The organism is Mesorhizobium sp. WSM4817 (genome assembly GCF_055811135.1).
In genome coordinates, this window is record NZ_JBVVQQ010000022.1 from 18,404 (window position 1) to 76,074 (window position 57,671).

Annotated in this window: 53 protein-coding genes and 1 pseudogene; 46 read left to right on the forward strand and 8 right to left on the reverse strand. The window is 58.0% G+C overall.

Going from position 1 to position 57,671, the window contains the following annotated elements; all coding sequences use genetic code 11:
- From AC0L2K_RS25585 to AC0L2K_RS25730, 30 genes and pseudogenes are all read left to right on the forward strand, one after another.
- Positions 1-616, forward strand: a 616-nt coding sequence (locus tag AC0L2K_RS25585; protein ID WP_473532629.1) for an ATP-binding cassette domain-containing protein, incomplete at its 5' end; no start/stop codon positions are given.
- Between the two features lie 3 nt (positions 617-619).
- A complete protein-coding gene (locus tag AC0L2K_RS25590) occupies positions 620-2,062 on the forward strand; it encodes an HlyD family type I secretion periplasmic adaptor subunit (protein ID WP_473532630.1) in 1,443 nt (480 codons plus the stop codon).
- An 84-nt stretch (positions 2,063-2,146) separates the two neighbouring features.
- Positions 2,147-2,434 carry a hypothetical protein gene (locus AC0L2K_RS25595; RefSeq protein ID WP_473532631.1) on the forward strand — a complete coding sequence of 96 codons (288 nt, stop codon included), beginning with the start codon at positions 2,147-2,149 and terminating at the stop codon, positions 2,432-2,434.
- Between the two features lie 430 nt (positions 2,435-2,864).
- Complete coding sequence (locus AC0L2K_RS25600; RefSeq protein WP_473532632.1) at positions 2,865-3,236, forward strand: hypothetical protein; 372 nt, start codon at positions 2,865-2,867, stop codon at positions 3,234-3,236.
- Positions 3,226-4,038, forward strand: a complete 813-nt coding sequence (locus AC0L2K_RS25605) for a hypothetical protein (protein WP_473532633.1) — start codon at positions 3,226-3,228, stop codon at positions 4,036-4,038. Before AC0L2K_RS25600 ends, AC0L2K_RS25605 begins: the two co-directional genes overlap by 11 nt.
- Positions 4,035-8,081: a hypothetical protein gene (locus AC0L2K_RS25610; RefSeq protein WP_473532634.1), complete on the forward strand. Its 4,047-nt coding sequence runs from the start codon at positions 4,035-4,037 to the stop codon at positions 8,079-8,081. The genes AC0L2K_RS25605 and AC0L2K_RS25610 overlap by 4 nt, the downstream gene beginning before the upstream one ends.
- Before the next feature lie 25 nt (positions 8,082-8,106).
- Complete coding sequence (locus AC0L2K_RS25615; protein ID WP_473532635.1) at positions 8,107-9,990, forward strand: calcium-binding protein; 1,884 nt, start codon at positions 8,107-8,109, stop codon at positions 9,988-9,990.
- Between the two features lie 620 nt (positions 9,991-10,610).
- A complete protein-coding gene (gene traI / locus AC0L2K_RS25620; protein WP_473532636.1) occupies positions 10,611-11,249 on the forward strand; it encodes an acyl-homoserine-lactone synthase in 639 nt (212 codons plus the stop codon).
- Positions 11,246-12,217, forward strand: coding sequence for a P-type conjugative transfer ATPase TrbB (trbB, locus tag AC0L2K_RS25625; RefSeq protein WP_473532637.1), 972 nt, complete (start codon positions 11,246-11,248; stop codon positions 12,215-12,217). Before traI ends, trbB begins: the two co-directional genes overlap by 4 nt.
- Positions 12,207-12,584, forward strand: a complete 378-nt coding sequence (trbC, locus tag AC0L2K_RS25630; protein ID WP_473532638.1) for a conjugal transfer pilin TrbC — start codon at positions 12,207-12,209, stop codon at positions 12,582-12,584. The genes trbB and trbC overlap by 11 nt, the downstream gene beginning before the upstream one ends.
- A complete protein-coding gene (locus tag AC0L2K_RS25635) occupies positions 12,577-12,876 on the forward strand; it encodes a conjugal transfer protein TrbD (RefSeq protein ID WP_473532639.1) in 300 nt (99 codons plus the stop codon). Before trbC ends, AC0L2K_RS25635 begins: the two co-directional genes overlap by 8 nt.
- A 6-nt stretch (positions 12,877-12,882) precedes the next feature.
- Positions 12,883-15,351, forward strand: a complete 2,469-nt coding sequence (locus AC0L2K_RS25640; protein WP_473532640.1) for a conjugal transfer protein TrbE — start codon at positions 12,883-12,885, stop codon at positions 15,349-15,351.
- Positions 15,323-16,132 carry a P-type conjugative transfer protein TrbJ gene (trbJ, locus tag AC0L2K_RS25645; RefSeq protein WP_473532641.1) on the forward strand — a complete coding sequence of 270 codons (810 nt, stop codon included), beginning with the start codon at positions 15,323-15,325 and terminating at the stop codon, positions 16,130-16,132. Before AC0L2K_RS25640 ends, trbJ begins: the two co-directional genes overlap by 29 nt.
- Positions 16,129-16,347: an entry exclusion protein TrbK gene (gene trbK, locus AC0L2K_RS25650; protein ID WP_127320149.1), complete on the forward strand. Its 219-nt coding sequence runs from the start codon at positions 16,129-16,131 to the stop codon at positions 16,345-16,347. Before trbJ ends, trbK begins: the two co-directional genes overlap by 4 nt.
- Positions 16,341-17,540 (forward strand): P-type conjugative transfer protein TrbL, encoded by a 1,200-nt coding sequence (gene trbL, locus AC0L2K_RS25655; protein ID WP_473532642.1) that lies wholly within the window; start codon positions 16,341-16,343, stop codon positions 17,538-17,540. The genes trbK and trbL overlap by 7 nt, the downstream gene beginning before the upstream one ends.
- Positions 17,541-17,554: 14 nt before the next feature.
- Positions 17,555-18,217, forward strand: a complete 663-nt coding sequence (locus AC0L2K_RS25660; RefSeq protein WP_127295790.1) for a conjugal transfer protein TrbF — start codon at positions 17,555-17,557, stop codon at positions 18,215-18,217.
- A 16-nt stretch (positions 18,218-18,233) separates the two neighbouring features.
- The gene (trbG, locus tag AC0L2K_RS25665; protein ID WP_473532643.1) at positions 18,234-19,085 is read left to right on the forward strand and encodes a P-type conjugative transfer protein TrbG; all 852 of its coding nucleotides are present in this window, start codon (positions 18,234-18,236) and stop codon (positions 19,083-19,085) included.
- On the forward strand, positions 19,085-19,540 hold the full coding sequence (gene trbH, locus AC0L2K_RS25670) for a conjugal transfer protein TrbH (protein ID WP_473532644.1): 456 nt from the start codon (positions 19,085-19,087) through the stop codon (positions 19,538-19,540). Before trbG ends, trbH begins: the two co-directional genes overlap by 1 nt.
- A 9-nt stretch (positions 19,541-19,549) precedes the next feature.
- Positions 19,550-20,869 carry an IncP-type conjugal transfer protein TrbI gene (gene trbI / locus AC0L2K_RS25675; protein ID WP_473532645.1) on the forward strand — a complete coding sequence of 440 codons (1,320 nt, stop codon included), beginning with the start codon at positions 19,550-19,552 and terminating at the stop codon, positions 20,867-20,869.
- Between the two features lie 219 nt (positions 20,870-21,088).
- Positions 21,089-21,463, forward strand: a complete 375-nt coding sequence (locus AC0L2K_RS25680) for a hypothetical protein (RefSeq protein ID WP_473532646.1) — start codon at positions 21,089-21,091, stop codon at positions 21,461-21,463.
- A gap of 540 nt (positions 21,464-22,003) precedes the next feature.
- Entirely contained in the window at positions 22,004-22,786 is a 783-nt protein-coding gene (locus AC0L2K_RS25685) for a metallophosphoesterase (protein WP_127319004.1), read from the forward strand.
- Complete coding sequence (locus AC0L2K_RS25690) at positions 22,783-23,478, forward strand: HAD family hydrolase (RefSeq protein WP_473532647.1); 696 nt, start codon at positions 22,783-22,785, stop codon at positions 23,476-23,478. Before AC0L2K_RS25685 ends, AC0L2K_RS25690 begins: the two co-directional genes overlap by 4 nt.
- 101 nt (positions 23,479-23,579) lie before the next feature.
- Positions 23,580-24,425, forward strand: coding sequence for a MurR/RpiR family transcriptional regulator (locus AC0L2K_RS25695; protein ID WP_164784010.1), 846 nt, complete (start codon positions 23,580-23,582; stop codon positions 24,423-24,425).
- 276 nt (positions 24,426-24,701) lie between these two features.
- Positions 24,702-25,964, forward strand: a complete 1,263-nt coding sequence (locus AC0L2K_RS25700) for an NAD(P)/FAD-dependent oxidoreductase (RefSeq protein WP_473532648.1) — start codon at positions 24,702-24,704, stop codon at positions 25,962-25,964.
- A 39-nt stretch (positions 25,965-26,003) separates the two neighbouring features.
- Positions 26,004-27,082 (forward strand): annotated as a pseudogene (locus AC0L2K_RS25705) (ABC transporter ATP-binding protein).
- A 232-nt stretch (positions 27,083-27,314) separates the two neighbouring features.
- Positions 27,315-28,505 (forward strand): ABC transporter substrate-binding protein, encoded by a 1,191-nt coding sequence (locus tag AC0L2K_RS25710; RefSeq protein ID WP_473532649.1) that lies wholly within the window; start codon positions 27,315-27,317, stop codon positions 28,503-28,505.
- A gap of 136 nt (positions 28,506-28,641) precedes the next feature.
- Complete coding sequence (locus AC0L2K_RS25715; protein WP_473532650.1) at positions 28,642-29,487, forward strand: carbohydrate ABC transporter permease; 846 nt, start codon at positions 28,642-28,644, stop codon at positions 29,485-29,487.
- Positions 29,484-30,323, forward strand: a complete 840-nt coding sequence (locus AC0L2K_RS25720) for a carbohydrate ABC transporter permease (protein WP_127318990.1) — start codon at positions 29,484-29,486, stop codon at positions 30,321-30,323. The genes AC0L2K_RS25715 and AC0L2K_RS25720 overlap by 4 nt, the downstream gene beginning before the upstream one ends.
- A gap of 101 nt (positions 30,324-30,424) precedes the next feature.
- Entirely contained in the window at positions 30,425-30,718 is a 294-nt protein-coding gene (locus AC0L2K_RS25725) for a hypothetical protein (protein WP_473532651.1), read from the forward strand.
- A complete protein-coding gene (locus tag AC0L2K_RS25730; protein ID WP_473532652.1) occupies positions 30,663-31,880 on the forward strand; it encodes a D-arabinono-1,4-lactone oxidase in 1,218 nt (405 codons plus the stop codon). The genes AC0L2K_RS25725 and AC0L2K_RS25730 overlap by 56 nt, the downstream gene beginning before the upstream one ends.
- On the opposite strand, the gene AC0L2K_RS25735 is transcribed toward AC0L2K_RS25730, so the two are convergent.
- Positions 31,877-32,704 carry a MurR/RpiR family transcriptional regulator gene (locus tag AC0L2K_RS25735; protein WP_473532653.1) on the reverse strand — a complete coding sequence of 276 codons (828 nt, stop codon included), beginning with the start codon at positions 32,702-32,704 and terminating at the stop codon, positions 31,877-31,879. The two genes, AC0L2K_RS25730 and AC0L2K_RS25735, sit on opposite strands and share 4 nt — an antisense overlap.
- A gap of 293 nt (positions 32,705-32,997) precedes the next feature.
- On the opposite strand from AC0L2K_RS25735, the gene AC0L2K_RS25740 reads away from it, so the two are divergent.
- From AC0L2K_RS25740 to AC0L2K_RS25805, 14 genes are all read left to right on the forward strand, one after another.
- A complete protein-coding gene (locus AC0L2K_RS25740) occupies positions 32,998-33,942 on the forward strand; it encodes an N-acetylglucosamine kinase (protein WP_473532654.1) in 945 nt (314 codons plus the stop codon).
- Positions 33,939-34,952 (forward strand): SIS domain-containing protein, encoded by a 1,014-nt coding sequence (locus AC0L2K_RS25745; protein WP_128205100.1) that lies wholly within the window; start codon positions 33,939-33,941, stop codon positions 34,950-34,952. The genes AC0L2K_RS25740 and AC0L2K_RS25745 overlap by 4 nt, the downstream gene beginning before the upstream one ends.
- A 371-nt stretch (positions 34,953-35,323) precedes the next feature.
- Positions 35,324-36,202 (forward strand): carbohydrate ABC transporter permease, encoded by an 879-nt coding sequence (locus AC0L2K_RS25750; RefSeq protein WP_473532655.1) that lies wholly within the window; start codon positions 35,324-35,326, stop codon positions 36,200-36,202.
- A gap of 85 nt (positions 36,203-36,287) precedes the next feature.
- Positions 36,288-37,112 (forward strand): carbohydrate ABC transporter permease, encoded by an 825-nt coding sequence (locus tag AC0L2K_RS25755; RefSeq protein ID WP_473532656.1) that lies wholly within the window; start codon positions 36,288-36,290, stop codon positions 37,110-37,112.
- 24 nt (positions 37,113-37,136) lie between these two features.
- On the forward strand, positions 37,137-38,438 hold the full coding sequence (locus tag AC0L2K_RS25760) for an ABC transporter substrate-binding protein (protein ID WP_473532657.1): 1,302 nt from the start codon (positions 37,137-37,139) through the stop codon (positions 38,436-38,438).
- A 78-nt stretch (positions 38,439-38,516) separates the two neighbouring features.
- Positions 38,517-39,995 carry a sulfatase family protein gene (locus AC0L2K_RS25765; protein ID WP_473532658.1) on the forward strand — a complete coding sequence of 493 codons (1,479 nt, stop codon included), beginning with the start codon at positions 38,517-38,519 and terminating at the stop codon, positions 39,993-39,995.
- A gap of 361 nt (positions 39,996-40,356) precedes the next feature.
- On the forward strand, positions 40,357-41,172 hold the full coding sequence (locus tag AC0L2K_RS25770) for a MurR/RpiR family transcriptional regulator (RefSeq protein WP_473532659.1): 816 nt from the start codon (positions 40,357-40,359) through the stop codon (positions 41,170-41,172).
- A 75-nt stretch (positions 41,173-41,247) separates the two neighbouring features.
- The gene (locus tag AC0L2K_RS25775) at positions 41,248-42,396 is read left to right on the forward strand and encodes an ABC transporter ATP-binding protein (protein WP_473532660.1); all 1,149 of its coding nucleotides are present in this window, start codon (positions 41,248-41,250) and stop codon (positions 42,394-42,396) included.
- 1 nt (position 42,397) lies between these two features.
- Complete coding sequence (locus AC0L2K_RS25780; protein WP_128204545.1) at positions 42,398-43,351, forward strand: carbohydrate ABC transporter permease; 954 nt, start codon at positions 42,398-42,400, stop codon at positions 43,349-43,351.
- Positions 43,352-43,398: 47 nt separating this feature from the next.
- The gene (locus AC0L2K_RS25785) at positions 43,399-44,181 is read left to right on the forward strand and encodes a carbohydrate ABC transporter permease (protein WP_287161537.1); all 783 of its coding nucleotides are present in this window, start codon (positions 43,399-43,401) and stop codon (positions 44,179-44,181) included.
- A gap of 39 nt (positions 44,182-44,220) precedes the next feature.
- Positions 44,221-45,477, forward strand: a complete 1,257-nt coding sequence (locus AC0L2K_RS25790; protein ID WP_473532661.1) for an ABC transporter substrate-binding protein — start codon at positions 44,221-44,223, stop codon at positions 45,475-45,477.
- A 58-nt stretch (positions 45,478-45,535) separates the two neighbouring features.
- Entirely contained in the window at positions 45,536-46,345 is an 810-nt protein-coding gene (locus AC0L2K_RS25795; RefSeq protein WP_473532662.1) for a phosphodiesterase, read from the forward strand.
- Positions 46,342-47,082 (forward strand): HAD family hydrolase, encoded by a 741-nt coding sequence (locus tag AC0L2K_RS25800; RefSeq protein ID WP_473532663.1) that lies wholly within the window; start codon positions 46,342-46,344, stop codon positions 47,080-47,082. Before AC0L2K_RS25795 ends, AC0L2K_RS25800 begins: the two co-directional genes overlap by 4 nt.
- 420 nt (positions 47,083-47,502) lie before the next feature.
- Positions 47,503-47,868, forward strand: a complete 366-nt coding sequence (locus tag AC0L2K_RS25805) for a hypothetical protein (RefSeq protein ID WP_473532664.1) — start codon at positions 47,503-47,505, stop codon at positions 47,866-47,868.
- Between the two features lie 55 nt (positions 47,869-47,923).
- On the opposite strand, the gene AC0L2K_RS25810 is transcribed toward AC0L2K_RS25805, so the two are convergent.
- Complete coding sequence (locus AC0L2K_RS25810; RefSeq protein WP_473532665.1) at positions 47,924-48,133, reverse strand: DNA polymerase; 210 nt, start codon at positions 48,131-48,133, stop codon at positions 47,924-47,926.
- A gap of 460 nt (positions 48,134-48,593) precedes the next feature.
- Between AC0L2K_RS25810 and AC0L2K_RS25815 the strand changes: the two genes are divergently transcribed.
- Complete coding sequence (locus AC0L2K_RS25815; RefSeq protein WP_473532666.1) at positions 48,594-48,731, forward strand: hypothetical protein; 138 nt, start codon at positions 48,594-48,596, stop codon at positions 48,729-48,731.
- 282 nt (positions 48,732-49,013) lie between these two features.
- On the opposite strand, the gene AC0L2K_RS25820 is transcribed toward AC0L2K_RS25815, so the two are convergent.
- Positions 49,014-49,880: a sulfotransferase domain-containing protein gene (locus AC0L2K_RS25820; RefSeq protein WP_473532667.1), complete on the reverse strand. Its 867-nt coding sequence runs from the start codon at positions 49,878-49,880 to the stop codon at positions 49,014-49,016.
- An 814-nt stretch (positions 49,881-50,694) separates the two neighbouring features.
- Here AC0L2K_RS25820 and AC0L2K_RS25825 point away from each other — a divergent pair.
- Entirely contained in the window at positions 50,695-51,510 is an 816-nt protein-coding gene (locus AC0L2K_RS25825) for a MurR/RpiR family transcriptional regulator (RefSeq protein ID WP_473532668.1), read from the forward strand.
- Between the two features lie 430 nt (positions 51,511-51,940).
- On the opposite strand, the gene AC0L2K_RS25830 is transcribed toward AC0L2K_RS25825, so the two are convergent.
- The 5 genes from AC0L2K_RS25830 to AC0L2K_RS25850 all read right to left on the reverse strand — a co-directional run bounded on the left by AC0L2K_RS25830 (position 51,941) and on the right by AC0L2K_RS25850 (position 57,069).
- Entirely contained in the window at positions 51,941-52,483 is a 543-nt protein-coding gene (locus AC0L2K_RS25830) for a hypothetical protein (protein WP_473532669.1), read from the reverse strand.
- An 8-nt stretch (positions 52,484-52,491) separates the two neighbouring features.
- Positions 52,492-53,988, reverse strand: coding sequence for a methyltransferase domain-containing protein (locus AC0L2K_RS25835; RefSeq protein WP_473532670.1), 1,497 nt, complete (start codon positions 53,986-53,988; stop codon positions 52,492-52,494).
- Positions 53,985-54,740, reverse strand: coding sequence for an amino acid kinase family protein (locus AC0L2K_RS25840; protein ID WP_473532671.1), 756 nt, complete (start codon positions 54,738-54,740; stop codon positions 53,985-53,987). Before AC0L2K_RS25840 ends, AC0L2K_RS25835 begins: the two co-directional genes overlap by 4 nt.
- Before the next feature lie 18 nt (positions 54,741-54,758).
- The gene (locus tag AC0L2K_RS25845; protein WP_473532672.1) at positions 54,759-56,045 is read right to left on the reverse strand and encodes a DegT/DnrJ/EryC1/StrS family aminotransferase; all 1,287 of its coding nucleotides are present in this window, start codon (positions 56,043-56,045) and stop codon (positions 54,759-54,761) included.
- Positions 56,046-56,406: 361 nt separating this feature from the next.
- Positions 56,407-57,069 carry a hypothetical protein gene (locus tag AC0L2K_RS25850; protein WP_473532673.1) on the reverse strand — a complete coding sequence of 221 codons (663 nt, stop codon included), beginning with the start codon at positions 57,067-57,069 and terminating at the stop codon, positions 56,407-56,409.
- Between the last annotated feature and the right edge of the window lie 602 nt (positions 57,070-57,671).

Genomic DNA, 57,671 nt, shown 5'->3' on the forward strand with positions numbered 1-57,671 from the left:
AGAGCGCGGCTCCAATCTATCCGGCGGTCAGCGCCAGCGCATCGCCATTGCCCGGGCGCTGGTCAGCAATCCGCGCAGCCTGCGCCGACAGATCGGCGTCGTGTTGCAGGAGAACATCCTGTTTCGCCGCACCGTGCGCGAAAACATCGCACTGGCCGATCCAGCGCTGCCGCTTGAGCGGGTGATCGAGGCGGCCAAGCTGTCAGGCGCGCATGACTTTATCCTGCAGCTCAAATCCGGCTACGATACGGTGCTGGAAGAGCGCGGCTCCAATCTATCCGGCGGTCAGCGCCAGCGCATCGCCATTGCCCGGGCGCTGGTCAGCAATCCGCGCATCCTGATCTTCGACGAGGCGACCAGCGCGCTCGATTACGAGTCGGAATATGTCATCCAGCAGAACATGCGGTTGATGGCCAGGGGCCGCACCGTGTTCATCATCGCGCATCGGCTGGCCGCCCTTCGCGACGCAACCCGCATCATGACGATCGAGGCAGGCCGCATCACCGAGCAGGGGTCGCATGACGAGCTGCTGCAACTCAACGGCCGCTATGCCCAGCTCTACCGGTTGCAGGCCGAACAGCGCCCGACAATCCCATCCCAGCAGGCGGCGGAGTAGACGATGGGGCGCTACTGGCAAGCAGTCAGGGAAGGCGTGGCGCGTGAGGCCGAGAACAAGCGTCCGACCCTCAATCGCGACGAACGCGCTTTCCAGGCGGCGGCGATCGAGATCCTCGAGACGCCAGCCTCGCCGGCCGCGCGTATTTTCTCAGGCCTGATCATGCTATTTGCCGCCGGCGCGCTGGCCTGGTCGTGGTTCGGCCGCGTCGACACCCATGCCACCATCCAGGGCAGGCTGATCCCGATCGGCAAGGTGCAGGTCATCGAGCCGCTGATCACCGGCACGGTCAAGGCGCTGCACGTCAAGACTGGTGATCATGTCGCGGCGGGGGATATGCTGGTCGAGCTCGAGCCGGCCGAACACGCAGCCGAGCGGCAGAAGAATGCCGGCAACCTTGCCGCCGCCGAAGTGTCGAAGGCACGGCTCAAGGCGCTGGTCGATGCCGTTGCCGACGGCACCCCATCCACCGACGCTGAATTCGTGGCTCCACCGAATGCACCGGAGCCGCTGGTCGACCTGCAGCGGCTGCAAATGCGCCAGTCGCTCGCCGCCTACCAGGCCGAACAGGAGAGCCTCGAGGCCGAGATCGCGCAAAAGCGGGTCGAGATCGATCGCGGCAGCAAGTCGCTGGTCGAGCGCCGCAAGCTGGTCAGCCTGGCCGGCGACCGGCTGGACGTCTTCGAGGAACTGGAAAAGCGACAGGTCGGTATCAAGACCAACACCATCGACGCCCGCCAGGGCGAGCAGAGCCAGGTGATGGCGGTGGTAGCCGACGAAGGCCACATCGCCGAGCTTGGAGCCGCCATTCGGACGCTTGCCGCGCAGAAGCGCGCGCGCCGCGAGGCCTATCTCGACAAGGTCGCCACCGAACTGATCGAGATCGACCGCTCGATCGGCGTGCTGCAGCAGGACCTGGCCAAGGCCGAACTGTTCGAGCGTGCCAGCCTGCTCAAATCGCCGGTTGCCGGCCGCGTGCAGCAACTGGAGGTCAACACACTGGGCGAGGTGGTGCAGACTGGCCAGCGGCTGATGGTGGTCGTGCCGGATGGCACGGCACTCGAGATCGAGGCGATGCTGCTAAACCGCGACAAGGGTTTTGTGCATGAAGGCCAGGATGTGCGGGTCAAGCTCGAAGCTTTCCCCTTCACAAAATACGGGACTTTGAATGGCAAAGTTCTGACCGTGTCCAATGATGCCATCTCGGCCGGCGCGCCGCAGGCGCCGGCGGGCAGGGAAGAAACTGCGGGCGATGCTGCCGGGCCGCTGGTGTTTCCGGTCCGCATCGCGCTCAACGAAACCTCGATCCGCGTCGAAGGCAAAGATGTCGTTCTGACCCCCGGCATGTCGGTGACGGCGGAGATCAGGACTGGCAACCGCCGGGTGATCGAGTTCCTGCTCGATCCGCTGATGGAGATGACGGATGAGGCCTTCCACGAGCGCTGAGACGGAGGCGGCTCGTCACAGCAACCTAGATCTAAGTAATTCTCAAGAAGGAATAAAACAATGAACTGCGTTCGAAGTGCTCGCATGGCGGTTGCTGCTTTTGGCGTCGCCTCGCTTGTGTCGTTTAATGCCCACGCCGATACGGTTGCGTTTGACACTGGCTACCAGAAGGCAGCGTTTTTGCTGTGCCCTGATGTGGTCATTCATAACGATGCCGGCTTTGGCAAGTTCATGCACCAGGACAGGAAGTACATTAATACTCGCGAGTACGAGCGTGGCTTCGCCTCTTTAAAAGCCGGGCTAAAGTCTGACGCTAGAAAAGTGTGCTTCGCGGCTGCCCGTGCCGGCGGTTGGTGGACCAGATCTCGCTGACGGGTCTCCTGGATCCGCAGCCTGTGATCTGAATTTAAATCTGAGACACTCCTGAAGATACTTGAATAGTGACTAAAAATGCTTTACAAGTATAAGCCAAACCATTGACGTAATTTAATGTCGCGATGTAATGTTGCGTCGATACGTAACTTGTGTGCAATAAATGTTGTGTGGCTTATTCCTGTGGCAACGATGGGAGAGCCGGTTTTATGGGGCGAATTAGATTTTTCCATTACATCTGACGCTCAGCGAGTTTTCCGCGAAAATTCATGGGCAGGGTTGGCGTGTGTTCAATAGCTCCGCATCAGGCCAGCGACGATCAGGCCCGGCTTTCCAGAGGCGGAGCGCTGACGTCTTGAACGACGTCACACATGAGGGTGAGAGGAGGTTCTTCATGCGCTCGCGGGATCAGGCTAAAGGACAGGTATAAATGAACTCAGAGATGAAGTTGATAGTATCATATTTAGCCGTTAACTTTGCAATTTTCTTAGGTTTGCTAATCATTTCATTGGCAGGATACTTTGGATTTTTAAATACGTTATGTAAATGCATCAATGGTAGTAATGATAGATTTCAAATATTGATTTTGATATCTGGAATGTTCACTTTGGTATCGGGAGCAGAACTTGTCGGAGTCGTTCGTAATCCTCAAGTGCGTGGGGCGCCCTATCGAAGGGTTCAGGATCCAATCGGGGTGCATAAGAAAGCGTTACTGATTGCGTCAATAATATCGATTTTAGTCGCTGCAGCAACCATATGCCCAGAAATATCTGCTAAATTAGGAGTAGGCAATGTCTGTTAGCTTCGAAGCGAGAAGTGGTCTCGGCGGCATTTGGGGGAGTGGGCCAATTGGGTTTGGCTATTCTGCAGGAGCGAAAAGGACAGTTACTATTGGAGGGGCTAACATTTTCGATTACTCGACCGAGACGTTTAAGAGCGTCTCTGGAACTTTTTGGGGAGCAACGGTGGGTTTTACCATGTCAAATGCCGGATTGGCTGTTGACACAGGACTTGGTCTCGAGTTCGGACAAGGCTACGGCCTCGGAGGATTTGTCGGCGTAAGTAAAGATTATTCAACAAGTTCATGGTCTTTTGGCGCCTCCCTAGACGGGGTTGCCGGTCTGCCGGGTATTGGGTTTGGTTGGTACGGTAGTCTCGGGGTATCATTGGGAGTTACTTACGGACCGGAAACCTATACTCCCGGTGCTGCGTTTGCGGCGGCGATGTCACAGGTGGGAAATAGTGCGTACTTGGCAGGTATTGCCGGAAGTACATACGACCTTAATTCTCCTGTCAGCAGGCCACACTATCCAAACCTGCAATTTGCCTACGACGCTGTTGCTCTACAACAGCTCTATGAGGGAACACTTAAGGACTGGACCGGTTGGAATTCACCCAAAGAGAACATGACACCCGCTGATTGGGCGGGACAAAATCGCGGAGTGGTTGGTGCGATCGCTTCCCATGCCGATGGCATTTCACCCAACGCGATGCGTTCTGAATCGACCGAGGCGGCGCGTGCCGCAGAGGCTGCCCGCCAGGCCGGTATTGAAAAAAGCACTAACGTCTTCGGCGACTACGGTACAAGACTGATGTCGCGATGACCGAGGCGGCGCGGCGCTCCGGTATTGAAAAAAGCACTAACGTCTACGGCGACCGCGGGTACAAGACTGATGTCGCGATGGCCGAAGCGGCGCGACGCGCCACCGAAGCCGACGCGCGTGCCGTGGATAGATCTGCGACTCCACCGAATCCAAGCACTAATCAGCCAAGCATTACATCACCTGCTGCAACTCCTTCATTTCGAGAGACTGAAGAGGACAGCATGAGGTCGTATGCAGCGTATCAGGCGGAAGAGGCTGTCTCGCGGAACCTATTGAACAGCATCGCATTAGGGGTCAGTCCAACTTCGTTAGGTCTTCCGGCGCAGTATAATTTTTCGACGCCAATCGTTGACGCAAACTATATGCCTATGCCTGTTACTGTTACGAGGCGCGTCCCTGTTACCAAACGTGTCCCTGTTGTCCGTGTAACTCCGCCGCGTGTGGTTGCGCCACCTGTGTATGTGCCAGAGATGGTTTACGTCCCTGGCGTTGGCTACACCAACGGTGCCGCCCCTATCGATCGTCTTGGTGCGCTTGCTCAGATTTCATTGGATAAAGGTTTATCGACCGCTGCTACCAGGGCGGCGGTTACACAAGGCGCCATTCAGCTTGGTGTGAATCCGTACGATCCTAACTTGCAGAAGATGATGGATCGGATTGGGAAGTCCAGCAAGTCCGATCATACGACCGAAGCGGGCGCCACCAGGTCCGGCCCTGTGAATGACGTTGGTGGCTATTCTACTACTCCCCATGACCATCATGGCAATTATACCAGTAGCGATGCCTCCCGTCGGAGCTCTTTCGGGGGCGGTTACAGCGGTTCAACGGGGGGTTACAGTGGTGGGTCGACATCGAGCAGTGGTTCGACATCGAGCGGTGGTAGCGCCAGCGGATCCGGCAGCACTAGTGGCCGTTCCGACTCGGCCGGCAACAGACCCGTCCTCCTCGACCTGGACGGCAACGGGCTCTCTGTGGACACGCTGGCCTCATCCAACCAATTTGTCGATCTCGATGGCGATGGCTACCAGCACCGCACCGCCTGGGCCGGTGCCGGCGATGGTGTGCTGGTGCTCGACGCCGATGGCGACGGCAAGATCAGCCGCTCCAGCGAGTTCGTCTTCACCGAATGGGACCAGACGGCGACCGGCGATCTCGAAGCGCTGAAAAGCGTGTTCGACACCAATCACAACGGCCTGCTCGACGCGGGCGACGAGCGCTGGTCCGAATTCAAGATCATGGTCGACGGCCAGCTTGTCTCGCTGGCGTCGCTCGGCATCGCCTCGATCGGGCTGACGGCGACAGGTAGCGGCCAGAACTTTGCCGATGGTTCGGCCATCACCGGTACGGCGACCTATACAAAGACCGATGGGACCACGGGTGCTGTCGGCGATGCCGTGCTGGCCTCGGACGCCAACAGTTACATCATCAAGACCACCACCGTCACCAATGGCGACGGCTCAAAGACCACCACGCTTGGCGGCTACGACAAGGATGGCACGCTGGCCTTCCAGAACCGCATCACCGTGAGTGCCGACGGACTGTCGACGACGACTCAGTTCGACGATGATGGCAACGGCACCTACGAACGTTCGCAGACCGATGTCACGACAGTGACGGCGGGTGTGCGCAAACGTGTCATTACAGACTTCAACACCGACGGCTCGGTCGCTGAGCGCACCACGACGACGACCAGCGCCGACCACGCTACGGTCACCACAGCGCTCGACCAGGATGGTGACGGCGTCAACGATCAGACACAGGTGTTCGTCAGGAATGCCGACGGCTCGACATCGACCATAGTTTCCGAAAACAGCGTCAACGGGACTTTGCTTCGCAAGGTCGCGACGACCGCGTCGGCCGACGGTCTGACCAAAACGGTGCAGAGCGACTCTACCGGCACCGGCGTCTACGATCTCGTCAGCACCGAAACCACCGTCGTCGCCGGCGATGGCACACGCACCAAGACGGTTGCCGATACCAGCAGCGGCGGCACCTTGATCGACAGGGAGCAGACCGTCACCAGCGCCGATGGCCGGACACGCACGGTTTCGCACGACCTTGACGGCAACGGCACCTATGAAACCCGCGATGTGACTGCCATCACCAATGGAACCAATGGTGCTGCGGTTACCACGGTTTCTACCTACAGCTCGACCAATGTGCTGATCGGCAGAACGGTTGCCACGACAAGCAATGACGGCCTGGCCAAGACGGTCTCGACCGATCTCAATGGCGATGGACGGTATGATATCGTCTCGTCGGATGTCACGGTGGTTGGCACCGGCGGCAGCCTGTCAGAAACGCAGCAGGTCAAAAGCCGCGACGGCACCTTGCTGTCCGCCTCCACCACCGACACCAGCGCTGACCGCAAGACGATTTCGATAACGACCGATGCCAATGGCGACGGCCATGTCGATATCGTCAAGTCGATCGTTATCGATGGTGCCGGCGTAACGACCTCGACGGTCGGTCAGTACAATTCGGATGGCTCGCTCGTCGGCAAGACAATCCGCCAGACCTCCGCGGACGGCCTGTCTTTGACCAGCAAGGCGGACATCGACGGCAATGGCATCTACGACGCTGTCGTCACTGACGTGACGACCACGGATGGTTCCAGCAACCGCACGCGCACAGTCACGACCAGAAGCGCCAACGGCACGCTGGTCGACAGTTCGGCCGTCACCACCAGTGCCGACAGCCTGACCCAGACGATCAAGGACGACATCAACGCCGACGGCACCGTCGATCGCACCACGGTCCAGGCAACCGTGCTCGGTGGCGACGGAAGCCGCACGGTCACCACGACGACGACCAGCACCAGCGGCGCAGTGCTGGCTAGGACCGAAGTCAAGACCAGCGCCGACCGCAAGACGACAACCACGAAGATCGACGCCAATGGCGACACCAAGGTCGATCGTACTCAGGTCGCGGTAGTCAACAGCGATGGCAGCAGCGTCGTCACCGTGTCGGACACCGATAGCAATGGCGCCCTGTATGCCAAGTCGGAAACCACGATATCCGGCAATGGCCTGACCGCCACCGACAAGCGGGATGTGAATGGTGACGGCGTTTACGATGCCGTGACCCAGGCGGTGACCGTTATCAGTTCGAACGGCACCCGTACGACGACGACCTCCCAAACATCGAGCAATGGCACATTGCTGGCCAGGACGATTGCAGCGGTATCGGCGAATGGCCTGAGCATCGATACCCAGACCGATGCCGACGGCAACGGGGTTGTCGAAAGCAAATCCAGTGACGTCACTATCCTGAATGCGGATGGTTCGAAGACCCGGACGGTCTCCGAACTCGCCGGCACCGGCGCGCTGATCGGCAAAACGACCACCACTACCAGCGCCAACGGGCGGGTCGTGACGACATCAAGCGATCTCGATGGCGACGGGCTCTACGACATCGTTTCGTCCGATGTGAAGCTTCTCGGGTCCGGCGGCAGCCGGAGCGAGACGCTGCAGACGAAAAGCCGTGACGGTTCGCTGCTGTCGAGCTCGAGCACCAACACCAGCGCTGACCGCAAGACGATTTCGATAGCGTCCGATTCCGACGGCGATGGCCATCTGGATTCGGTCAAGACGATCGCTGTCGATGGCACGGGCGTCACCACATCGACCGTCAATCAGTATAATCCCGATGGCTCGCTTGTTGGCAAGACCCTGGACCAGACCTCGGCCAATGGCCTCTCGCTGACCAGCAAGGCCGACCTCAATAGTGATGGCGTCTATGATATCATTGTCGCCGATGTGACCACCATCGATGGCTCCAGCAACCGCACGCGCACGGTGACCACCACCAGCGCCAACGGGGCGCTGATCGGCAGTACCTCCACGATAACGGGCGCCGACGGCCTGACCCAGACGGTGAAGGACGACATCAATGCTGATGGCACCGTCGACCGCACGACGGTCCAGGCCACAGTACTCGGCGGCGACGGCAGCCGCACGGTGACCACGACCACGACCAGCACCAGCGGTGCGATGCTCGCCTGGACCGAACTCAAGACCCGTCGGCAACCCCGCCAACGCTGACAGCATTCAGATCTATCAGCAGACCATGGCGAAGGCCCGCATCGAGCACCTTCAGTTTGACGGTCTCGAAGCGCGGCTTGCCCTGTCTTTCGCGGTGGTGAAAGCCGCGGGAGCGACGCTCAACAGCACCGGCAGCTATCGTGGTAGCTTTCTTGAAGGAACCTACGAACTGCTGTTCGGTCTGGAAGGCAATGAGACGATCAACGGTGGTGGCGGCAACGCCATCTTTTATGGCGGCGCCGGCAACGACATCCTCAACGGCAACGTCATCGATCCATATTGGGGGGGCGGCGCTGATATCTTCTATGGAGGTGCTGGAACTGACTATCTGAGCGGTGCCGGCGGTGATGATCGCTATGTTTTCCGGCGTGGCGATGGCACCGACCACGTCAGCGATTTCAACATCCTCCCGACCACAGCGAGCGCCGACATCGCCGCAGCTCAGGCAAAAAGCGTTTCTGCCACAGGCATCGTGAACACCTGGGTCGGGGGCTACTACTGGAACACCAGCACAAACGGCCTACAGAAGGCATTTGAGGGCAATGTCGATACGCTGGTGTTGGAAAGCGGCATCAGGGCCGAAGATCTTTCCTTCGCATGGACAGGCGCGGGCAGCGACAATCTTGTCATCAACATCGCTGGCGGCCCAGCGGGCGACAGCGTGGTCCTGTATCAACAGAAAACGGCGGCAGCGCGAATCGAAAAGCTAACGCTCGACGGACTGGGCTCGAGGAACTTCTACGTGGCCACGGCTGAGGGAGCCACTGTCAACGGAAGTGCCGATGCCGACATCATCTTCGGGTTGGACAGTTCCAGCAACTACGAAACGCTGAACGGCAACGCCGGCAACGATGCCCTTTACAGCGGCGCCGGCGATGACGTGTTGAACGGCGGTGGCGGAAATGACACCCTGCTTGGTGGCGCCGGCAACGATTATACGAATGGTCAGGATGGTGACGATACTTACGTATTCAGGCGCGGCGATGGCAACGACTTGATCGAGGACTATGTAGCAGTCGTGGCTTCTTCCGCTCCCGATATCGCTGCAGCGCAGGCATTGGGGGTTTCCGCCAGCGGAACGGTCGATACATGGGTGGGAGGATACCGCTGGATAACCAACTTAAACTCCCTCTACAAGATCGTTGCTTCCGGCACCGATACGCTAGCGCTGACAGGTGGTATCAAAGCGGATGATCTATCTTTCTCATGGTCAGGCGTCGGTCAGGACAACCTCGTTGTCTACATCAACAACGGATCGTACTGGGACACCGTTTCAATAAACCAGCAGTCGTTCGACAACGCAAAAATCGACAAACTTGCCCTCGACGGCCAAGTCACGAGGAACTTCTACGTGGCCAAAGCCGCCGGTGCTACCGTTAACGGCAGCACGGACGCCGATATCATGTTCGGTCTCTCCGGCAGTGAAACGCTTAACGGAAATGCAGGCAGCGATGCGCTTTACGGCGGGGCCGGTAGTGACACGCTGGTCGGCGGGACAGATAACGACAGTTATCATTTCGCCGCGGGCGGCGGCGCCGACACGATCGTCGAATCCGGTTCCTACAGCGACCATGACGAGCTGGATTTCGGAACGGGCATCGACGCCAACGAACTCTGGTTCAGCCAGCAGGGCAACAACCTGGTCGTCTCGGTGCTGGGAACCACCGACAAGGTGACGATCAGCAACTGGTTTGCCGGGCCAGGAAATGTCGTCGAGACGATAAAGTCCGGCGATGGAAAGGTGCTCAATCACTCCGACGTGGCAACGCTGGTCGCGGCCATGGCCGGATTTGATCCCGCAACCTCGCCGACGGGGACGGGCATCCAGCCCAATGATCCGCTGCTTGGCAATCCGGCTCAGACAGGCACGATTGCAGCAGCCATGCAGTCGTCCTGGATGGTAACCTGAGTTGAGCACCGACGGATCCGAGCCGGCTCACGGCTCGGATCTACCATTCACATAGGGAGGGATTGGATCGGTCGCCGACACGCCAGGACTTTTCGGAGGATCGCTTGACGGCTCGTTTTCGCTCAGAACAATCGTCTATTCTCTCGGAGAGCCAGACATTCGTCGCGAAAACAACCACAGCTAAAAAACAAGCGCAGATAGAGACGCCTATGACGAGATTCTTGATCGCATCTGGATGTTTGTGGCTTGCATGGGAGGGTCGTTGCACGTACCGGGTTGCTGAGATCGATGAGCCGAACGCGCCTTGATGGCGACCAGTTGATCATACCGTGTGGGCGTGCGCGGCGGAAGCCGGTGATCACCTCCGACGTGCTCGGCGATTTGATTGAGCAGAATAGCGGGAAGCAATTCGTTAGTCATTTCTATTCCCGCTGTTCGAGACTGCGGGCATGAATTGCAGATTTCCACCTCTTCATCAGCACTTTAGTCCCTGCCTGCTCTCGAATTTCCGTAGCTAGTCTAGACCGTCGATTCGGCAGAATCATCGGCTGCAAATCTGCACGTAGGCACACGCCCAACGAGATGTTTTGTCTCTGCATACGTTCATGCGGAGATCATAAATGCGGATACTCACCGTCTCGCCCGACCTTTACGGCCGCCATCCAACTTTTCTGAAGCAGATGTACCGTCTTCGCGCAGTGGTGTTCGGCGGCCGTCTCGAATGGGACGTCTCTGTGACCGCGGGGGAAGAGCGCGATCGCTACGATGATTTTAAGCCGACCTACGTTCTGGCAGTTAACGAGCGTGGGATGGTCACCGGTTGCGCCCGTTTTCTTCCAGCCTCCGGGCCGACGATGCTCGAGTACATATTTGCCGAACTGCTCGAAAAGGGTTCTCTGAACCCGCATCCAGAAATGGTCGAAAGTTCGCGCTTCTGTGTCGACACGTCCCAGACCGCGGGCAGGGAAGCGGGCCAATTACATCTTGTGACACGCACCTTGTTCGCCGGCATCATCGAATGGTCGATGGCGAATGGTTACAGCGAGATCGTCACCGCGACCGATCTCCGCTTCGAGCGGATCCTCAAACGTGCCGGCTGGCCGATGCGACGGCTCGGCGAACTTGCAGCAATCGGCGACACGATGGCCGTTGCCGGAAGCCTTCCAGCCGATCGTGAGCGCTTTGAGCAAGTCTGTCCTCCCGGCTACCGTTCGATGATCTCCCATAACGACGGCGCACCGATCAGGAGCGCCGCGTGACCCAACTCCGCTCGCATTCGCGTCTCGTCCGCAAACTTCAGGAAGCTCTCGGCGACCATCTCTGCGTCGCGCTCGACGACGCGACGGTGGTCGAGATCATGCTCAACCCCGATGGCAGGCTCTTCATTGAGCGCCTGGGTCATGGGGTAGCTTCGGCGGGCGCGATGACCCCGGCCGCGGCGGAGGTGATCATTGGCAGCGTCGCCCACGCGCTGCAATCGGAGGCCGACGGCGAGCAGCCGATCATCTCCGGCGAACTGCCGATTGGCGGGCACCGCTTCGAGGGCTTGCTGCCGCCGGTCGTTTCCGGACCGGCCTTCACGATCCGGCGGCGCGCGTCGCAGCTTATCCCGCTTTGCGACTACGTGAAGTCGAAGGTTATGACCGAGGCGCAGGCCTCTGTCCTGCGCAGCGCGATCTCGTCTCGCATGAACATCGTGATCTCCGGCGGCACGGGCTCGGGCAAGACGACGCTTGCCAACGCGGTCATTGCCGAAATCGTCGCCAATGCGCCGGCCGATCGGATGGTCATTCTGGAAGACACCGCCGAGATCCAATGCGCAGCCGAAAACGCGGTATCGCTTCACACAAGCGACACGGTCGACATGGCGCGGCTTCTCAAGAGCACCATGCGATTACGGCCTGACCGAATCATTGTCGGCGAGGTCCGCGACGGCGCGGCGCTCACGCTGCTCAAGGCGTGGAACACCGGGCATCCTGGCGGCGTCACCACCATTCACTCGAACACAGCGATGTCGGCTCTGCGCCGGCTCGAGCAGCTGACCGCGGAAGCGAGCCAGCAGCCCATGCAGGAGGTGATCGGCGAGGCCGTCGATCTCGTCGTTTCCATAGAACGGACGGGGCGGGAGAGGCGGGTCCGCGAGGTTATCCACGTCGAGGGCTTCAGCAACTCACGATACCGAACCGAACACTACGCCCAGATCGACGAGGACAGTCATGTCGCGTAAGACACAAATCACCCTAGCCTTTGCGGCTTTGGCCGCGTTCTCCTGCGTCAGCCTGACGGATCCAGCCCTTGCCTCCTCAGGCGGCGGTCTGCCGTGGGAATCTCCCCTGCAGCAGATCCAGCAGTCCATCACCGGACCGGTCGCCGGCTTCATTGCACTCGCCGCCGTCGCGATCGCCGGCGGCATGCTGATCTTCGGCGGCGAACTCAACGATTTCGCGCGGCGGCTCGTCTATGTCGTGCTTGTCGCCGGCATCCTGCTCGGCGCCACGCAGATCGTCGCCCTGTTCGGCGCAACGGGGGCCTCGATTGGAGAGGCGCCGTCACAGGCTTCAAACGCATCGGCAGGGGAGGGGGCAGATGGCTGAGTCAGGCGCCAATCTCGCGCGCTCGCGCGTGCACAGGGCGCTTTCGCGTCCCAACCTGCTCATGGGAGCAGACCGGGAGCTGGTTCTGCTTACCGGCCTCGGTTCGGTGATCCTGATCTTCGTCGTGCTGACCTGGTATGCCGCGCTCTTCGGCGTGGCGATCTGGCTGGTCGCAGTCGCAGCCCTTCGCATGATGGCGAAGGCCGACCCGATGATGCGGCGGGTTTACATCCATCACATGTCGTACAAGCCGAACTATCGGGCCACATCGACGCCATGGCGCAGGTTTTGACGCTTCATGGTCGCACTCAAGACTTTCCGCCACTCGGGACCATCGTTCGCCGATCTCGTTCCCTACGCAGGTCTCGTCGACAACGGCGTCATTCTGCTGAAGGACGGTTCACTGATGGCCGGCTGGTATTTTGCCGGTCCCGACAGCGAGAGTTCGACTGACGCCGAGCGCAACGAGGTCTCGCGGCAGATCAACACCATTCTCGCTCGTCTCGGATCGGGGTGGATGATCCAGGTCGAAGCCGTGCGGGTGCCGACTTCCGATTACGCAGACGAAGCCGACTGCCATTTCCCCGACCCGGTCACACGGGCCATCGACTTCGAGAGACGGCTCCACTTCCAGCGAGAAAGCGGACATTTCGAGAGCCGGCATGCGGTCATCCTGACGTGGCGGCCGCCGGAGCCGCGGCGCTCTGGCCTCGCACGCTATGTCTATTCCGATCCGGCAAGCCGATCAGCATCCTATGCGATGACGACGCTTGACACGTTCCGCGCCTCGATCCGCGAAATCGAGCAATATCTCGGCAATGTCGTCTCCATTCAGCGCATGGCGACGCGCGAGGTGGACGAGAGAGGCGGACTTCGGGTCGCCCGCTATGACGAGCTGCTCCAGTTCGTCCGCTTCTGCATCACAGGCGAAAACCATCCTCTTCGTCTGCCGGACATCCCGATGTATCTCGACTGGCTGGTCACGGCCGAGCTACAGCACGGCCTGACCCCGCTTGTGGAGAACCGCTTCCTCGGGGTTGTCGCCATCGACGGCCTGCCGGCGGAGAGCTGGCCGGGCATCCTCAACGCGCTCGATCTGATGCCGCTGACCTATCGCTGGTCATCGCGCTTCGTCTTTCTTGACGAGCAGGAGGCACGGCAGAAGCTGGAGCGGACCCGCAAGAAATGGCAGCAGAAGGTGCGGCCGTTCTTCGACCAGCTCTTTCAGACCCAGAGCCGCTCGGTCGACCAGGACGCCATGATGATGGTCGCCGAAACCGAGGACGCCATCGCCGAGGCCTCCTCCCAGCTCGTCGCCTACGGCTACTATACGCCTGTGATTGTCCTGTTCGATGGAGCGCAGGCTCGGCTTCAGGAAAAGTGCGAGGCGATCCGCCGTCTCGTCCAGGCCGAGGGGTTTGGGGCGCGTATTGAAACGCTGAACGCGACCGACGCTTTCCTCGGAAGCCTGCCCGGCGTCTCCTATGCCAATATCCGGGAGCCGTTGGTCAACACGCGCAATCTCGCCGACCTCATCCCGTTGAACTCGGTCTGGTCGGGCAGCCCGGTGGCGCCTTGCCCTTTTTATCCGGCCGGGTCGCCGCCGCTCGTGCAGGTCGCGAGCGGGAGCACACCGTTCCGCCTGAACCTGCATGTGGACGACGTCGGCCACACGCTGGTGTTCGGACCGACGGGATCGGGCAAGTCGACGCTGCTGGCGCTGATCGCCGCACAGTTCCGGCGCTATGCCGGCGCGCAGGTCTTCGCCTTCGACAAGGGTCGCTCCATGCTGCCGCTGACGCTCGGCCTCGGCGGCGATCACTACGAGATCGGCGGGGATGCGTTTGGAGGAGGGAAGGGGGCTTCGCCGGCGCTCGCCTTCTGCCCGCTCGCAGAGCTCTCCAGCGACGGCGACCGCGCATGGGCGGCCGAGTGGATCGAAACGCTCGTCGCCCTGCAGGGCGTCAGCGTCACGCCGGACTATCGCAACGCCATCTCCCGGCAGATCGGTTTGATGGCGCAGTCGCGCGGTCGCTCGCTCTCGGACTTCGTCTCCGGCGTGCAGATGCGCGAGATCAAGGATGCCCTGCATCACTACACGGTCGACGGCCCCATGGGGCAGCTTCTCGACGCCGAGGAGGACGGTCTGTCACTCAGGGCGTTCCAGTGCTTTGAGGTGGAAGAGCTCATGAACATGGGCGAACGCAACCTCGTACCCGTCCTGACCTATCTCTTTCGTCGTATCGAGAAACGCCTGACAGGAGCGCCCAGCCTCATCCTGCTCGACGAGGCCTGGCTGATGCTCGGGCATCCGACCTTCCGCGACAAGATCCGGGAATGGCTGAAGGTGCTGCGCAAGGCGAACTGCGCCGTCGTTCTCGCCACGCAGTCGATATCCGACGCCGAACGCTCCGGCATCATCGACGTGTTGAAGGAAAGCTGCCCGACGAAGATCTGCCTTCCGAACGGCGCTGCGCGCGAGCCGGGTACCCGCGAGTTCTACGAACGGATCGGCTTCAACGAACGCCAGATCGAGATCGTCGCGACCGCCTTGCCGAAACGCGAATACTACGTCGCCTCGCCGGAAGGCCGGAGGCTCTTCGACATGGCGCTAGGTCCGGTTGCCCTCTCCTTTGTCGGAGCGTCCGGCAAGGAGGATCTCAAGCAGATTCGCGCCCTTCATACCAAGCACGGGGCCGCGTGGCCTCTCCAATGGCTCCAACAAAGGGGGATTGCCGATGTCGCGTCATTCTTTCCAACACCGTAGCGCCCGTGCCGCGCTTGCCGCGGCGCTGATGCTGGGCGCTGCCGGATCGCTGCCGGTCGCCTACGCCGGCAGTGCGACCGGCGCCGCCACGGAGTGGACGCAGCTTGCAAACAATGCCGAGCTCGTCAGCCTCGTCGGCAAGTCGGCCGAGCAGGTCAACAACCAGATCAAGCAGATCACGCAGCTTGCCGAGCAGATCCAGAACCAGCTCAATATCTACAACAACCTGCTGCAGAACACCGCACAGCTTCCGGGCCACATCTGGGGACAGGTCGAGAACGACCTGAAGAGCCTGCAGAACATCGCCGCGCAAGGGCAGGGCGTCGCGTTCTCGATGGGCAATATTGACGACGTATTGAAACAGCGCTTCCAGAGCTTCGCCGACATGAAGGGCAACCTGCCGGATGGCACCAGCTTTTCGTCGAACTACCAGAGCTGGTCAGACACCAACCGCGACACGATCGCCGGAACCTTGAAGGCGGCAAACCTCACGGCGGAGCAGTTCTCGAGCGAGGAATCCACCATGTCTTCTCTGCGCTCGATGTCGGAGAGCGCCGACGGCCAGATGAAGGCGCTGCAGGTCGGCCATCAGATTGCCACGCAGCAGGTCGCGCAGATGCAGAAGCTGCGTGGGCTCGTCTCGCAGCAGATGACCATGATGGGCACATGGTTCCAGTCCGAACAGGCGAGACAGGACCTCGCCCAGGCCCGCCGCGAGCAGTTTTTTAACGCGCCCGACCGCGATATCCGCAGCGGCCAGACGATGGAGCCGCGCTGGTGAGCCCGCGCATCCTCATCGCCCTCGCGGTGGCAGGTATCGTCGCCTTCGGAGCCGGCATGTTGATTTTGGTGGCCGTGCAACCGGACGCCACGACTGAAACGCCGGCGGCGGCGCCGGTCTCCGGCGCGGCACAGCAAGAGCACCGGGAGCGCTTTTTCGGCGGCGATCCGGATCGCGACGTGCGCGGCGGGCAGGAAATGAAGCCCCGATGGTGATTGTCCGTCCCTCCCGCGCGTTTGAGGCGCTGTTCATCGTGATCGCCATCGTGCTGCTCGCAAGTGCGCCGGCGCTTGCACAGCAAGGTTCGGTCCTGACAATACTGGAGAACCAGGTCGTCACCGCCGCCAAGGGCTGGGAGACGACGGTCATGGACGCGGCACGCTCGCTGTTCTGGATCCTCGCCGGCATCGAAGTCGGGATCGCCGCGGTCTGGCTGGCGATCAATGCGGCCAGCCTCGACGCGTGGTTCGCCGAACTGGTGCGCCGGGTCATGTTCATCGGCCTCTTCGCCTTCATCCTCGATCAGGGACCGTCCTTCGCCAAGGCCGTGGTCGACAGCCTGTTCCAGATCGGCGCCGGCGGCGGCTCGGCTTCGCCGGCGAACATTTTTGACGCCGGCATTCGCGTTGCATCCAAGATGTCCGAGCAGGCGCAGTTCGGCCTGTTCGAGGACAACGCGCTCGCCATCGCCGCGGTCTTCGCAATGGTCGTTGTCGTCGTCTCCTTCTCTCTGGTGGCCGCGATCTTCGTAGCCGTCATGGTGGAGATGTATGTCGGGCTTCTGGCGGGGATGATCATGCTTGGGCTGGGAGGCTCCTCCTACACTAAGGACTTCGCCGTCCGTTACCTGGTCTATGCGTTTTCCGTCGGAATGAAGCTGATGGCGCTCGTGATGATCGCCAAGATCGGCTCGGACATACTTCTCGGCCTGGCCGAGGCGCCGACCGCGACCTCTGACCAGTTCATCACCACGCTCGCCATCGCCGGCATATCGGTCGTCGTGTTCGTCATCGCCATGTACGTCCCTCCGATCATGCAGGGCGTGGTCCAAGGCGCATCGATCGCCGGCGGCATGGAAGCGATCCGGCACGGGGCGCAGGCTGCGACCTTTGCCGCCGGCGGCGCCTTCCTCGGGGCGAGCGCCGCGTCCAAGGGCGCGCAGACGGCGAGCGACGCACGCGCTGGCGGGTCGTCGATGGCAGGTGCTGCAATGCGTGGGATGGCCTCTGGCATCGGCAGCGCCGGATGGGCCGCCGGCTCGGCGGCCAAAGAAAAGGCAATCGCGTCGCCCGGCGCTTATGCGGGCTCTCTTCTGGGGCTTGCCAATGCCAAGCTCGACCAAAACCGGCAATCGGGCGGGCATACATCCTCCCGGCCTGTGCCGCCGCCGATCGATGACAGTAAGTGAGGAGACCGTTCGGCATGGCCTCAGGCAATCCGCCCGAAAACCCCTATCTTGCCGCCCGACAGGAGTGGAACGAGCGCTATGGCTCCTATGTTAAGGCCGCCGCCGCCTGGCGCCTTGTCGGCATCGCCGGCATGACCATGGCGGTGATCGGCTTTTCCTATGCGCTCTTCCAGAGCACGCAGGTCAAGCTGGTGCCGTACATCGTCGAGGTCGACAAGCTCGGCACGGCCTCGAGCGCCGGCTTTCCGGAGCAGATCGAGTATGCCGATCCCCGCGTCGTCAGGGCAACGCTCGGCAGCTTCGTCTCGAACTTCCGCAGCGTGACGCCGGATGCGGTTGTGCAGAAGCAGTATATCGATCGCACCTATTCGCATTTGAGAACCTCCGATCCGGCCACCGAAAAGGTCAACGCCTGGTTCCGCTCCTCCTCGCCATTCGAGAAGGCGAAGACCGCGACAGTCGCCATCGAGGTGAACAACATCGTCGCGCTGTCCAACCAGAGCTACCAGATCGACTGGACCGAGTTCGAACGCGACCGCAAGGGCAAGGAGACCGCCGTACGGCGGTTCCGCGGCGTCGCCACCGTCACGCTTACGCCTCCGCAGGACGAGGCCATTATCCGTTTCAACCCGATCGGTCTGTATCTGCGCGATTTCGACTGGACTGCGCAGCTTTGAAAGGCATGGCCCGTATATGAGCTTCAGAACCAAAATAGCCCGGGCCACGCTGAACGCCCTCGTGATCGTATCCACGACAATGGCGTCGCCCTTCCTCCTCTCTTCGGAAGCCCTCGCCGATGGAGTGACTGCCAATGAGGCGAAGGGCATCGGCATTTCTGGCCAGTGGCGTGGATCGCGCGGCCTTGTCACGAAAGGCGCCGACGGAAAGGTCGTCTTTCTCTACGGCGAGATCCAGCCCTCGGTCGTATGCTCACCGCTGCAGGTATGCGATATCGAGCTTGAGGCCGGCGAGGCTGTGCGCGACGTTCTCGTCGGCGACACGGTACGCTGGAAGGTCGAACCCGCGACCTCCGGGGCCGCCGGTGGCCAGGCGATCCACCTGATCGTCAAGCCATCCGAGCCCGGTATCGTCACCTCGATGGTGGTGACGACTTCTCGACGCACCTATCACATTCAGCTCAAGTCGCATCAGACGCAGTACATGGCGCGCGTCGGTTTTGAATATCCCGAGGACATGTCAATGAGGCTCGCCGACGTCAACGCCCGCATGGAAGCAAGTTCAATCCCTGGCGCCGGGATTCCGGCCGAGCAGTTGCAGTTCGGCTATTCGATTTCGGGTCGCGCCGGATGGCGGCCCAGCCGCGTCTATAGCGATGGCATCAAGACCTACATCCAGTTTCCACGCTCGATCTCCGGCCAGGACGCGCCGGTCCTCTTCGTCATCTCCGGCGGCCAGAACCGTATCGTCAACTATCGCATGAAGAACGGTATGATGATCGTCGACTATCAGATCGATAAGGCGGTACTCGTCTCCGGCGTCGGCTGGAAACAGGAGAAGGTCACGATCCGGCGGGGAGGGCGGTGATGCCTATCTTCCGCTCGTTTCGCTCGCTCGCCGCCGCAGTCACACTCGCGGTTTTCCTTTCCGGCTGCCAGAGCCTTGGCTCGGGCGACCTCGTCGCCAGCAACGCGCCAGCCGACATCTCCGGCCCGGCCGCAACTTCAATCGCCGGCGATATAGTGAGCCGCCTTGCCGAGCACGTCGCGCCAGGCACTGGGACCATCGCGTTGAAGCAGGATGTTTCGCCCTTCGGGCAAGCTCTGGAGGCGGCCCTCAAGGGGTGGGGATACGCGGTCGTCACCGACCAGACAACCGACAGCGGCACGACGATCGTCCCGCTTGCCTATGTTGTCGAGCCGTTCGAGGGCCAGGTCCTCGCGCGGCTGTCGACGAGCAGTGTCGAGCTCGGTCGTGCCTATGAGGTAACTACCACGGGCGCATCGCCGGCGAGCCCGCTCTCCGTGATGCGTCGCGGGTAGGAGGGAGCTGTGGTCCAATCTCTTAAGCTCGGCGGTGCGCCCAACCAGGACTCCGAGGCCGGCATCCGGCGCATCAATCGACTGCCTATCATCATCGTGATCGTGCTCGTCATCGCTTTCCTCGGCGTGATCTTCTACGGTCTCGCATCGCGCGGCCTGCTTGTCCGCCAGAACACCGGCCCGGGCGATGGCTCCGGCAATCCGGCCTCGAGCTTCGCCGACCAGCTTAAGCGAGGTGTGGGCGACGCCATCATTGGAGAACCGCAGCAGACGACGACGCTGCAGCCGACACCTGTGACTCAAAGTGAGAAGCGGTCCGTCAATCCGTTCACGCCACAACCGAGCCGCACGGAAGAGGCGCAGCCCGTACAGGAACTAGAATCCGAACAGGTCTGGCGCGCCCGCCTGCAGCGAGAGCAGGAAGAACAATATCTCCGGGAACGGCATCGCCAGAGGATGGCCCGGCTTCAGGCGAATGACGCGGCCTATGACTCGCCGATCACGGTGGACCACGGCAAGTTTGACAGTCGGGGAGGGGATACGAACGCTGCGGCCGCCACGACAACAAACGGAATTTCCACCGTGACGACGACTGGTGCTGCGTCCGACCTAAATGCGGCAGCTCTGCGCGCTGGTCTCGGCGGGCAGAATGTCGATCCAAATGCCCAGAAGGCCAAGGAGGATTTCTTCAACGCGGACCTCAAGGAGCTTGGCTACCTGCCGAACCGTGTTGTGCCGCAGCAGTCACCATATGAGCTCAAGCGTGGCTCGGTTATTCCCGCGACATTGATCACCGGCATCAATTCCGACCTTCCCGGTCGCATCACCGCCCAGGTGAGCCAGAACGTCTATGATTCAGCAACTGGACATCGCCTTTTGATCCCACAGGGAACGAAGCTGTTCGGACGCTACGCCAGCGAGGTGTCGTTCGGCCAGAGCCGCGTGCTCGTCGTCTGGACGGACATCATCTTCCCGAACGGCTCCACGCTCCAGATCGGCGGCATGGCGGGCTCTGATGCTCAAGGCTACAGCGGCTACCGCGACAAGGTCGACCGGAAGTGGCTTCAGACCTTCGGTTCGGCCATCCTCATCGCGATGATCGGCACGGGCATGGATATGGCAATCCCGCAGAGTTCCACACTCGCGACGCAAGAGACGGCCTCGGATGCCGCAAGACGAAATTTCGCCGAGACCTTCGGGCGTGTTGCCGATCGAACCATTCAGAGAAACATGGACGTACAGCCGACGCTCGAGATCCGCGCTGGCTACAAGTTCAATGTGCTCGTCGATCAGGACATCGTTTTCCCGGGAACCTACAAAACTCTGTAACGCCCGGGTAACGGGAACTTCTAAGGAAGGCTGCTGGCGGCGATGGTTCTCTAGATGGGGTCAGAAGCCTCAGCCTCTCTCGATGAGGTGAACTGCGCTAGCAGCAACTTCAAAAAATGTCCTCCTCTAGCGCGGTAATTTCCTCCACTTGACATAAATTCGAAAAAAAGCTCCATTATATTCGATATCCAGACGATGTCTGACAGGCGGGATAGCGACATGGCAACGACGCTGTGGACGGTGTTTCGAAGCATTTGGCTCGACCGAGGTGCTCAACAAATTGCTACCGACGATCAAGCAGGAGCATTCGTGTCTCTTCTCGGCCAGTCAGGGGTGCGGGAAATCAACGCTATTGCGGATGTTCGCCGGCTTCGAAGCGCAGGGCCCGCGGCACTGTTTCAATTGGCGGACGAGTTGTGGACCATTTGGCTCCGGGAGCGCGCAACCCGGCAATGGTTTTTCAGAGCAATGTCCTTGTATCCGCATATGACGGTCGAGGAAAACATCTCGTTGGCGCCTGTGATGGAGAGCCTTAGCGCGGTGCAGAGATTGCCGATGGTAGGGCCATTCGTGTCGGGCGGCGAGCCAAGATGACCGAAATCGCATCGAAAGTTCGCGAAACTACGGCGATCGTGGAGATTGATCATCTAACGAAGAACGCCTTTGCAACGTTCGGGAGGGCAACGGCAGCTGGCGCGGGCCATGGCTCGCGCACCGGGCTTGTTCCTGATGGACGAACCCATTGTCGAACCTCGATGCAAAGTTGAGGGTGGTGACGCGAAGCTATGTCACTCATGATCAAAGCGATGACGATGTCAGCTCGCATCGCATTGATGATGCATGGCCGGGTGCTGCAATATGCCAGCCCCAAGGCCCTTTATGCGACCCCAACGCATTTAGAAGTCGCGACATTCATTGGCCAGCCGTCGGTCAACTGTTTGCTTCGAATGGCTCGATCCAGCTGGATGTGGCGGAGAAGATCGAGCTCCGCACCGCTCACGGGGTCGCTCTGTCGGCCGAGGAAGGCCCGAGATAAATGATCACCACAAAGAACGGCGCCATCAAGTAACCCAACGTTACACCTGTTTCTTGCCCCACCTCCTCCCGGAGTCGGGCCCATGTAAGTGTGGAGCAATGCAAAAAATCATTCATATAACAGACCCCCATTTTGTCGCCCCTGGCAAGACGCTTTATGGCATCGATCCGGCGCAGAGACTGCGCGACACCTTGGACCACGTCTCGCGCGTACACGCAGATGCGAAACTCATCCTTATTACCGGCGATCTTGCTGATACAGGCGATCCGGCCGCTTACGTGCTCTTGCGCGAGATCTTGTCGGAGGTCCGGCTGCCCGTCTATTTAACGATCGGCAACCACGATGACCGCAGCGCATTTCGAGGGGTCTTCGGCGGGGAAGGCTTCGTTCAGGCGGCTGTCGACCTGCACGACTGGCTCGTCGTCTTGCTCGACACGAAGGACGACATTAGTCATTTCGGTTGCCTCGACGGTGGCCGGTTTGAATGGCTCCAAGACCAGCTTGTCCATGCGGCCGGCCGACCAGTCGTGGTTGCTATGCACCATACGCCAGCGGACTTGCATGTGCCTTGCTTTAAGACGAGCGACATGAAGGAGACCGATCGGTTCTTTTCCATCGTTCGGAAAAACGCTTCGGTCCGCCACATGCTCTTCGGTCATCGGCATGTTGCTGCGGCAGGCAGTTTGTCGGGCATATCGTTCACTGCCAGCCGTGGCACGGCGCAGCATATCGTTCTGGACTGGGAACAATATGGCAAGCCCATATTCGTGGCGGCTGCGCCCTCATATGATGTCGTCATGTTGGACGGATCGGATGTCGTCGTCCATCGTCACGAGGGACTTGATCAACTGCCTGTCATTCGTCCCGGTGACCCGAAATGACGGCTGCACCCTCAATCACGACTTCCGATCGGCCACGGCCTCGACTGATCATCTTCGATTTTGACGGCACCCTTGCGGAGACGGAAATTATAGCATCGGAGGTGATTTCGACAAAACTCGCCGCGGAAGGTGTCCAGGTGCATCCGGATGAAATCACGGCAACGCTCTCCGGTGTTGAGCGGGACGATCAACAACCGCGTCTGGAAAGCCTTATCGGTGTGAGCCTGTCTAAGAACTTCATGGAAACAGTCGGGGTTGAGATTCAGCTGGCCGCCTCTGTGAGCCTATCGGCGACACCTGGCGCGATTGAACTGCTCCAGTGGCTTACCATTCCGTTCTGTGTCGCATCCAACACATCTCGTTTTGAACTCATCCACCGCATGAGAGCCGCTAATCTTTTAGGGCTTGTAGGCTCACGGTTCTTCTCCTCCGACGACATCGGTATCCGCAAACCTGATCCTTCCGTGCTGCTGTTGGCGGCGGAAGTCATGGGCGTGTCTACGGGCGAGTGCCTTGTCATTGAGGACAGCGTCATCGGCCTTAATGCCGCGCGAAATGCAAATATGCGCTACTGCGCGTTCGGGGGCGCCCGCCACCATTCCAATCAGCTGAGGAATGATCTCCGAACCTTTGAGCCCGAGGCATTGTTGTTGAACTTGGAGGAGCTTAAAGGCTTGCTTTGCCCAATGTAGAAGACTGGCGGCGGCATGGGCGAGTTACGCCGGCCCCCATGCGAGAGCGGTCAAGCAATGGGGCTACATCCGGAATTCACCATATCCCAACGGACAGTGCAATGAAGAACGCGGACAGATCATCAAGCTTGGTGCGGGATGCTGTATATGATCTGCTCACCAGCGGACCCAGCTCACAATCAAGGATCGCGCATTTCATTGCCCAAAACCCCGAACTTCTTGGGGATATATCCATCTCCAAACTCGCTCGTCAGACAAACAGCGGAGAAGCGTCGATTGTGCGATTTTGCCGTACACTTGGCTTCTCCGGCTTTCGCGAGTTCAGGATGGCGTTCACCGGGGAGATTGAGCGCGATAAAGCCCGGCGACTAACACAGTACCTCACCACTGAAGATACGCATGTAAGGCCGGAAATTGCCAACCTGAGCGCGGCGCTCCAACATTCGGTTGCGGCCTCGGCTCGCCTTCTCGACTACGCCCAGATCGAGCGCCTGACGGAGCGACTACAGAGTGCGACGCGTGTTGAAGCTTTTGGTATGGGCGTCTCCGCAGTCTGCGCTGAGCTGTTATCACATCGCCTGATTTGGCTGGGGATCCCTATGCATTCAACCGGGACTGTGAACATCGCTCGCGGTCTGGCTCACGGGCTGGATGCTTCGGCGTTTGCTATCGGCATCTCCTATGAAGGTATGAGCGAGGAAACAGTTGCCTTTCTCAAAACTGCCCGCGACAGAGGAGCGTATACGCTTGCAATAACGACGCGTGACAAATCCGCGGTCTCTGAGGTTGCGCATGAGGTGCTCTTACTTAGCTCCGCAGGCCCCTGGCCGGAACCTGGATCGGCAAGGCTTATGCCTTCAATGGCTCTGTTGAGCGAGTGCATCGCCGAGTGTCTGAAGGGGCACAAATACCTGAAGATCCCTCAATCCTCGCGCACCAAATCATGACTGTACGAACGGCTTAACAGCTTAACAAGACTCCGGTCGCTGCCAACACCGCCTTCGGCGAAGCCTCCCTTTCGCGCTTCAGACCGCCAGGTGGTCATTAGTCTACCCATCCCCTGCCGGCACTGATATGATGAAAAAAACCATCTATTGATATGAAAATAAAAATATGCTTTACCATCTGGGCGCAACGGTCGGCCTCCGCCCGCTGTTGCCTTCAAGAGCTTCAATCCGTTGCGGATCAGGTACGTGTACTTTGAGCGAAGAGTTGGATGACCCATGGCAGATACCAGCGACGTCGTGATCGTTGGAGGTGGCATTATTGGCTCGTCGATAGCATGGCACCTCCATGAACAAGGCGTGAAGAGTGTTCGCATCATCGAGCGGGATAACATGTTCCGCGGAACCAGTGCAGCGGCGGCAGGATTCATTTCAATCTGGGCCGTTTCTGCTCCGACCCAACAGGCCGAGGAAGCCGAACTCGAGCGCTACGGCCTCGAATTCTACGCTAGGCTTCACGCAAATCATGACATCGACTTTCGGCAAAATGGGCTTCTCTGGGTGGCCGGAAATGAGGCAGCTTGGAAACAGATGCAGGCGATGGTGGCGCATCCTGAGGAACCGAAGACTCATGCACTTGACTCTGCGCAAGTCCATGACGCCACGGCTGGCATGATCAGTGCAGGCGAAACTCTCGGCGGGGTACTACAGCCGGGTGCCGGGCAGCTCGCTGCAAGTAAGGTCGGTATTGCGCTAGCAAATCAGCTCGACGAAAAGGGCGTCGTGATCGATACAGGTCGGTCCGTAACGGGACTGGTGCAACGCGGAGGAAGGATTGTTGGCGTTGATACATCGACCGGCCACGTTGCTGCCGACAAGGTTGTCGTTGCCGCCGGTGCATGGAGCAATCCGCTGCTTGAGCCACATGGCGTTTACCTTCCAATGGTTCCACACGTGGCGTCCCGATTGATCGCGCGACCCATGGGCATCCCCGCTGCGATGCCGGCTCTATTCCTCACGGGCATTGCGTCTGATGGCCAGGCAGGAAACGTGCTTTGGGTTCGCCAACATGAGGGGGGGCTGGTGTTTGGCGGAATGTATTCAATATTCCCGCGGGACATGTTTGTTCAGTCTCAATTGCCCGACCAATTCAGCGACATTCCGATCGATGGCGCATTGGAGGCGCAACGACGGGCAGAATTCGCAACGCGCATGCTTCCGGCATTCGCCCGTAGGTCAGGATTGAGGGTAAGCCATGGCGCGCCGTTATACACTCCAGACCGACGCCTTCTTGCTGGAAGTGTCGAAGGGATAGAGGGCCTTTTTGTCGCAACCGGCGACAACGAGTTTGGCATGACACATGGCCCAGGATTAGGCAGGGCTCTGGCCGAATATATGACCGGTCAGTCAGGCGCGCCATGGGTGCGTATGGAGCAGTGGAAAATCGACCGTTTTGGGACGCGGTATCGCAACGGGGCGCAGGTCCAGATCGACGTGGAACGCATGCTGCTTGAACAAAATGACGGCTTCACTCTGACTTGAATGACGGCCAAACCAGCCAGTCATACCCCAGGAGAAGATATGGTCAACGTGTCGCTTAGAGCGGTAAAGAAATCCTACGGTAGCCAAGCTGTCGTTCACGGCGTCGATCTCGATGTCCGCGACGGTGAGTTCGTCGTTCTAGTCGGGCCGTCAGGTTGCGGCAAAAGTACGATCCTTCGAATGATCGCCGGATTGGAGGGCATTTCCGATGGCGAACTGTCGATAAATGACCGCGTTGTGAATCATTTGGGCGCCAAAGATCGAAACCTGGCAATGGTCTTCCAAGACTATGCTCTTTATCCGCATATGACTGTCGCTGCTAATATCGGATTTGGGCGAAGATGCATGGCATCCCTGCTGGAGAACGCACACAGCGGATCAAAGAAATTGCGGAACTGCTACAGCTAACGCCATATCTCGATCGAAGGCCGCGGGCTCTTTCTGGCGGACAACGGCAGCGCGTGGCCATGGGACGGGCTCTTTCCCGAAGCGCGCAGCTGTTTCTGTTTGATGAGCCACTTTCAAATCTTGACGCCAAACTGCGAACTGAAGTTCGCACCCAGATCAAACTCCTTCACCAAAAACTGAGTATGACGTCAATTTTTGTCACGCATGATCAGACGGAGGCGATGACGCTCGCCGACAGGATCGTTTGTCTGGAGGCCGGCCGGATCGCCCAAATCGGGACACCCGAGGAGCTTTATAATTTTCCGCGTAACGTCTTTGTCGCGACATTTATCGGGTCGCCTCAGATAAATCTGTTGGAGGCTGAAGGCCACGGGCACACACTTACTCTGCGAGACGGCCAGGTTTTGAAGATGCCCTGCAGCATTGCTGCTCTTGAAAAAAAGAGACGTGTCCTCCTGGCCATCAGGCCAGAGGATCTCACTGACGAAAGCAGAATGAATTCGACGGATGTTTTTCAGCCTTTGGAGATAAGTCATCTTCTTGCGGAAACGGTTGGATCCGACACCTACGTTATCGGGGAATTGGGTGGAACACGACTGACTGCACGCTGTGCTTCGGCGATGCGCCCCGATCTGGGTTCGCGTCTTCGACTTCATGTTAACGTAGGGCGGCTACATCTCTTCGATCCAGAGACGAGCCTGCGCATCTGAGTACGTCTTCCCATTTGGTCCGAAAAGTGACGTCGGCGCGAGCGGAGTTCCTTTCAAAGCCGCAGCCGAGCGAATAAACGCCTGGACGCCCAATAGTGGTGAAACACATAGTTCTACTAATAAATGGTGGAAGTGCGGCATTATCTCTCTCCGAAGTTGTTCGGAAATGACCAAAGGCGAACATTTCGCGTCGCGATGGCCTGTTCAAAAGAAACCATGAAGGGGAACATTTATGAAAATCATTAAAGCAATGGTTGGCGCGGCAATTGCAACTCTCAGCGCCTCTTATGCATTGGCGGAAGAGCTCAATCTTTACCTCATTCCGAGCCCATCTTCGACCGCCATACAGTCCTTCATTCCTGCATTCGAAGAGCAGACGGGGATTGAGGTTCATGTCACGGAGGTGCCGTATAGCGAGGCGCATCAGAAGCTGCTGCTGTCAGTGCAGCTAGGGCAGGGTCAGTACGATATCGCGCAATTCGACAACTCGTTTCTGGCCGCATTTGGAGGGGCTGGTGTTATGCAGCCTCTAGATCCGCGCATCACCACATCGAGCGAATACGACATCGGCGACTTTGAGCCGGGACAAAGAGACTATGGCAAGTTCGAGGGCAAGACGCTTGGTTTGACGTTGTCAACCGAGCCGATGATTCAATGGTACCGGACCGATATATACAGCGAGCTTGGACTAAAGCCGGCGACGACATGGGACGAATATAAGTCCAATGCAAAAACCGTGAAGGATGCGGATAAGGGTGACGGCGCGATGTTCGGCTGGGGACCGAATGCAAGCTGGTGGTGGATGACATTGGTCTGGAGTTTTGGAGGTCACCTCTACGACGAACAATTGTTGCCAAGCGTTGATACCCCGGAGGCAATCTTGGCCACCAGATATTTCAAGGACATGCTGTCCTACGGGCCTGAAGGGGGAATCTCGGCAACTGGCGATGACGTCGCAAACAAGTTCTTGTCGACAGACGTTGGCGCCATGATGCAGTATTCGGGCTACTGGGGCATGGCGCTAGATCCCGCGAACAACCTGCACGCAGGAAAAATTGGGACTGCGCCGATGCCGAGAGGCGCTGCCGATATCACGCACCTTGCCGGATGGAATATCGGGATTCCGAAGGACGCCAAAAATCCTGGGGCTGCCTGGAAGTTTCTTGAATTCGTGCTTGGCAAGTCGAATTCCAAGGCATTCCTCAAGGCAGGTGCCGCCGCGATCGGAAGAAAGTCGATTACCAGCGATTCGGAACTTCTTGCAATTCATCCATACCTGCCACTCTTGAACATTCCGGCAACGTCCCGCATCGAGCGCCTCCCGCAACTCCGGGTTTGGCCGGAGATGGAGAAGGCCATTCTTGATGCCCCCAATGTTGAACGGCACCACCGACATTCCAGAAGGTTTAGCGGCACTGAATGAGACGTTGAAACCGATTCTTGCTCAGGAAAGGGCGGAATGATCGGTCTGGAGTGGAGCACTGCAATCGGTCCCGGGATGATCGTCAATGACTTCTGGTAGGCAAAGATCAAATGATATCGACCGAAACGCCCAACGAATGGCCGAATTGTTGGTTGCTCCGAGCTGGCTGCTAATTCTGGCGGTATTTGCCGTCCCGATCTTGGTGGCGTTTTATCTCTCGTTTCGCAATGAAACCTTGGGAGCGTTTATCCCGGGCCAATTTGTAGGACTGCAAAACTACAGCACCGCACTGACGGACGCGCGGTTCTGGGAAGCAATCGGAACGACATGTCTTCTTACCGTAATGGGGCTTGTCGTACAGGTTCCTACAGGGATTGCGCTTGCGCTGCTCATAGAAAAAAACTTGCTTGGCACGCAAATGTTTCGAACGGCGCTCATGGTTCCGATGCTGCTGACCCCGGTTGCAGTGGGCCTGATCTGGCGCTTCATGTTTGATGCTGATCTCGGTATCGTCAACTGGGCCCTGGGTATTATCGGCATTCACGGTCCAAATTGGCTTGGGGGGCGTTGGCCGGCGCTGATGGCCGTGACCATAGTGGACAGCTGGCAATCAATCCCCTTCATTATGCTGACGGTATTAGCCGCCTTGGTGGGATTATCGAAGGGTCCGGCGGAGGCCGCGGCAATCGACGGAGCGAATACGTTTCAAATATTCTTCTACGTGACGCTTCCCTCTCTGCAGAAAATCATACTCCTTCTTGTGATGATCCGCATCATCGATAGTTTGAAGATGTTCGACCTCATATTCATCGTCACGTCGAAGGGCGGACCTGGAACCGCAACTCAAACGCTCGGTATGCTCGTCTATGATACTGGGTTCGGGTTCTTTCAGACATCACGGGCAGCCGCGCTTGGCGTCCTGATGGTCATCCTTGTCTCACCGATCTACTGGCTGTGGCGCAGAGCGGCACGGGAGCAATGAAAATTATGGCAAGGCGACATCTCAGCAATTTATGTTGTTACGCGCTTCTCTTTTCTGCAAGCTTGATATCATTGTTTCCAGTTTTCTGGACGCTATCCACGTCTATCAAGCAACGCGCGGACACGTTTGTGCTGCCGCCCAGAATTTTTGCGTTCGAAGCCACCTGGAAGAATTACGCGGCGATTTTTCAGACCCGGGGGTTCGGGCAGGTTTTCCTCAACACAATCACGATCACGCTCGGATCAACAATTCTGTGCGTTGCAGTCAGTACGTTTGCAGCTTACGCATTGTCTCGTTCCCCCCGATTCTCCGGCCGCGCGCCGCTCGAGGTTGGCCTAATTCTAATTCGGGCCATTCCCGCCATTGTCATAATGGTTCCGCTTTTCCAGATAAGTTCGAAACTCGGCATCTATGACAACCACTACGCTCTGATTGTCATGTACGCCGCGGTCAACATTCCCTTCTCGACCTGGCTGATGACGTCTTTTGTCGACCAAGTTCCGATTGCATTGGAGCACAGTGCAGCCGTGGATGGAGCGGGTCGGGTGGCCACGTTCTGGTACGTGGTGTTGCCGTTACTGATGCCCGGACTGGCGGCGAATACCATATTCGTGTGCTTGCTTGCTTGGAACGAGTTCCTCATCCCCGTGATGTTGGCCGGGAACTCCGCCAAGACGCTTCCAGTGTTCATCTCCGGTTTCATATCCGCTCGAAACCTCGATTGGGGACCGATGGCGGCTGCAAGCTCCCTCGCAATACTTCCAATTGCTGTCATCACGGTCTTTGCGCAGCGGGCTCTAGTTTCTGGCCTGAGTTCGGGGGCCATTAAGGCTTGAAATGAGCTGAGCCAACGAGGTCCCGGATCGAGTTCAAGACCGTTTTCGATTGGTGCCCCGCACGATGGTCGGATTCGCGCCTTGGCACAGGTCAGTTCTCAATGGAAATTATCTTCTTTTATATTGATGGCGATGATGATATCCATCATAGCGGCTTGGTCCGCAAGTCAGTCGGGGCGGCCACAGCGCTGCCGTTTCGCCTGAAGCGGGGTGGCTGCCCAAGCCATAAGAATACCGCCAAGCCAAGGACCCGAGAAAACGCAAACAAGGATAACTGCATTGCCTTCTTCAGAAACCGGAGCGTCGACACTCGGCCCGAGCATGATTTGGCGGAACTGGGTGAGCAATCAGGTTTGTCGGGTAAAGCATTTCGAGATGCCAAGCTCGGACCATGACGTCTGCAGTACGATCAAGGCAGCAGCCTCGAACGACCTGCGCGTCCGCGTTGTGGGTACGGGACACTCTTACACGCCGATCGTCCCCACGGACGGAGTTCTGATCTCAGCGGAGCGTCTAACAGGGATCGAAAATATCGACCCAACCAACGGCAGCGTAACCCTTCGCGGCGGAACGCGAATCTGTGACGTTGGCCCTGAACTGCGTTCTGCAGGTTGGGCATTGCCCAACCAGGGCGACATCGATCTGCAAACGATAAGCGGGGCCGTATCGACGGGTACGCATGGCAGCGGCGATAGCTTGCAATGCTTAGCGGGCCCGATAATTGGAATGCGGATAGCGACCGGCGACGGATCCATCGTTGATTTCGATGCTTCTCAAGACACCGACTCCCTCAACGCTGCGAAAGTTTGTCTCGGAATGCTTGGCGTGGTGCTTTCCGTCACCATGAAGCTTGTTCCTGCTTTTGATCTTCATGACAAAATATGGCGTGCGGATTTTGAAGAATGCATGAATCATCTGGATCAGCTATGTCAGGAAAACCGGAGCCTCCGCGTGTTCTGGTGCCCGACCGAACACTCGGCATCGTTATACAGCCTGCCCGACACGTCTGGCATTGGTCGTACCCGCAGTAAAGCTGATGTCTGCGAGATCAGAACGCTGAACGTCACAACTCAGCCGTCAGCAGCTTTCGAAGCACAGGCCGGCGAGAGAATAGGGCCCAGCTATCGGATATTTCCGGGTTCAATTCCGATGCCGAACCATAACGAATGCGAATACTCGGTGCCCTACGAGGACGGTCCGGCGGTATTGCGTGAAATACGCAAGCTGATCCAGACGAAGCATCCGTCGCAGATATTCCCGGTTGAGTACAGAACCGTGGCGGCTGACGATATTTGGTTGAGTCCATACTTTGAGCGGAAGACCGCGATGATATCTGTGTCCGGCGCAGCAGGAGAGGACTACTGGGATTTCATCCGCGATTGCGAGACAATCTTTTCCTGGGTAAAAGGTCGTCCGCACTGGGGCAAACTTCACAGCCTGGGCCGGTCCGAGATCGAAGCCTTGTACCCAAGATACCGGGATTTTGTTTCTCAAAGGGCTCGCTTCGACCCGGACGGTCGCTTCCTGAACGACTACCTGCGCGAACGTTTCGGCTAAAAGCTTTTATCTATGGTGGCTTCTGCGGTTCGCTGCATAGCCGCCTGGAACTTGCTGCCATCTTTAGCGATCATGTTGGCGAGGATGTCGATGATCAAATATTGTCCAGCGACCCTGGAGAATGCTCCTCGCGTGATGGGCGTGTCTGTTGAGGATGCTCCCAGTACAGCGTCCGCGTTGGCAGCGATCGGACTGCGTATATGACAGGTGATTGCGATGGTAAATGCGCCAGCCGCCTTGGCCGCCATCAGTGAGTTGATGGTATCCTTGCTCGAGCCAGATTCCGAAATTGCCAGTGCGACTTGCTTCGGCCCGAGATTCACTGCACTCATGACGGCGAGATGTGGGTCGTCCAGCACGCGCGACACCAGTCCGAATCGAACAAACAAGTAATGCGCGTATCGGGCCACATTCGCAGAGCCGCCGAACCCGTACAGATCTATGCTTTTTGCTCGTATGATCTGTTTTGCCGCCAATTCGAGAGCGGCCTGGTTCAACAGGTCCTTTGTCTGCTTGAGCGCGGTGATGGCCGTCGACAGCGTGTCGTCGATGACGTCACCAGACGGGCTGGTGTGTCTGATTGTCTGGTGAGTGGAGAGTTCGATCCCCAATGCCAGTTTGAAACGCTGGAAGCTCGAAAATTTGATGTCTCTGCAGAACCTTAAGACGCTCGCTTCGCTCGATCCGGATCCGTCAGCAACCTCGGTAATGGTTTGGTTCACGACCTTCGCGGGGTCCTTAAGGACGTACTCACTGATGCGAAGGAGCGCCGGACTGAGGCTGGGCTGAGACGATCGCAATCGCGCTAAAATGTTTTCCTGCATTAAGACGATTTCCTTGAGATCACGGCTCCAACTCCTCTGGGTTTGATTTGACGCGGGCGGTGAGAGCAATAGGAAATTTTCAGCACATTGCCAAGCAGTGAACATAGTTTTCGTTACGGCGTTTACCGCCTGCGTCACTGTTCGCAACTGACATCCCACATCCCTCGTCAAACGGCAAGATAACTCGATATGATGAAAAAAACCATCTTTTGTAAGAGAGAAAATAGTGATATTCTTCCAAAAATAAATTTGGAACCGCGGTCGGTGCATGCGAACGCGAACAGAGTGAACAGATGGGTTCTATAACAATTGGTGTCGATATCGGTGGCACCAAAACGCATTTGAGGGGTTGCCTTGACCAAGGTACGGACCGCGACCTGGTCGTGCGAACCAGTGAATGGCGTTCTGGCGCCTATGACCACGATATCGCTGGACTAATCGCGCTAATTCGCAGATTTGCTGCTGGCGCCACGCCCAACAGCATCGCGATTGGCTCTCATGGATGCGATGATGAGGAAGAGTGCGCCGTCCTCCAACAGCCACTTTCCAATCATTTTGCCTGCCCTTTAAGGGTCGTCAATGATGCAGAACTTTTTCCCCTCGCCATGGGGCTTTCCAGCGGAATTGGTGTCGTCGCAGGCACTGGCTCAATCGCCGTCGCTCGGGACCAGAAAGGCAAGATGCATGTCGCAGGCGGTTGGGGCTGGGTAATCGGAGACGAAGGGAGCGCTCCAGGTTTGGTACGCGAGGCCGGCCGAGCAGTGCGATTGCATATTGACCTGGGAGGGGCGAGGTCAGAGCCGCTTGTCGAAGCGCTTTGTGAGGCATTCGGACTGAATAGCCCCACAAACATCGGCACCGCGATCGCGAAGGAAGGCAGCGCCGCGGCTCTGGGGCGACACGCACCCGTTATCTTCTACGCCGCCAATGAAGGTTCGTCCTTGGCTAAACGCGTTATTGACGAGGGCGCAGCGGCCCTGACTCAGTTGGTCCACCATCTGATGTTGGCGGGCGTGCCCCACAAAGACATTGTGGTAGGCGGGGGGGTCATTCTCGCCCAGCCTCTTTTAGCCAATGCGTTCTCCCATCAAATTTCCAATCGTTTCGGGGCGACAGTAGCGGTCACCTTCCTCGACAAGCCGCCGGTTTTAGGCGCCTGCGTTATGGCGCGGCAACTTCACATGGCCGGCGATCGCTCAGAGGCCTCAATCATCTTTCAACACAAGGATATCCAATGATCTACAGGTCAACGATCGCCCGCCAACCCGATCAGTTTCGCCATACTTTGGAAGTCGTCGGATCGCAGCTTCGCGATTTTGATCTCGTGCCATTTGAAAAGGGGACTGTCGTCGTTACCGGGATAGGCGCGAGTTACGAAGCAGCGGGGGTAGTGGCCGGTGAACTGCAACGTCGCGGCAGACGAGCAAACACTTGGCGCGCGGTCGATCTCATGGAGCCGGGCGACCCTGGCGACGCGATCATAGTCTTTTCTGTCGGAGGAAGAAGCATCGAGCCAATCGCTGCACTCACCGTCCACAGCAGGTTACCATCCCTCGCGATTACAAACGAAGGCAACGACCCACTGTCACGCGCCGCTTCGGCAGCACTTCGCTTTGAGTCCGGTCCGGATTCACTCCCCTCGAGCACCGGCTACACAGGCTCGCTGCTCGCAGGTGGGCTGCTGATAGATGCGCTTTGCGGTGAAGACAGCTTCAATTGGAACGACATTCCTCTGATAGCAAGCGAGGTCTTGGAAGCCTCGGCGAAAAAGATGGCACGTATTGGAGAAATGTTTCACGACCAGCGGGCGATCGATTGCGTTGGCGCGATATCGGCCTTGGGTACGGCGGGCGAGGCTTGTTTGCTCATTCGCGAGGCTGCGAGGGTGCCCACCGGCGTCGCAGACACGCTGCACTACTTGCACGGCCCGATGGAATCGATGGATCAGGCAACCGGGATTTTGATATTCGGTGACGGCCGCGAAGTGCGACTGGCGCAGGAATTGGCTGAAATCGGCTGTGCCGTTCTACTGGTGACCGCAAGCGAGTCGCCTCAGGACGCCAAAAACCTCGCAGTTGTGAAGGTGCCGTCTTTGCAGAACCGCGTGGCACGATCAATCGTGGACATCCTGCCCGCTCAGCTGTTAGCCGCAGAACTGTCCGACGCGGCCGGACTTACTGATGCCCAGTTTCGTTATAGCCAAAATGACACAAAGGTGACCATGAACGAATCGGAGCCACGGGTCTGAGCACGCGCGTCACGAGATGACACGTTCCGGACATCCTTCTTGGCCCTGATCAAGACAGCAATGGCGAGCAAGTGGCAGTGAACCTGCTGCCTCGAGGCCGTCGACGGGCATGCGTCGTGCTTCGCCTGCCAATTGAATGCTGCGCAGCATTCTGTTTTCAAAGGCGCATGAAACTTGGAAAGGTAACTCTACAATAAAACTATACACCGTGGAATTGTCTCGGTCACTTCATCGACGGCCGCGAATAACTCACCACGGGGAACACTGCATCGTTGACGTCCTCTGCTTGCTGAAGCTCGCTTTAGCGTTGCTGGCAGCAGCTGAGGGGCCCATTCCAGGGCGAGCATAAATAACTCCAGGAGCAACGGACGATGGCATCTTCCCGGCCTAAAGTGTATTCGGCGCTCATTACACCCGCGATCGGGTTCCTATGTCTCGCAACGCTCGTCCCGATTGCAGCTGTCGTTGCCCTCTCGTTTGGGGACTTCAACATAGCCTTCCCGGAAAAGACGCGCTTTATCGGGCTTTACAATTACGCGCGCTTCTTGTCCGACGGTCGGTTTATCAACGCCGCGCTGGTTACGTTCATTTTGGTCGTCGTCCCCGTCGTCCTCCAACTACTGTGTGGATTAGCGTTGGCAATAGCGCTTAAGGAAAAACTCGTTGGCACAGGGTGGATGCGAGCAGCTTTCCTGCTTCCGTCGATAATTCCGCCAGCGGTAGGCGGAATTGTGTGGAAGCTGTTCCTCATTCCTGGTGTGGGCGGCTTGTCGTATCTCGCAAGCTTGTTCGGTCACAATTTCGAAGCTGACTTACTTGGAAGCAAAACGTCAGCGCTTGTCTCCGTGATCATCGTATCGATTTGGTTTGGCGTTCCCATAGTTGCTTTGCTGCTTCTCTCGTCTTTGGACTCGATCCCAGACGAGATTTATGAGGCGGCAAACCTCGACGGAGCAAGTTGGGCCCAGGCGCAATGGCATATTTCCATACCGCTCGTCTTACCTGCGATGGGAGCCGTCGCCGTGTTTCAAGCTTTAGAGGTCCTTGGGATTTTCCCCGTGATCTTCGTGTTGACAGGTGGCGGGCCGGCTGGGGCGACTGAACCCCTAAACTTCTACGCTTTCCTGACCGCATTTACATATCTCGATCTCGATTATGCCGCCGCAATTCTCGTGGCATTCACAACAACGATCGTCGGCGTGTGCTTTTGGTCTATTCGCCAAATCTCGGCCACTCGCGTTGGGAGGTAAGCCCATGCATCGATACCTTGGACGTCACATCTCCGGATATCATCCATTCGCCAAATCTCGGCCCCTCGCGTTGGGAGGTGAGCCCATGCGTCGGGACCTCGGACGTCACATCTACGGATACCTTGTCTGCGCTGCCTTTGCGCTATTCCTGTTCTCGCCGATATTGTGGACCCTATCGACATCTCTCAAGCAGCCGACCGAGATGTTTCAATGGCCGCCCGTGATCGTGGGGGAGCCATCCGCTCAGCACTATACCGCAATAATCGCTGACAAGGACTTCTCTTCCGCGCTCATCAATTCAATTGTGGTCTCATGCAGCACCATCATATTGACCATGGCGCTTTCGATCCCGGCAGCCTTTGGCATCTCTCATTTGCAGAAAACTGCGATGCGAAGGCTATTGACGCTGGTGTTGGCACTCCGGGCGGCGCCAGCGATGATCTACATCATCCCCTACTTTCTCTTTTTTCGCCAAGTACACCTCGTCGACACGAAGATTGCGCTGATCATCGTCAACACAATGTTCGCGGTTCCGCTTGCGATCTGGTATTTGTCGGCGTTTTTTGACCAAGTGCCGCGTGAAATCGAAGAAGCCGCGATGATAGACGGCGCGTCAACGCTGCAGACGATGGCGCTCATCTCGATACCCATCGCCAAATCTGGTATCCTGGCAACAGCAATACTGATATTTATTGGTTCGTGGAATGAGTTTCTTTTCGCGCTGACACTGACACGCGATGACGCAAAAACTGCCGCCGTCGCAATACTGAATTTCATGCCATTTGAGGGGACCGATTGGGGCAAGGCGGCAGCCGCATGCGTGCTTATGCTGCTCCCGATCGTGGTTTTCGTGCCGTTCGTAAAGAAATACGTCGCCGGCCCAACAACGACCGGTTCCGTGAAAGGGTGAAACGCTAGCTCAAGGAGAAAATCAATGAGGTATCTTGGAATTCTTGCCGTTGCGTTCGGTGTTGCCGTCGGCGGGGGAGCGTCGGCTCAGCAGCGCTATGACGGCGCGAAAATAAAGGTCCTGTCGACAAACTCGGCATACGATTTGGAGCTCAAAAAATTCGCGCACGAATTCACAGAGAAGACTGGCGCTGAAGTGCAGTTTGATCTCTTCGGTTATGCGCCGACCGTTCAAAAAGTGTCGGTCGAGCTGCTGACGCGTTCAAACAGTTACGACGTGGTATACTTAGGGAGCGAGGAGTTCGGGCGATACGCATCTGGCGATATCCTGGAGCCGCTCGATAATTACATCGATATGAAGAGTGAGGACGTACAGGATTTCATCGCTCCCGTGCTGCGCCTGTACAATAAGGACGGCAAACAACTGGCATTGCCGCATTTCGCGGCAACACAGCTCCTGTATTATCGTGCCGACTTGTTCGAGAAAGCCGGAATCAAACAGCCACCGCAAACGTGGGAAGAATTCCGTGATGATTGTGAGCTGCTGAAAAAGGCAGACATTCAGTGCACCGCGCTACGGGGCCAACCGGATACTGGCGAGAATATATGGTTTTGGGGCCAGGTTCTTTATGGTTTTGGCGGTAAATATTTCGCGAACGAACCAGCGGATCTGACGCCCACGGTAAATTCGCCCGCTGCGGTGGAGGCGCTGAAATGGTACACGGATGTGATGACCAATTTCACTGTGCCTGGCAGCACCTCAGCAACTTTCGATGATGTTGTCATCGCGATGCAGCAGGGCCGCATTGCTATGACTGTCGAAGGCGCTCCCACCGCAGGTCGCATTCTCGATCCCAAGCTGTCGAAGGTCGTCGGCAAGCTTGGGTTTGCTTTGCCCCCTGGCGGCGTAAGTGGGAGGTTCCCGCCCTTTGCGGGACAGGCGTATGTCATTCCAGCTGCATCAGAAAACAAGGCAGCTGCAGCGGCCTTCCTTCAATGGGCGACGAGTAAAGATCTCATGAAGCGGATTTCGCTCGACAGCACCTTTGTCGCCATCACCAGGACATCGCTGTGGGACGATCCGGAAATCCGTGCGAGCCATGACTATGATTATGGCCATGGATCGTTTGCGGCAACGTATGCAGAAACGCTTCGCGGGGCGCCCGAGTGGTATTATCCTCGCATTCCAGAATTCAAGGAGATCGGCGACCGCCTCGGCCGTGCCCTGCAAGAAGCGGTTGTCGGGAGCAAGAGCCCAGAGGCTGCCTTGGACGATGCTCAAGGTGATGCGGTCGAAATCGTGAAGCGTGCTGGATACCTGAAATAGCCGTTACACGTCGCCACCGGCGCGGTTTTGCGCGCCGGTGGCGCGCGAACTGAACCTTCATAGCGCGTGGGATGAGAGTTGAGCAACTTTAATATAGTCTGGATTTGCAGCGATCAGCAGCGTTGGGACACCTTGCGGTGCCTAGGATTCAAAGGCACGCAGACTCCCAGTATTGACCGCCTGGCGGCGAGGGGCACGGCATTCGCCCGTGCGTATTGTCAAAGCCCTATCTGCACGCCGAGCCGAACGAGCTTTCTGACGGGCTTGTATCCGATCGCACACCAAGTGCATCAGAACGGCGCCGGCACATTTCCTTCGCATCTCGTTTTGCTCCCAAAACTGATGGCGAACGCCGGATACTATACGGGGCACATAGGAAAGCTGCACCTGTCTGCCACACGTGGCATAATAGAAAAGCGCCCCGATGATGGATTTGCCGAGTTCTACTGGAGCCCTGAGCCATTTCCGGAGTGGTCAGGCAACCACGACTATCATGCGTGGATGTGGTCAAAAGGAGTCAATCCCGAAGCCTACTTCAAACCGTATCTTGACCAACACTATGGTCCGGGACCGGCCGCAGAATATCGGCAGGCGCGTTGGGCAGGCGATCGGGCTGAGCGCTTCATCAAGATGCATTCTGATCGTAGTTGGTATTTAGGCGTTAACATCGACGCGCCTCATCCGCCCCTCAATCCCCCGCCAGACTACCTCAGGCGGTTCAATCCCAATGATATGCCTGATCCTGCGTTCAAGCCGATTGATCTCGAGCACCAGAAGAAATTTGAACGAGTCGATCAGCAAGCTAAATTCGCGGTGGATCCTTGGCACGCAGCAACAGACGCGGGTGAGGCGCACAACGACGAATTGGCAGGACCTACGCATGAAGCGCCACCAACGAAGTTCAATATTTGGGAGATGAGAGCGGCCTATCACGCCGAGGTGGCTCAAGTGGACGATCTGGTCGGCCGGATACTAGACGCTCTGGCGGAAACCGGCCAGCTGGATCGCACGATAATCGTCTTCATGAGCGATCATGGCGATATGATGGGCGACCATGGACTGCTCTACAAAGGCTGCCGGTTCTATGAGGGTGTGGTGCATGTCCCACTTGTGATTTCCGTGCCTGGCAGCCCAGCCCAAGGATCGGTGGCGAATGGGCTTGTCGAACTGGTCGATATTGCGCCCACATTGCTCTCGTTGTCTGGACTTGAGATTCCCAAGGCCATGCAGGGGCTGTCACTCGACCAGATGCTGCTTGGGAACACTTCACTGGATTGCCACAAGCCATACGTTGTCAGTGAGTATCACAACTCCCTCAGATTCCGCGGCAGCCGAGGGTCTCGCGCATCGATGTACTATGATGGACGTCACAAACTAAATGTATATCACGATGTTGGAATAGGAGAGCTGTTCGACCACCAGGAGGACCCCAATGAGCATTATGACCTATGGGATAGTCAGCATCATAGGGCGCTGAAATCCGACCTTTTAGAGCACAGCTTTTCCGCAATGATGCTTAGAAGTGGATCCGGTCCGGAGAGAATTGAGGACTACTAATCTTGGCAGACCGGCATGGGAAGGTCACGAGCTAGGCCTTGTTCTTGCATCTCGGAAAGTCGGCTCCGGTCGCCCGGTTTGGGCTCGGTTTCTCACTAGAGCTCTCGCTCGCGCCGAAGAAGCGACCAGCTTACGCGTCTGCTTCCTGGCGGTCGGCCTTTCGGCGGTGGTGGCCGCAGCCCTGGCCTCGGTTTTGGAGCAGGAATATGTGGATGGGGCACATGTGGCAGGCGAAGGACATTGATTGCGGCCACCGCTCAGCACTCGAGTTGGAAATAAATCGGAAGTCTGAAATTGTTCGATGGGTCTATGGTATCTCGCTCCTCTTCCTTTGGCTTCATAGGGTATGGGGATTGTGGCAATGAGCATTAACTCACCTGCAACGACAGCGGCAGAGCGCGACAGCATCCTGTCTTGCTTGCAGGAGGACATCGATCATCTGCCGAATGCGCTCGCTCGGATCGCCAAATACATCCTAGAAAATCCTGAGAAAGTCTTGCACCACTCGGTCGCTGAGTTGGGATCATTCTCAGGCAGTGGTGAAGCAAGCATACTGCGGCTTTGCCGACAGATCGGCTTTTCCGGCTTTCGCGACTTCAAGCTGGCGTTGGCGGGCGAGATCGGCCGCCCTTCTACTATTCCCAAAAGCCGGGACGCCGCCTTGCAGTCGCTGCACGACACCATGGCGCAGAATCTAGGGATCGCGCACGGCAATACTGATCTCGAAAAGCTCGAGAAGGTTGGCGCGGCGCTTGCCGCAAGTCGTAGGGTCGATCTCTACGGGGCGGGTATGTCCGGCATTACGGCAGAGCTCCTTGCCTACCGTCTGTTGCGCGTCGGATTGACAGCTTTGGCGTTCAGAAATGCCAACATGGCTCATGAAGTCGCGAACGGCCTTGGCACTGGATGCGTGGCGATCGGATTTTCGATTTCGGGTCTGTCAGTGGATACCGTCCAGTTTCTTAAGAGTGCCCGTTCTGCTGGAGCAGTGACCATCGCCATTACAAACCGCGCTCGCAGCCCTCTTGGTGAGGCGGCAGAATTTACCCTGCTGGCTTCCGGGCTCCATGACCGGCCGATCGGGGGCACGTTGACCCCGATGGTTGGCAAGATCTTTGTCATTGAAAGCCTAATGCTCGCCCTTTCAAAGGTGATGGAAGAATCACTTGCAAAATGAAATAAAACTCCATACTGTCATGAAAATGAAATAAAACGCCACTAAGAGCTACCGCCAACCGAAAAGGATCGCGGAATGGCAGCCTTGGACCTCCACATCGACAAAATCGGTAAGCGGTATGGCGAAACGGATGTCCTGCACGACGTCTCCCTCGAGGCCGCCCCTGGCGAATTCGTGACGCTGCTCGGGCCGTCCGGCTGCGGCAAGTCAACACTCTTGAGGATCATAGCGGGGCTCGAGCGCGCAGATCGGGGGCATATACGCGCAGGGGGCAGGGGGCTGGATAGCGTCGCGCCGAAAGATCGCGACCTTGCCTTCGTTTTCCAGAGCTACGCTCTTTATCCGCATCTGAATGTGCACGACAATATCGCGGCGCCGCTGGTGATGCGCGAGTTGAGCAGTCTCGAACGGCTTCCGGTCATGGGCGGTCTGTTGCCCGGAGCTAAAGAGCGGTACCGCTCGATCGAGGAGCGGGTCCGGGAAACCTCGGCACTTCTCAAGCTCGATACGCTCCTAGACCGGCGCCCGGCGGCTCTATCGGGGGGGCAGCGGCAGCGTGTGGCGCTGGGGCGCGCCATGGTGCGCAAGCCGAAGATCTTCCTGATGGACGAGCCGCTGGCAAACCTGGACGCCGCGCTACGAATCCATACGCGCGGCGAGATCGCTCGGCTGCACAAGGAAATGGGCGCGACGACAATCTTCGTTACCCATGACCAAGCGGAAGCGGCAGCAATATCGGACCGCGTGGCCGTTATGTTTGGCGGCGAGATCCGCCAGGTCGCGAGCCCGGCCAAACTCTACCGCGATCCCGTCGATATTGATGTTGCCCGGTTTCTGGCCCAGCCTTTTCTAAACGAGTTGGCAGTACCCGCACCAACTGGTGGCGGGCTGATGATCGGCAGCAACCGGATCATCATTCGCGATGCCCTCGGATCGGCAGAGTCCGGTACGCTGGGTTTCCGGCCGGAGCATGCATCCTTGACTGGAGCGGACCAGTTCGGCGCCCTGCCGGTGCATGTCGGGCGCATCGAGCATGCTGGAACCGATGCGAACGTCTTTGTCGGTACTGAGGCGGGTGCTCAGTTCGTCGTCCGGATTTCGGCTGAGCGCGCACAGTCCTTGCGCGAGGGTGAGAAGTTGGGGGTGGCCATCGATCCGGAAAAGGCGTGGTTTTTCGCGACCGACAGCGCGCGCCGGCGCCACGATCACATCAGGGCAGCTTGATATGGCCGTAGTCGAGGATATCCCGATCAGCTCCGTGCCTGCAAAGGCTTCAATAAAATTCACTCTGGCCCGCGCTCAGGCCCGTGCCGGCATCGTTCTCGCCCTGCCGGCGACGCTGATGATTGCCGCTCTCCTGATCGGCCCTGCCATCCTCGTTTTCGCCTTGTCTTTCACAGACGCTTCACTCGGTTTGGCTGGCGCCCGATTTGTCGGGCTCGCCAACTACACGCGCATGCTGACCGACCCGGGTTTTGCTCTAAGCCTGCGCAACACTGCGCTTTATGTGCTCCTGGTCGTGCCGACGACGATCGGATGGGGTCTGTTGGTTGCTCTCCTGATCGCCCGGTCGCGATTCGCGGCCTTCTATCGAACTGCCTACTTTCTGCCAGTGGCTGCTACCCTGGTCGCGCTCGCAACCGCATGGGAAGCGATCCTGCATCCTAGTCTCGGCGTCGCCAACGCGCTGTTGCAGCTTTTCGACGCTTCTCCCGTGAGGTTCTTTGCAGACCCGGCAACGGCAATCTATGCGCTTGCAGCGATCGGTATTTGGCAGCTCGTGGGTTTCAACATGATCCTCTTTCTGGCTGGTCTCTCGACCATTCCGGACGAGCTTTATGAAGCTGCGGCGATCGACGGAGCGGACAGGGGCCTGAAACGTTTCCTGCTTGTGACCTGGCCGATGTTGGCGCCGGTTACACTGTTCGTCACGGTCATGACGATCATCCGTGCCTTTTCGGTCTTCGAGACGGTCGCGGTTCTCACACAAGGTGGGCCGATGAAATCGACCTCGGTCATCCTCTACACCTTCTATGAAGAAGGCTTCCGCTTCTTTCGGGTGGGATATGCGTCGGCAATTGCCGTTTCCTTTTTCATCTTCGTGACCATCCTATCGCTCGTCCAGATGCGCGTTTCCGAGCACCAGGCGCGCTGGAAAACCAATGGAGGCCGGTCGTGATCCTGGCGCAATCCCCCGCGTCCCGCTCTGTCTCGCATGTTGTGCTAATGAGCGGCGCGCTCTTCATGATCTTCCCGTTTTTCTGGATGCTGCTCGCCTCGATGACGCCGCAGAGCGAGATCTTCAACGGCGGCCTTCTGCCGATGCCGACGTTAGACGGCGCCGTCGAAAATTACGGCAATGCATTGTCCGCCATTCCGCTTCTGCGGTTCATGGGAAACGGAATCGTCGTTTGCGCGGCGATCCTCGTGCTACAGATCGCGGTCGCCGTTCCCTGTGGCTATGCACTTGCCAAGCTGTCCTTCCCGGGCCGTCCGATCCTCCTGGGCGCCGTCCTTCTCGGGCTCCTCGTGCCGGTGCAGATACCGACCATTCCGATCTACATAGCTCTTGCAAAGTCCGGCCTGCTCGATAGCTATGCCGCGCTCATTCTGCCCTGGATCGTCTCGGTGTTTGCGATCTTCCTGTTCCGGCAGTTTTTCGTGACCTTCCCGGACGAGGTGCTCGACGCGGCGCGGCTGGATGGTTTCAGCGAGCTTTCGATCGCCTTGCGGATCATGCTGCCCGCAGCCTGGCCGGCGGTCACCTCCTTCTCGATCTTCTCCATCGTCGCCCACTGGAACGATCTTTATTGGCCGCTGGTGGTGACGACCAGTCCCGACATGATGATGCCATCCCTCGGGATCGCCTATTTCCGGCAGTCGGGTGAGGGCACCGGAAATGTCGGTGCGCTTATGGCCGGGGGCGTTCTCGTGACCGCGCCCTTGGTCGCTCTTTTCCTTCTCATGCAGAAACACTTCATCAGGGGTCTGGTGCTCGGCCGACACTAGCTCCGTTCTCAAACCCAATCTAAAACTCAGGAGAGCAATGTGAAAACAATTGCAATGATCCTTGCCGCCGGTGTTACTGCCGCTGCGGCATCCATGCCGGCGCAAGCCGAAACCAACCTCGACGTCTATTACGCCTGGCCCGAACACGAAGTGATCCATAAGCCGATCGCCGATCGCTTCATTGCGGACCATCCGAATATCAAGATCAACTTCCGCGCTGCTGCGCCGAGCTACGATGAAGCTGTCCAGACGCTGATCCGCCAGAGCATGGCCGGCCAGCTGCCGGACGTTCATTTCGTCGGCTTCAATGTGCTGCGGCCGCTCGTGGCGCGTGGAATTGTGAAATCCATCGACGATCTGGTTGCCGCCGATCACCTGACCGAAAACGGCTACACGGACCAGGTGCTGTCACTCTCAACGATCGACGGCCATCTCTACGGTCTTCCCTTCGCCATGTCGACGCCGGTCGTCTATTACAATGCCGATCTGGTGAAGAAGGTTGGCGGCGATCCCGACAAGATCCCGACCGACTGGGACGGCTTTGTTGCACTTGCCGCCAAGATCGGAGCGCTCGGCGACGGAACGTCCGGCATGTATTACCAGCTTGGCTCGGACGACTGGGCCACGCAGAACCTGGTGCGCAACTTCGGCGGCCAGATGATGAACGACAAGGAAAGCGACGTCGCGTTTGACGGTCGTGCTGGCCAGGCTGCAGTCAAGCTGTTTAAGCGGTTCCATACCGACGGCGCTCAGCCGGCGATCGATCCTCGCGCTGCCAAGCAGCTCTTCACCTCCGGCAAGCTTGGCTTCTTCTTCGCCTCCGCCGGCAGCGTGAGCGGTTTTGAAAATGAGATTGGAGACCGGTTCACACTCCGCACGGCCAAGCAGCCGCTTGGCGTTGAAAACGCTACCATGCCGACCGGCGGGATGATTGCCGTGATCCTCACCGACGATCCCGGCAAACGCGCCGCTGCCTGGGACTACGCCAGGTTCGCCACGGGTCCCGAAGGCCAGAGCATTGTCGTGCCAAACACCGGCTATATGCCCACCAATACGCTTGCACTCGACAAGGATCATCTCGGCGCCTTCTATGACAAGCATCCAAACTGGTACACGAGCGTGCTTCAGACGCCCCGCGCTCGCCCGTGGTTTTCCTGGCCTGGTGATAACGGCGTTCAGATCGCCCAGGTCCTTCGCGACGAGATGACAGCCATCGCGCTTGGATCCAAGGAGCCGGAAGCAGCTCTTGCGGATATGGCGTCCCAGGTTCGCGCACTCCTGCCGAAGACCAACTGATCCTCTCGTCTGGGACGCCGCACCTTGTGCGGCGTCCCCCATATTCTGCGGATGGCCCATGAAACTTATTCACCTGACTGACCTCCATCTCGTGCCGCCGGGCGCAATGCTCTTTGGTTTCGACCCTGCAGAACGACTGCGCAAGACGATCGAGCGTATCAACTGCGATCACGCCGACGCCGAGCTTTGCGTGGTGACCGGCGATCTCACTGACGAGGGAGATTTCGCTTCCTACGAAGTCTTGCACGACGTGCTACGGGACCTGTGCGTACCCACCCGGCTTCTGCTCGGCAATCACGACAGCCGCGAGAGCTTCGTTCGAGCGTTTCCTGATGAGGCGCGTGATAATAACGGCTTTGTCCAGTCGGCCCATGAAAGCTCGGCGGGACGCCTCATCTTCCTCGATACCCTGGTGGAAGGTTATGGGCACGGCTCCTTGGACGATGGACGGCTCGAGTGGCTGCTGGCGCGGTTGGCAGAGACGCCGGATGTGCCGGCCTACCTCTTCGCCCATCATCCGCTGCAGCCGATCGGCCTGCCGCATTTCCAACCTTGGAGCACCGAGAACTGGCGTCCGATCATGCAGGCGATCGTTGGCGCCGGCAATGTGCGGCACGTTTTCCACGGCCATGTGCACGTCGATGTCGGCGGCACCTGGAGCGGCATCCCTTTCAGTGCAAGCCGCGGCGTGGCACATAAGATCATTCCACATTTCACCCGGAGAGACGCGGACTTCGTCCAGGATGCGCCTGCCTTCGACATCGCGTTAATCGACGTTGATGGCGTCCTGGTGCATCGTTTCGAAGTTTGCGACCGACACGTGGTCGAGGTCTCCGCCGAAGGTCCGGTTCCGGAGGGCATGCAATGAAACAACAGGCCCCTTATGAACTGGTCATCTTCGATTGCGACGGCGTTCTGATCGATAGCGAGACGCTGGCAAGTCGAATCGACGCCGAAGAACTTACCCGCATTGGCTATCCCACGTCGTATTCTGATGTGATTCTGCGGTTTACCGGCCTGTCCTCAGCCACCATGCGGAAGATGATCGAAGAAGACTGGGGCCGTCCTCTACCCAGCGACTTCGACACCATCGTGCAATCCCGGATCAAGGAAAGCTATTGGACAGAACTGCAAGCCATCAGCGGCATTCACCGGCTCCTGCATAAGTTGCCCTTGCCGCGCTGCGTCGCCTCGAGCAGCGCCCCCGACAAGCTGCGACTTGGTCTTGAACTGACCGAGCTTTGGCTACACTTCCATCCACACGTGTTCAGCTCCGTCATGGTAAAGGCCGGCAAGCCTGCGCCGGACCTGTTCCTGTTCGCTGCCGCCCAAATGGACATTGAGCCAGTGCGCTGCGTCGTGGTGGAGGACAGCATTGCCGGCGTTCGAGCCGGTGTGGCCGCGGGGATGACGGTGATCGGTTTCACGGCAGGCGGCCACTGCCTCGATGACCACGGTCAACGATTGCTCTCAGCCGGCGCTGCGGTCGTCGCGCGATCAGCTGAAGAACTTGGCGTACTGCTGACGACGAGCGAGGTCCAGCCGAGTTCCAAGATGGCAGAAGGGGACCCGATAATAGCATGTGCCGCAACTGGCGGCCGGTAGTCACCACGGCAGTTCCGGATGCTGTGACCAGGCAGGTGATTGGCAAACTTGTTGCTGCTTACGCAGATCACCGTCAGAGAGGCGTACGTTTCATCGTCAGGCTCATCGCGGACCTTCGGCTCGACTCGGAGCCTTCTGACCCCCGCGACGATTGATGCCGGCTTTTGAGACCATCATTTTTTATGGTTGGACGATGAAACATCGTTTCTGTGAGCTGCAGGCTGAAACCGGGGTAATCCCATGCTTGACCTGATCGGGGCAGTCGCACTTCTGCTGTGGGGTCTTCGGCTGGTCAAAACCGGTGTGATTCCGCTCCTTCGGCAAGCGGCTGCGCCGATGGATCGACTCCGGTACACGCAATCGGGTGTTGGCCTTTGGCGTCGGGCTAGTCGCGACGATCGCATTGCGGAGTAGCACGGCATGGCACAGGCGGTCATGCTTGGTGCCAATGTCGGCACAAGCCTGGTCACGCGTAGTCTCGCCTTCAACCTTCACGTCCTAGGGCCATTGATGATTGCCTTGGGCGTGTTCGCCTTTGGGTTCAGCTATTCCAAGCCTGCCAAGGGCTTGTCGCGCGCAGTTCTGGGACTTGGATTGATGCTATTGTCATTGCGCCTTCTCGGTCAGGCGACGGAACCGATGCAGCATTCGCGCGTGCTCGTGAAGCCAATCGGGGCCGTTGGGCGCTTCGTCGACCAGGCGCGTCAGCTGAGGCTCGATCCATTTCGGCGGATGCGTTTTATTCGGCTTTGCCGGACTCACCGTCTTCCGCGCCAATTGAGATAAAGCGTCGTCATGCGGGCCAGACTACCACATGATGACGGTATATCAGCTGCACCTTTCATCGGAAATCGCGGGTCTTCACCTTAATGCGGTCGATGTGCTCATTTGGATCGACGATATCGCGTGCTTTCGTCATGCCGCGCGGATCAAGCCCCGATCCGCCATGATGGGCTGGCCGTGTGGCAACGGAAATGGCGTCTTCGCGATTTCCCACGCTGGCCAACTCGGCCGACAGAGCGGTCAGCCCGTTTGCGACGAGATGCACCACCTTCCTTCCCGTTGGATGCGGCCGCGCACGCCGAGCATGGCCGAGATGAGGAGGACACGCCGGACTTCTCGAACACCGTGACCCAGACGACGACGTTGGCGGCGCCTGTCTCGTCCTCCATGGTGAGGAACATGACGCCTTTGGCCGACCCCGGCCGTTGCCGGACCAGCACCAGGCCGGCCGCCTCAAGCCACGGTTTGTCCCGCGCCTGCATGGCTTCCTGGCTGCTTCGACGGACGCGCTGATGGTGTGATCTCGGCCATGCTGAGGCCGTGCAACAAGATCGCGGATTTCGTTCACGTCGACCGTCGAGCTGGTCAAATTGCTCATCCCATCTTCGCAGGTGCTGGTCCGCCTTGCAGATTAGCCGCTCCGTGACTGGGGTTGAAATCATCTATCGAACCTAACCATATCTCCCTTTTCTACTCCCGCGAGAATCACCCAGCATGAGCCAAGAACCATGATCGACCTAATCGAATCCCTGATGAACGGAGAAGACCAGTATCCCCGCGCATTCGCCGCTGCGCTGCTTTTCTGGCGCGCGTTCTACGACGAGCATGACGGAGTCGATCAAGGCGATCTCCAGCGGGCAATTTGACGGCGCCCAGATGCGCTTTCAATGGGAGATGGAAACGAAGTCGGGCCTGACGCCGCCATTCGCCAAGAGCATCATGGCTCTCACGGCAATCGGCACCCTTTACAACGACGGGTTCGAGAATGAGGCGCTCGCGAGGTGTGTTCTCGATTGCATTTTTCGAAGCACTCACTGAGCGTAGACGTAAAGTCCTCCGCTCGTGACGTTGCACGGCTGTATCGTCTAGACTGACAGTGTTCAATCAAACCGGCACCGTGCCACCCGCGCTCTGCGACAGCCTGAAATCTATCTCGAACCAAATCCGAATCGCTCGTTGAGTCTCGTCCCACCCAGCGCGGTAAACCGCGCCTCGATCTCGGCATTCCAGCAAGCCTCCCACGAAGTTCGCCCGCTGGACAGGGTGAAGGTCTGCTGTCCGATTAGCTGGTTTAAGATCAGCTCAGGCTGCTGCGGCCGCTCGATCTCGCAAAACTCTGCAATTCTGCGAATGGTCTCGAGCTGAACTTCGCGTCCTTGGTCGCCTATGATCTGCTCATAGCTCAATCCAAGAACATTGTCCTGATCCGCCCACGGTGCCACTGGATGGCACCGATCGTTGAAAATGAAAGGCGCGATCTCATCGAAGTACTTCAGCATTTTGTCAGGTCCGTTCGGCTCATTGCGCCACGTAATCTCAGCACCTTCAGGCAGGCACCAATCGCTGTCACCTACATATCGCATCTGCGACACAATTGCCGCACGCATTTCGCGCGAAAGAAAGATGATCTTGAAATCCGCTAAACAATGGCGGGTGCCGATGTCGCACGGTAGATGCCCATAGCCAAACTGACCGGGCTGAATAAAGCGCGAGGATATCTCGATCGGTATCCATAGAATATTTTCCGAGTGAGTGAAGCGAGCTCGCTCGACATCCACAAAGCGGAAGTCTCCAAGATAGTCTTTATTAAAGAACACATCGGACTGTACAAGCCCGATTAGTCCAAGCAGACGGGCATATAGGTGGGTGCCCGCCTTCGGGATGGAACAGATCATAACCCGCGAGCTTGAGGCGCCGGCCGTCGGCTTGATTGACCAAGATTCGTTCGAGCAGGGATAAAGTGGAAAGGGTTGACCGGCGATACCGCGCAGCTCTTCTGGAAGCGGGTGAAACATTGTGGTTTCCTCACTGTTGCAGCGGCTTTTTCAAACAGCCGGAGCCAATGCGGAGACAGGACAAGTTCCTGACCAGCTTGACCTCAAGCAGTCGCGCCCTCTGTTGCCGCACCAGAGAAGTAAAGCCCCGTCGCATGCGCTAGCCGCGAGGCACCGCTAGTACGATGGCATCGGCGAGCTCGTGGCCAACTTGCTGCCGATGAGCTATTTACCAAACGCCACTTCGGCGTTCCCTAGAGATGTAGTCACCTTGTCATGCCTCGGTTTTTCGATCGGACGATGAACCTAATCATAGAATAATTCAAGTAAGATTGATAATGTGCGCGAATATACTATTGAATATATTTTCCCAGACGGCACGCTGGTGCGTTGCCATGCAGTCGTATCCACTACCCTGACGACGAGGACACCACGGTTTGCGCGGCGCATGCACAGCCAGTAAAGTAAGCTCTATTGACAGAATCGGGCCAGGAGACGTCGTCCAGCCGCTTCCCGTTCGCAGATAAAACAGAGCGGCCGATACCGTTCGGCCGTGCAGGCTGATCGGCTCCGGGGATCTCGTCGCAAGTCTAGTCGTAGACGAACGCTTAAATGAGCCGCTCGCAAGGCCGCCGGGCGAGCGGCCGAGCGCATGCCCTCTGCCTCCTTTGCCCCGGCTGCCGAGACATGGGCGCGAACGAAGCGGCAGCCGGAATCCGATGTCGACCGTGTCTATGATCTGCGTCAGTGAGCCGTCAGTGAGACTCGAATATGCACGGCTTTGCCGTTCGCCTTCGCGGGTCGACGGCTAGTTTGGAACGAGGACGTAAGACACATGCCGAAGCCCCGACATACACAGAAATTGTTGCTAGACATCATCTATGATGCAATTAACACAGCTCCGAACGCGCTCGCACGTATAGCTCTGTATGTTGCACAAGACCCCGAGGCTGTTCTCGCGCTGTCCATCGCCGACCTTGCGCGCAACACCGCTACCGGTTCTGCTTCAATTGTAAGATTTTGCCGAACCCTGGGACTTTCGGGATTTCGCGAGTTTAAGATTGCGCTCAGCGGCGAAATTGAGCGGCTGAAGTTGAGCGGCGAACTGGCTGAACGCGCGCCATCAGAAGCTGTAGACATAGCTCCTCGGATCGCCGTCCTCAGTTCTGCTTTACAAAACTCAATTTCCGCGTCCGCTCGTGGTTTTAACGACCTTCAAATTAGTGGGTTTGCCAACCGCATCCGAGCGGCCCGACGCGTCGAACTGTTCGGCACGGGGCCGTCATCCGTCTGCGCTGATATTCTGGCCATGCGACTGATCTGGCTAGGGTTCCCCGCGCATTGCTCGGGGTCCGCCACCGTGTCTCACGCTCTCGCGCGAGGGCTTGGCTCATCGAGCCTCGCCATTGGCATTTCCTCGCGTGGCCACACTGTGGAAACCAAGGATTTTCTGGCTATTGCGCGCGAAACCGGAGCATACACGATTGCCATAACGACCCGCGTGGACTGCCCGATCGCCCAGACTGCGGACGAGGTGGTCTTGTTTACCTCGGCTGGGGCTTGGCCACAGGCCGGGTCGGCGATGCACGTGCCGCCTCTAGTGTTGCTGAGCGAATATCTTTGCCACTGTCTGCAGGTGGCGGAAGTCTGAACCCCCAACGTGCGTGCACATCTTCTGCATGGAAACCGCGAACTCACCGTGCACCCCCTTGCCACGGCGCGGCTGTTTGGTGATCACAGGGGAAGCTGCAACAATGGAGAAGCTGACGAACTACTACACCGGGATCAAACTGGAGGGCTAGGCCAGCTTCCTCGTCGTTGGCAAGGCTGCAGCACCAGGTCGACTCCGTGACATAGGCGGTCCATGCGCAAGGTTCGACACTTGCCTTCCTTCCTGCGTACCACGCTGCTTCAGTACGACCACGTGCCTCCAGCGCCGGTCAGTCGGCGAGCGCGAGATCCCGGCTTCCTTCTTTATCGACAGCAGGTCAGCGCGGTACCTTTTTCCGGGCGGCAGACCGGTGACCGGGTCCTCTTCCATGTCCACTTCTACCATATTCCTGTGAGATTGGGGTCTACAGCTATCGCATGCTGGCAGGAAGGTTGGTATTGACGTATTCCGCGAGGTCTAACGCGGAGATGCTACCAACCAATTGGTCCGGACTCATTTCGGTCGCAATTGAGGCGGAATGCTCTAGGAGTGCAAGGAGATCATCCCTATGCTTCGAATGATGGTCTTCCAAGTGCATCTCGATCTTTCGCGCGATGACGTCCGCGAAACTCGCCCTTGTCCCAAAAAGCGGATCGTTGATTAACGCCGTCGGTCGTTCCTGTTCGAGAACCCAATTCATCGCCAAGGTCCCGTTCGATTTCAAGAATACGATCTCCAGCTCCGCCCCGGCAGGTCGTCGCTGTGTGGCGATGGAGAACCCCGCGTCCACCAGGGCCCTGGTGTCCTTATCCACAGCCTCCGTGAATGCGGCCAAATTGACATGATGAAGGTCAATGTCGTTCGGCGCACGCTGGATGAACTGCGAAAGGACGCAGCTGCCCGCTACCCAGCTATCTTTGCTCCGATTGGGCGAAATGGCGACTAACGCAGTGCGCATCAGCTCGGGAATCATATGCTTGTTCACTTCTTTGATATTGAGAACAGCCTGTAAATTACGTTGACGTCGGGATAGGTCCCGGATCGCAGGAGCACAGATGTGAGATCATTTGAATCCGCAATCTGTTCAAGAAGGTCGTCACGGGCATTAGTGCCGAACCCTAGAACGATATGACCTGTTTCTGTAAGGAACCTTGGGCCGTCTGAAAGAAATCTCTCGAGCAAGTTGTACCCTGGATCGATCGCACCACCCTCGAGGTCGTCGACATACTCGTAATCCTCTGGAGCGAAGTTCGATGGGCAGTTCCAGAATACAATGTCGAACCTTCTGCTAGGTGGAACATTTGTAAATATGTCGCTTTCGATGACCTCGACGTTCTTAATCCCGTTTCTTGCAGCATTCTCCAGCGTGTTCGCGACGGCCCTCGGATTGATGTCGCAAGCCAGCAACGACAGCGCGCCAGTCTTTGCCAACAGAAGGCCGGGCAGACCGAAACCGCAGCCGATTTCTAAGACGGTCTTTCCGGCGAATGGGGGAAAATTCTCGCTAATCCAACGCCAACTCTGGAAGTGCTCAGGAGGAAAAACCCCTTCCTGTACGACCAGATCCAGTCCGAATTCCTGCATCTGACGCGGGAAAGGGGCTTGTTGACTTGTTCGAAGCGTTGTCCTGATATGATCAAGTTCGCTCATTGTTCTCCGGCCGACCGGCGTGGTGACCATACCTGGTTGTTTTCCCGGCTCAACGGCATCAACGGTTCGCTTCAGTAAGCAATTCCAAAGAGGCATTGAAAACAGACCGGCCTCAAGAATGAGGCGGTCCCAAGATGAGCGGAGGGGTGCATACCGGAAGAGGCCTTCTAGACCGGCTCGATCCCCTTGGAAATACCGCTGGACGGCTGTTGTTAGGCCCGACTTTGCTGCGGCCAGGAGTGCTCTGTCGTAACAGAATCTTGCGTGGGCAAAGGCGCTACCATCACTCCGATTGTCCGGCATCGGCGCAGCCCCCCTGTCGCCGAGAACGTTTAGCAACATCTGGAAAGATGAATGGGCAATAGAGCCGGTATCGAGAGAATTCCAAGCGGTCGCTTCGTCGCCCAACGACCGGCACCTAAGTATTCTCAGCTCGGCATCCATTACTTCATGACTGTCGCTCACATGAAGGAGGTTCGTCACGGGATTATCGCAATAAAAGAGACTACGTACGGTGCCGCATAAAGCCTGGGCCGGCTGTGTGTTACCCTTCAGTTTTTGCGACAAGTGCAGCGCATTAGGTCCGCTCCAGATCGTGGCGCAAACCGGACGCATGTCGAATAAGTCCAGCACTAATGGCCAATGCTTCCCGCCGGTGGAACAGGTAAGGGTATAAAACGCATCAATGGATTTGCGACTATGAATCGAAAAGAACCGTTCCGAGAGTTCCAAACCGGTTCGCCGGCGAATAAATTCGTCGAGCAGGCACGTGAGGCCAGAGCGCGCGACTTCCGGGCCATAAACTATCAGCGCCGTGGATGACATCATGCCGCCCCCCCCAAAGGGTCGTTTGTGATATGGGCCTTCCTGCTCGCGACGGTGATCCTAGTCGCTCTAACGCGCCTCCCTTCCAGCCAATCGGCGAGACGAGTGGGATGACGGGCGTTAATCACAACGCCGGGAAGGTTTTTCTTGGCCATGAATTCGACCGCGCAGGCGTCAATCGAGGTGTGGCCGAGAAGGACAAGATCTTGAGCAGCGATCTGCTCTATAAGTGAAGCGGGATCATCGGTTGCTCCACCGCGATGCACGCCATCGACATCTGTCAAAATCACCAGCTGTGGCGCCCCAGTTAACCAAGCGATCCACGCGGCAACGGCGTCGGATGTGACATCCCAACTCCATTCCACTGGGTCAGCCGCAAACAGCAAACGGGAAGGCAGCAGCACTGGAATTTCCCCAAGTCTCGCGAGAGTTCGGCATTCGCCTAGGCTGGCCGTTGGAACCAGTTTGGAAGAGAAGGCGGCGTCCGCAAGCAAATACCCCGTTTGGTCCTGTGCTAGAGCACACGCATGATGCGCGGTACACGGATCTAATCGCTCGGCTGCATCAATCGCCTCAATTGCTTTGTCCGGGATGCCGCCGCCTGGAACAAGTAGAATTCGATGGCCCTTATCGGCGAGACGCTCAAGTTCAGCCAGTGCGAGCTTACACAGTGCAAGATCACGCATGATGCTCCCGCCGAATTTGAGAACAATCGAAAAGCCATATGGTGGAAAACCTTTTATTGAGCAGTCCATTGGCTTGCCATCCCGCCCTCAGGCAAAAGATACGATCTCGGGAATTTTCGAAGTTAGGTTTGGAAGCGCTGCCCAGACCTTTTGAAACGCGGCCGCGTACAACTTCATTACTTCAACGTCGTTTGGCGGAGCGATTTCCGACACGTAAAACATGGTGTTCAATATCTTCATGGTGTTTGGAAAATCGGTCCTTGACCATTGGCCGCAGATATCCGGCAGATATTCAAAGACGGGCTTCGTCAGCCAGACCGCAACGGGAACTCCCTCGGCTTGAAGGAGCTTAATAATGAAATCCCTGGCCGTAGGGCCAGGTAGAAAACCGAGCTTTTCCGGCTCAAGACGCAACGGGAGATTAAGCATCGATTGTTGATGATCTGCTGGATTGAAAAGAGGCAGAAGCCCTGAGAGGTGGCCAATCTCCTGCCAAAGGAACCTAGCATTCGTTCGCCTTTTTTTTAGCTGCCGGTCAATCTGCTTGAGCCTGTAATTAGCAATCGCAGCGGAGAATACATTGGGTCGGTAATTGTAGCCTTTCGAGTTCGGGGAGAATATCCTAGCTCCACATCGCGACGAGCTTGTCAGCGAAACATTATCTACATGGTGGATCAGAGCAGGGTCCCTCGTCAGGACAAATCCAAGCTCACCTGCCCCGAGGTGTTTAGCTCCGTTGCCGGAGAGAGCGAGTGCATCGCTCTCCAAGTATGCTCCATTGACAATATCTTTCGCAGCGCCAATTGATTGGCAAATATCATCGATAATCGTCACGCCTTGCGCTCGCGCCGCCAGTCTCAAGCCGGGAACCAAGAGGTTATTTCCGAACAGATGAGTTATGAGCGTAGCCGCGTCCCCTGGTTTGATGAGAGCGGCCGCCATCTTCTCATCAACTCCCGCAAGTTCTGGCTCTACATCGACAAAGACCGGCTCGAGTCCGCTGATCGCGATTGGGCCGACGGCTCCCGGCCAGTTCAAAGCCGACGTAACGACTCGGCGACCTCGATTCCGGTAGTAGTCGAGAGCCACGTGAATAGCGGCTGTGCCGCTTCCAACGGCGCGCACAGACCAGTTACCCGACCAATCCGCTAGCCGCTTTTCGAGCTCAATCACCATAGGGTGATTGACGCGATGATATTTGCCGCTTTCGACAACATTTGCCAGCGCCTTCAAATGTTTACGTTTTGCAGCGGGCCAAAGAACAACTCGCCCAGCTGGAACCGTGGGATCTCCTCCAAAGAGCGCAAGAGAAGTGTCGTTCTGGTGGACGCATCGTGTGCTTGCTGCCGAGGCTAAGCTTACATGCTTGTTCATATGGTCCCTCCAGACGATAGCTGGTTGTGTGATATCGGCCATCGGCCACTCGCGAAGTCACGAGCCGAACCGACCCGTCTCTCGCATACTTTTGCGTCTTGCAACGAGGCTCGGCTAACCCACAAGAGCAGAGTCGCCCCTGAGAACAGGCTGGGTGCCGTAGCACCCTAGCTTGAGTTCAGGAAAGAGCTTTCGAGCTCGTAATCGGCGTATGAGGCGGTCAACCTCGTCGGAAATGAACTCGCTGAACGATGCAGTCCCTCCTTCGCAAATAGAGACTTAATGCCCGTTGACAAAAATGGAAAGTGGTCCTCTAAAATATATTTATGGATATATTATTTATTGTTTGCCTAACTTAGACTCATATCTGACATATTTTAGCATCTGCAGTGACAGCGCGCGGTTGCTTTCCAGCCTCCTGTACCGGCACCATTTCAAGGATAAAAGCGCCGCGCGGATGCGCAGGAATATCATCCCGCCAAAGCCCGCCGGCCAGATCATCAGCCAAGCTTGGCGATCTGGGAGCACCGCTAGCTTGCGTAATTTGGTTGAAGCACTCGCCGGACCGAGCGCCGGCGTCCCCTCTCGCGAGCACTCCGGCTAGTGGGGTTTGTGTCCGAATGAACTCCGGCATTAAGTAGAAAAGCCACCAGATCTCGATTTGCCTCTCGCCTATCCTGGCCCTGAAGGTTTCAGACATCGCGAACGAATTGAAGCGAAAACGAACCGAATTTGGCGATCGGTTCCAGGAAATTGCCCGAAGCAAGTCGAGATCCAGGCGCAATTGGCGGCGCTGGACCGCGTGATAGTCATCTACGAACCTGACTACGTGCCGTCGACCCGCCAGCGCGGCCGTCCCGCCAAGAACGGCGCGATCCCCCGAGCCGAGATCACTAAGCTCATTGGCGGCGTGAACAAGCGTCAGACCTGCCCTCGAAATCCTGCGCGAGGCGCGCCAGCCGCCGTCGACGGCGGAGTGTTCCCTGCGATTTGCAGAGAAACTCGGCTTGGTGGAAGGCGACACCAGGGTGAGCCATATCGCAAATCTGTCAGCGGTCCTTGGCCAACTCGAAAAGATCGGTCAGGTGATGCCTGAGACGATGGTCGACTTGAGCTTCTTGTCGAAGCAGGTCAAACCCTGATCGACGAGCCTCGGGGATCGCATTCTGAGCGCTCAGTGAGGATGGATCTCGTAGTAGTCATCCATCCAGGCGATCTAGCGGAGCACCATGGGTGATCATGCAAAGGAGTGACACGAACGCAATCACGCTTAAAGGTTTTGACCAAGGCTTCCGACACACCGCTGGATTGGGGGCCCTTCACCAGGCGTGAAGCAAGTAACGCGGTCAGCGCAGAGGCGAAGGCGCGTGTTCCTTGCTCCTATAGGGGTGCCATTTTCCGACAGGTGCCCGATCGGATGGGGCACCTCCTCCCGAAGCGTGTCTTGACCGCCTCCAGCATCATACCGCACAGGACCGCCCCTCCTGCCGGCATACCGAAGAACTTGCGCAGCCGAACCGCCCCGCGTGTGAGTAAAAACGAGACCCCGGTGATCGCCGGGATCTCTTTTACGCCGATGCGGCTCTCGTCAGCCCTCATCGGCAAAAGCCGAAACCGTAAGTGTCC

Bases quoted from the DNA above. Each gene is read 5' to 3' on its own strand.
- AC0L2K_RS25590 (WP_473532630.1), top strand. From the start codon at position 620: ATGGGGCGCTACTGGCAAGCAGTCAGGGAAGGCGTGGCGCGTGAGGCC.
- AC0L2K_RS25595 (WP_473532631.1), top strand. From the start codon at position 2,147: ATGGCGGTTGCTGCTTTTGGCGTCGCCTCGCTTGTGTCGTTTAATGCC.
- AC0L2K_RS25600 (WP_473532632.1), top strand. From the start codon at position 2,865: ATGAACTCAGAGATGAAGTTGATAGTATCATATTTAGCCGTTAACTTT.
- AC0L2K_RS25605 (WP_473532633.1), top strand. From the start codon at position 3,226: ATGTCTGTTAGCTTCGAAGCGAGAAGTGGTCTCGGCGGCATTTGGGGG.
- AC0L2K_RS25610 (WP_473532634.1), top strand. From the start codon at position 4,035: ATGACCGAGGCGGCGCGGCGCTCCGGTATTGAAAAAAGCACTAACGTC.
- AC0L2K_RS25615 (WP_473532635.1), top strand. From the start codon at position 8,107: ATGGCGAAGGCCCGCATCGAGCACCTTCAGTTTGACGGTCTCGAAGCG.
- traI (WP_473532636.1), top strand. From the start codon at position 10,611: ATGCGGATACTCACCGTCTCGCCCGACCTTTACGGCCGCCATCCAACT.
- trbC (WP_473532638.1), top strand. From the start codon at position 12,207: ATGTCGCGTAAGACACAAATCACCCTAGCCTTTGCGGCTTTGGCCGCG.
- AC0L2K_RS25635 (WP_473532639.1), top strand. From the start codon at position 12,577: ATGGCTGAGTCAGGCGCCAATCTCGCGCGCTCGCGCGTGCACAGGGCG.
- AC0L2K_RS25640 (WP_473532640.1), top strand. From the start codon at position 12,883: ATGGTCGCACTCAAGACTTTCCGCCACTCGGGACCATCGTTCGCCGAT.
- trbJ (WP_473532641.1), top strand. From the start codon at position 15,323: ATGTCGCGTCATTCTTTCCAACACCGTAGCGCCCGTGCCGCGCTTGCC.
- trbL (WP_473532642.1), top strand. From the start codon at position 16,341: ATGGTGATTGTCCGTCCCTCCCGCGCGTTTGAGGCGCTGTTCATCGTG.
- AC0L2K_RS25660 (WP_127295790.1), top strand. From the start codon at position 17,555: ATGGCCTCAGGCAATCCGCCCGAAAACCCCTATCTTGCCGCCCGACAG.
- trbG (WP_473532643.1), top strand. From the start codon at position 18,234: ATGAGCTTCAGAACCAAAATAGCCCGGGCCACGCTGAACGCCCTCGTG.
- trbH (WP_473532644.1), top strand. From the start codon at position 19,085: ATGCCTATCTTCCGCTCGTTTCGCTCGCTCGCCGCCGCAGTCACACTC.
- AC0L2K_RS25680 (WP_473532646.1), top strand. From the start codon at position 21,089: ATGGCAACGACGCTGTGGACGGTGTTTCGAAGCATTTGGCTCGACCGA.
- AC0L2K_RS25685 (WP_127319004.1), top strand. From the start codon at position 22,004: ATGCAAAAAATCATTCATATAACAGACCCCCATTTTGTCGCCCCTGGC.
- AC0L2K_RS25690 (WP_473532647.1), top strand. From the start codon at position 22,783: ATGACGGCTGCACCCTCAATCACGACTTCCGATCGGCCACGGCCTCGA.
- AC0L2K_RS25695 (WP_164784010.1), top strand. From the start codon at position 23,580: ATGAAGAACGCGGACAGATCATCAAGCTTGGTGCGGGATGCTGTATAT.
- AC0L2K_RS25700 (WP_473532648.1), top strand. From the start codon at position 24,702: ATGGCAGATACCAGCGACGTCGTGATCGTTGGAGGTGGCATTATTGGC.
- AC0L2K_RS25710 (WP_473532649.1), top strand. From the start codon at position 27,315: ATGAAAATCATTAAAGCAATGGTTGGCGCGGCAATTGCAACTCTCAGC.
- AC0L2K_RS25715 (WP_473532650.1), top strand. From the start codon at position 28,642: ATGGCCGAATTGTTGGTTGCTCCGAGCTGGCTGCTAATTCTGGCGGTA.
- AC0L2K_RS25720 (WP_127318990.1), top strand. From the start codon at position 29,484: ATGAAAATTATGGCAAGGCGACATCTCAGCAATTTATGTTGTTACGCG.
- AC0L2K_RS25725 (WP_473532651.1), top strand. From the start codon at position 30,425: ATGGAAATTATCTTCTTTTATATTGATGGCGATGATGATATCCATCAT.
- AC0L2K_RS25735 (WP_473532653.1), bottom strand. From the start codon at position 32,704: ATGCAGGAAAACATTTTAGCGCGATTGCGATCGTCTCAGCCCAGCCTC.
- AC0L2K_RS25740 (WP_473532654.1), top strand. From the start codon at position 32,998: ATGGGTTCTATAACAATTGGTGTCGATATCGGTGGCACCAAAACGCAT.
- AC0L2K_RS25745 (WP_128205100.1), top strand. From the start codon at position 33,939: ATGATCTACAGGTCAACGATCGCCCGCCAACCCGATCAGTTTCGCCAT.
- AC0L2K_RS25750 (WP_473532655.1), top strand. From the start codon at position 35,324: ATGGCATCTTCCCGGCCTAAAGTGTATTCGGCGCTCATTACACCCGCG.
- AC0L2K_RS25755 (WP_473532656.1), top strand. From the start codon at position 36,288: ATGCGTCGGGACCTCGGACGTCACATCTACGGATACCTTGTCTGCGCT.
- AC0L2K_RS25760 (WP_473532657.1), top strand. From the start codon at position 37,137: ATGAGGTATCTTGGAATTCTTGCCGTTGCGTTCGGTGTTGCCGTCGGC.
- AC0L2K_RS25770 (WP_473532659.1), top strand. From the start codon at position 40,357: ATGAGCATTAACTCACCTGCAACGACAGCGGCAGAGCGCGACAGCATC.
- AC0L2K_RS25775 (WP_473532660.1), top strand. From the start codon at position 41,248: ATGGCAGCCTTGGACCTCCACATCGACAAAATCGGTAAGCGGTATGGC.
- AC0L2K_RS25780 (WP_128204545.1), top strand. From the start codon at position 42,398: ATGGCCGTAGTCGAGGATATCCCGATCAGCTCCGTGCCTGCAAAGGCT.
- AC0L2K_RS25785 (WP_287161537.1), top strand. From the start codon at position 43,399: ATGAGCGGCGCGCTCTTCATGATCTTCCCGTTTTTCTGGATGCTGCTC.
- AC0L2K_RS25795 (WP_473532662.1), top strand. From the start codon at position 45,536: ATGAAACTTATTCACCTGACTGACCTCCATCTCGTGCCGCCGGGCGCA.
- AC0L2K_RS25800 (WP_473532663.1), top strand. From the start codon at position 46,342: ATGAAACAACAGGCCCCTTATGAACTGGTCATCTTCGATTGCGACGGC.
- AC0L2K_RS25805 (WP_473532664.1), top strand. From the start codon at position 47,503: ATGGCACAGGCGGTCATGCTTGGTGCCAATGTCGGCACAAGCCTGGTC.
- AC0L2K_RS25815 (WP_473532666.1), top strand. From the start codon at position 48,594: ATGATCGACCTAATCGAATCCCTGATGAACGGAGAAGACCAGTATCCC.
- AC0L2K_RS25820 (WP_473532667.1), bottom strand. From the start codon at position 49,880: ATGTTTCACCCGCTTCCAGAAGAGCTGCGCGGTATCGCCGGTCAACCC.
- AC0L2K_RS25825 (WP_473532668.1), top strand. From the start codon at position 50,695: ATGCCGAAGCCCCGACATACACAGAAATTGTTGCTAGACATCATCTAT.
- AC0L2K_RS25830 (WP_473532669.1), bottom strand. From the start codon at position 52,483: ATGATTCCCGAGCTGATGCGCACTGCGTTAGTCGCCATTTCGCCCAAT.
- AC0L2K_RS25835 (WP_473532670.1), bottom strand. From the start codon at position 53,988: ATGATGTCATCCACGGCGCTGATAGTTTATGGCCCGGAAGTCGCGCGC.
- AC0L2K_RS25840 (WP_473532671.1), bottom strand. From the start codon at position 54,740: ATGGACTGCTCAATAAAAGGTTTTCCACCATATGGCTTTTCGATTGTT.
- AC0L2K_RS25845 (WP_473532672.1), bottom strand. From the start codon at position 56,045: ATGAACAAGCATGTAAGCTTAGCCTCGGCAGCAAGCACACGATGCGTC.